Source organism: Deltaproteobacteria bacterium (genome assembly GCA_019308905.1).
GTDB lineage: Bacteria > Desulfobacterota > BSN033 > WVXP01 > WVXP01 > JAFDHF01.
Map to the genome: position 1 here is coordinate 1 of JAFDHF010000026.1, position 46,486 is coordinate 46,486.

A 46,486-nucleotide genomic window follows, 5' to 3' on the forward strand; every position below is an offset into this window, starting at 1 on the left:
CGGTTTCGCGTCATCGGACTCAACGGGAAGGCGCACGCAATCTTGATCCAACGCTTCCTTTCCCGCGCTATGACGCGAAGTTCGTCAGCAGCTTCGGAAAGATCCTGATCCTGGCTAAAAACAAGGGCTACATCGTACTCATTACCGTGGGCTAAACGAATGATATCCAAAGCTATGCGAACGTCAATGCCCTTTTCTTCTCCGGCAAGAAATGTGTGTTGCGTCCCGTCTGGAAGATGTACAATCCTGTTGCGATAACGGAGGGTTCTGGAAAAAAGGTGGATCCCTTGGCGTCCCATTACGGCCAGCTTTGCGGACCAAAATGCATTCCAAAACGGATCGTCGGACGGGTCCGGAATCCCCGTGTAGAATCGAACCTGGACCAAATCCCAGCCCTGTCTCTCAGAGACCGCCGTCGCCAAAGCCAAGACATCATAATTCGGATATGTATAACCGAAGGCTTCTCGGGCTGCATGGAACAGGTTCTGGCCGTCCACAAAAGCAATCGTTCGTTTGCGAGTATGTTCGCTAGAGATCGCCGGACCCTCAAATAGAAAAAAGATAACCCCGTCCGAGGCCTATAGGCATGTCGAACGGGGAGCAAATACCATTCTAATATTACCACGAATCGGAGTGTTGTCAAGCCTCCATCTGTGTTCAATATCGGTCGAATAGCCCGACGTGGTGAGTAAAAACCGGAGAAATCCGATCGAGTCAACTTGGTCAATTATGTCAGCAAGCGGGGTAGATCCAACAACAGAGCCTGCGTGCCCCATGTTTTGCCGCAATATCCCGAAGGGGTCGAGTCTGCTCTTGACTCTTTCTCAACCACCACAAAAGTTCTTTTGTCTTTTGTGCCCTTTCGACCCCTCCCAGTCCCTGGCAATCACCTGCTTCACTCGCTCGGATAGCCCACTTCACCAAGCCATAGGGCTCCATCTGAACCTGGTCGTCTGTCTATTTCCGTCTCGGTACGTCCATTTTCCCTACGGGCTTTTCAAGAAAACCTCCAACCCTTGGGCTCCCTCTCCTCGAAAACCGTTGGACCTCGTCCGGTTCCCTGGTCGTGGCCGGGGTTAAAGCCGAGGGCACCGGGTCCCTTGGCTTGAGGCCGGAGTCGATGGAAGCTATCAAGAAATTTGACCCACGGGGGCCTCACAAGTTGCTTCAGAACCTACGTCCCGTGCCCTACTACTTACAACCACCTGAGCGAGAGAACTGCCCCCTAATACCCCTCCACCTGCTTGGGAAAGTAGTCTTCACAGGTCCCTTCCCGGTAGACATCTGCTGTTGCGCAATGGAGGCCGCCGCCGAATGCGGCGACGTCCCAGAACGGGACCGGAATGACTTCGAATCCGAGCTTGTCGAGCTGTTCCATCTGCTCGGTCTCGCTGGCCTCGACACAGACGGTCTTCGGGTCGAGTACGAGAACATTCATGGAGAGCCAAACGCTGCAGAAAGATAGCGGCGCTTTCTTGTCGTGTGCTGGTTTCGCACATTCCACTATCTCCCAACCATTCTTTTCGAACAGCTCAATCTGCTCCTTCACCAGAGGAACCCGCTGCCGATTGCTGAGTGCAAGACCAGGACGAAGCGGCACGAACGTGGCATCGATGTGCATGGGGTCTTCCTCATAGAAGCTCACAACGTGGATCCGATGGTCCGGGAAGTGGCGGCGCAGCCAATCGATTCCGGCCTTGTTGGTCGTGGTCGAATTATAAACAAAAAGGTCCTTCCCCAACCGTCCGACATCCGCCGCATCAAAACAGGGCTCCTGCTCTGTTAGTATGAAGTCCCTGTCATAGATCATCCGCTCTTTTTCTTCAGGAGTCATGGTTCTGTGTTTTTTCCAGAAGTCTTTCTTGTAAGTACGCTCTGTGAGACGCGGCTTGGGGGCCGCTTCCCAGCGCATGTTTGGATCCTCTTTGAAATACTGTTCCAGCAGAGGGCGATAGCAGAGGTATTCAAACCAGCGGCTGCGGTACGACATGGTGGCTTCCAGGATCTCATTGCCGACGGTCAACAGCAGATCCCTCGGGGGCATACATCCGAACATCGTTTCCTGCTTCCAATCAGGAGTCTGTACGGGCTGATTGAAATCGAGCGGAGTCGGCCGGTCAACCCGAATCCCCCGGCTCTCCAGGATCTTTGCATAGTTGTCCATCTGCTCCTTGGCCTTTTCGATCATTTCCTGTGGTATCGGCCCGTATTTCCCCAGGGGAAAGCCATGTTCAGGGAAATCCCGTTCGACAGCCGGCTCAGGTGCCTGAATAACGGTATTGTCCGGGCGACCGACAATAACGTGCTTCAGCGGATCCCATTCGTTCCAGGAATTCACTATCGTTTTTCTGGTATCTCCTTCCATCACAACCTCCTTAAGCGTTTTTTTGAGGCTTCAACCACCTATTTATGGTTCTCGGCACCTCTCTCCATGCCTGCCGGCAACAGTATAACAATCAGAGCATGGAGAGGTGAACACAAGCAGCTGCCGGCTGCTGCTCTATGACCTTCGCTTCACAAGGAAAACCGCCAAGACCAGCGAGGTAACAGCGAAAAGCATGGTCGCAATGACAGATACTGTCGGGTCAAAGTCATACTTGATTCCATCCCACATCGTCTTGGGAAGGGTCGAGGTTCTTATTCCACAGAGGAAGAGTGCGACTATCGATTCGTCCCAAGACGTGACAAAGGCAAACAAAGCACCGGAGAGGATTCCCGGCAGAATGCAGGGTACGGTAACCCTTCTGAGAACATACCAGTGGCCGGCTCCCAAGCTGCGTGCCGCCTGTTCCAGCTTGATATCGAAGTTGGCCAGGCTGGCATTGACGGTGATCACCACGAAGGGAAGGCCCAGGATCGTGTGGGCCAGAACCAGGCCAAAAAGAGTGTCCACAATATGCCACTTGGACCAGAGCCGGAAGAAGAGGACGGCGCTGATGATGGGCGGGACAATAAGCGGAAGCAGCAAGAGATTTTGGAACATCTGCCCACGCCTCCAGTTTGCCCGCCACATTCCCAAGGAGGCCAGGGTGCCAAGAATCGACGCCAGGATTGCCGAAGTAACGGCTATGACAATGCTTTGAAAACCGGAGGAGTACCACTTCGGAGTCCTTATGAAGTGCTCGTACCACCGAAGGGAAAAGCCGGGAGGAGGAAACGACAGGTAGTCCGACGAAGTAAAAGACAAAGGGACGATCACCATGAAGGGGAAACAAAGGTATACAAGCGCCGTCCATGTGGCAAAAAGAAAGACAAACCTCCGGAAAGGGATCCTTTTGGACAAACCGGGCATCAGCTGTAACCGCTCACGAGTTTCCGAATGTCTATGAATCTCCCGAAAATGAATAACAGCCCCAGTACCATTACGAGCAGCAGAATCGCCAGGGCTGACCCCATGCCCCATTTGAGCACGAGTTGGATCTGAAGCGCAATGTATTCTGACAGCATCACGAACTTCCCCCCACCGAGCAGAACAGGGGTTATGTAGAATCCCAGTGACAGGACAAAAACGAGAATCACGCCAGCGTATACTCCCGGCATGCTGAGGGGAACATAGATCCTCCAAAAAATGGTAAAGGGGCTGGCCCCAAGACTCCTTGCTGCCAGAATCAGCTGTTTGTCGATACCTTTCATCACAGACAAGATCGGCAGGATCATGAAAGGCAGCATGACATGGACCATACCGACTATCACGCCAAACCGGTTTCGAACCAAGACGGCAGGTTCACTGGTCAAGCCCAGTCTCATGAGAAAATGGTTGATAATTCCGTCCTGCCTGAGAATCACGATCCAGCTATAGGCTCTGATCAAGATACTTGTCCAAAAGGGCACCAGAATAAAGAAGAGCATGAGTGCTACGGTACGGCGGCTTTCGACATGATCCACGGTGTAGGCTATCAGATACCCCAATACCAAACAAATCAGGGTAACGACTACACACATCGAAAAGGTTTGATAGAAGATCTTTCCGTATGTAGAAGAGGTGAATATCTTCTGATAGTTCTGCAAACCCGGACTCGGGTCTGTAAGACTGATCCAGCCGATTTGGAACATGGGATACAGGTACAGAACCGTAAGCAAGAAAAAAGCTGGCATCACCATCATGATGTTCGCACGAGATCTCATGGAGGATTTCAGTGATACCAGCTTTCTTGCCATCTTTTTCTATCAAGAAATCACATCGAGGTAATCGTTGAGTACCCGCTCATAGTTGTTTGCATACCAATCAACCCCGAGAGGAAGCTGGACTTCCTTGTTTCTCGGATCCGAAGGGTTCTCGATTCTCAATTCCTCTGGAACATATTTTAGGGCAGCCGGGTTGACCGGACCGTTGCCCAGGAGTTCAAACAGCTTTGCCTGGCGCTCCGGCTTCAGAATGCCGTTGATGAAGCGCATGGCATTCTCCTTGTTAGGGGCTCCCCTGGGTACGACAAGGACAGACGCCTGGAGAATAGCCTGGTTGTACGTGTACTGGGCCTTTCCCTTTGTTTGACGCTTCAGGACGAGAGCCCGCGTGTTCCAGACGGCACACATTGTCGCCTCCCCCTCGCGCAGCAACTGTATCGGGTCTGCCCCTGACTCCCAAAAGCTCACGACATGGGGTTTGAGTTCCTTGATCTTCCTGAGGGCGCGTTTCTCGTCAATGGGATAGACCTTGTCAAAGGGGACGCCATCGGCCAACAAAGCCGCCTCAAGGACACCGTACATCCAGCGCCACAGGCCCCTTTTGCCGGGAAACTTCTTTACATCCCAAAAATCAGCCCAGGTTTGCGGTTGGACACCCTTGAACATGTCTGCCCGCCAGGCCATGACATAGCTGTAATAGTACGGAGGCACCCCGTATTCCAGGGTGAAGTCGACGTTGTTCTCGTCAACAACAGAGTAGTCTATGGGTTCCAGGATGTGCTGCCTCCCTCCACGGATTGCAAAATCCACGTCCGTGTCCACCACATCCCATATCACGTTGCCACTCTCAACCATGCCCTTGAGCTTGGCGTAGTTGGTGGGACTCTGGATGGTTACCTTTACGCCGGTCTCTTTCTCGAACGGGTCGACCCAGGCCGCACGCATGGCCGGAACCGCCTCACCCCCGAAGTTGACAAATACGAGCTTCTTGCTCTCTTTGGCCCAGGCAGAGGGGACCAGCCTGCTGCCAGCAATAGCGGCACCTGCCAGCCCCCCCATCCCTTTGACAAAATCCCGCCGTGTAATTCCGCTCTTACGGTCCCTTTTCTCCTTATGACTCATGATTTCCCTCCTTTCTTGGAATCCGTAAAGACTCTACAACAAGACGCAATCATCCGGGTCCCACCAGATCCAGACCCGGTCGCCGTCGGCGAATCGTCTAACATAGGGGGTCTCGTTTCTGACTTTTACTCTCTTCTTCCCTTCCGTTTCAATCAGATACCGCGAAGTGTCGCCGTAGTAGTTGGAAGCCAAGACTCGACAGTGAAAGCGGTTTCCACTTTGAGGTTCATCGTGCTGTGTTCTTATCCGTTCCGGCCGGACCATAAACTGAAGCCTATCCCCGATCACGAACTCTCGATTCGCCCTCACCACACTCTTCCCACCTCCGTCGAGTTCGATCCGGGCGAAACCGTGCCCCATATCTGTAATTGTACCCTCGAACAGATTCGATTCACCGAGAAAGTTGGCCACAAAAGTACTCTTGGGGTTTTCGTACAACTCCTCGGGTGGTCCCAACTGCTCGATTCTGCCGTCGTTTATCACCGCGATGCGGTCGGACATGGAGAGGGCCTCTTCCTGATCGTGGGTTACATAGATGAAAGTCGACCCAAGGCTCTTGTGGAGTATCTTGAGCTCAATTTGAAGCTCCTCCCGCAGCTTCTTGTCAAGAGCTCCCAGGGGCTCATCGAGAAGCAACAGAGCCGGCTCGAATACAAGAGCCCTTGCAAGGGCCACCCTCTGTTGTTGTCCACCCGACAATTGCTTGGGAAGACGATCCTCAAAGTGAAAGAGCTGAACCATGTCCAGGGCTTTCCTCGTTTTCTCGCGTATCACATTCTCGTCGACTCTACGGACCTTCAGAGGAAAAGCCACGTTCTCGAAGACTGTGAGATGGGGAAAAAGGGCATACCCCTGAAAGACGAGGCCGAAGTTCCGTTCCTCTGGGAGCAGATCGAGAATCGATTTCCCGTTTAGCTCGACACTGCCGCGGCTCGGGGTCACAAATCCAGCAATGATCATAAGGAGGGTAGTCTTACCCGACCCGCTGGGGCCGAGCAGTGTGAGAAACTCTCCTTCCCGGACCGAGAGGTCTATGCCCTTGATGACGTAATTCTGGCCGTAGCTTTGATGGATCCCCGTTAGTCTAAGGCCTTTTTCCTGCACACCCTCGATAGGCACTCTTCCCTTACCGCTTGCAGAGTTGCCGAGATGGTACACTAGGTCTGTGGATCAGTCAAGAAGAGAAAGAGTTGCCGTCGAGTTTCCTGACGTTTGGATCGCGCATTTATCCCTGAGGGAGATCGGGGAGCCGGTATTCGACTTCACTGGAGGCCGCCGTAGTGCCCTGCGCCGACATTCAACCTGCGACCGAACCGTGTGGCGACCCGGGACCTACCACCCCATACCGTAAAGGGCCATTCCGATCATCAGGCCGAAGACGAGGTTGAAACCCTTGATCACGAGGGAATCCCTCACGGTGTATGACAGCAGGGGCAGCATCCCGTGGCCGTCCTGGATAAAGGAGGATGCGAAAAGGACCGAGAAGGGTATCATGCCTTCCGCAAACAGCATGACAAAGACCAGGTGAGGCCCGGATTCGGGGATAATGCCCATCAGGGCGGCAAGGAGAAACATCCAGGGGATGTTGTTGGAAAGGAGAGCCTTGAAGTTCCAGTAGCGCAGCCCCAACTGAACCACGAGCAGGGCGAAGAAGGTCCAGAGAAAGACCCGCCAGATATGGGTCCTGATGATGTGGGACCAGATGTGGTCCTTCAGATAGTGGTCCGAAGTGGTGGCCACCGTGGTGAAGGCCAGGAAGAGCAGAACAAGCAGGGTCACTCTCTTCCAGTCCCAACTCTCGGGGCCTGCGATCCCGAAGAGGATCGCAAAGGCGAAGAAACCGAAGGCGAGAAGCAGGCCGTGGCGGGCCGGTGAAAACCTGCCCAGGTTCTCGACAAGGGCTTTCCACTCGATTCGCCCGATTCCTTGATGGGCGTGATATTCCTGCATCTGGCATGTCTCACAAGGGGTAAAGCGGGTGGCCCTGACAATCCTGTCGGTCACCCAGGCCAAGGGGAGGCTCACGACAAACAAAAGACCGAACAGAAAAAGAGCAGTCCCGGGAAACCTGGCCAACATTACAAAGGCCTCGTCGCCGGAGGTGGCGATCATCGCCCCTGTGACGGCGCCAAAGGAGATCAGTCCGTGCACATAGAGGGATACATCCATGAAGGCCCCGAGGCAGCCGGGCGTCGCCCCCAGGAATGAGGCGACTGTGTATTGTCTCCAAACCCCTCCCTTCATCACGGTGGTCAGCTTCTTCTTGGTGAACATGTCGAGAAAGTCGACAACAAGCATCATTACGAAGACAAAGACCGTGATCATCAGAGAATGCTTCAGGATTCCGTAAACCACCGTATTTGATCCTCCCCGCACTATCCGCACCGGACAGCCACGGCTCCTGCCAGGGGCAACCCTCTGTTCATGGCCGCTCGATATAGCGGCCCCAGCCACCCACTGTGCCGAGAAAGCCCGATCAACCCTCGGGCGATTATTCTCTCTCAGGTAGGACAGGCGTTGGAAAAAGTCACCACCAGTGCCACCGGCCCCTGTTCCGCCGTCGCCAGGAAGACCTCTTCCACCGCTCTGAAGACCCTGGCGGCCTCTCCCGTAACAACCGTACTCATGCCTCCCTTTTCCAGGCCGAGCCCGTTCTTTTCAAGAATCGCCCACGCCTGCTCGATGGCAGGCGAAAGCCTCTTCTGTCTCAGAGGATAGAGACTGATCTGCGCGGACACATACATCTTAAACCTCCCTGGCCGAAATCGCCAGCCCCAAGAAGGCACCCAAGGGGTTCCTCCGGAAGGACAACCACCTTTCCAACTCTGGAAAACGGCTCTGGCAGGAGACCGGAAGGACCAGGACACTGGCCCAATCGACCCTTGCTCCAGGGGCGGCCTCTGCAACCAGTCTCCGCAGTTCCCATATGGTGTAAAATCGAGCCCTGTTGTAGATACCACGCCGCAGCTTCCCCTTTAGAGTCCGGGCTGCTCCGAGAAAGGAAAACCCGTTCAGCACGCCGAGGACAACCCTCTCCCTCGAACATCTAATGGCCTCCCTAAGGGCCTCGGCCGGACTGGAAAGGAACTCCAAGGTGGTGATCAGCATGACCGTCTCGAAGGATCCATCCTTGAAGGGGAGTCTCCCGGCGTCACCCAGGCACAGGGGTATCTCATTGCCGAGCCGGCTCCGTGCTTTCCGCAGCATGAAGGGAGAAACATCGAGCCCGAAAACCTCGAGGCCTTCTCTGAGAAAGATCCCAAGATGAGCCCCTGTGCCGCACCCGACTTCAAGGATCTTCTGCCCGGGGGCGAGCCTTCCCAGTCTCAGGAGGAGTTCGCCTTCGAGTTCGTAGGCCCTTCTGCCCCTGGGTGTCTCTGCCCACTGGTCGTAGGACCGGGCGATCTCTTCGTTGAAAAGGATCTCCATCATATCCTGACAGGAGAGTCAAAGACAACGGGGCCCTTCTGCCCTCTATCCGTCACGGCCGACCAGAAGGAGACCCAACATTCTCTCTTTCCCCATCTCAGTCCAGGCCGTCCCCTTTCCAGGCGTCCTGTTCCATGACCAGAAATCTCTGGAGCTCTTCTTGATTCATCACGGTGAGCTCCACCTCCACTTCTGCACCGAGATTGGCGACAGGCTCTCGAACCGATTCCATGAGTTGATCCTTGATCGGGATATTCGGGAATGGAAAAGCGAGGGTGATCTTGGCCCTGTTGCCCTCGACAGCGGTGGACCTGATTATCCCCAGTTCAAACAGGGTGCGGTCGATAAAGGGATGGCTCACCCCTTCCAATGCTTTTCGAACATCGTCTTCTGAGATCTCTCTGCCCACGATTCATCCCTCCCCTACCCCTTTTTCGAGGGGTAGTTCTTCTCACCTGCCCGTATGTGTACCTCGAGAGTGTTTTCAGGGGGCACAAAAGGGCAGGCGTAATGTTCACTATACGCACACCAGGGGTTGTAGGCCCTGTTGAAGTCGAGGATCCATTTCCCGTCAGGGGTCCTGTCACCGTCGTGGTGAAGATCGAGGTACCGGCCTGCCCCATACGTCTCTTTCCCGCTGGTAGAATCCTTGAAAGGAACGAAGAGTTGATCCTCTCGGGGACTGGTCTTATACGCCTGAAGCCTGCACTCCTTATCGCCGACCTTAAAGCGGAACTCGCCCCATCGCAGGAAATTCCGTATGTTACCCGCCGTATCCTGGATTTGCAATACCTTTTTGTCGGCATGCTCGTGGAGGCTCACCTCGAAGCGATAGTGCGGATCCGGCGGATAATACCGGAGACCCTCGAATTCGGCTCTATCCTCCGGTTCTATGGGCGACTGCCAATGGGTTCCAAAGAACCTGTCCTTCTCTCTACGTTCCCCCTCGATGACCCTTCTCCATCTGTGAAGGTCTATCATGATCTCTCCTCTCTTGATCTCTCTTCTCTTAGTCCCTCTTCTGTTTCCGTCTTCCCTATACCGGACCGGCCTCTCTCGCGACAGCGGGACAGTCCAAGGCACAACACCCCGGAAGAGAGCATCACTCCCAGCAAACCCGTAAACAAGGGGACAAATCCCCCCCGCCGAAGCCGCCCGTTCCCCCCCTGGCTGCCCGATCACCGCCCGGTACTGGAAAGACCTGAACCCCGAGGCTTCAGAGTCCTCGGACTCTTCTTGCGATTTCGTCGGCCTTCTTCTTCAGATCTCGCAGGCGCTGCTTCAGCTCGGTGAGGTCGGCGTGGACCCTGTCCGGGTTGTAGCCCCTCTGTGCTGAAGCCGGCCGCCCGCGTCCGAAGCGGCCCATCCCTGCAAAAGGCCTCTCCGGAAGCCTGAGCCCCTCCTCCCCTTTCCAATGAATGGCCCCTGTCCGGCACACACCGAAGCACCGGCCACATCCGGTGCAGGCCGAGGTGTCCACCTTGGCCTTGTTGAAGATCAAGGAAATCGCACCCGTGGGACAGACTTTGGCACAGAGGCCGCAGCCCACGCAGAGATCCTCGTTGATTTCTATGACCCGCCTATCCTTTTTCATCTCATCCCCGCCTATCCTGGTCGCTTTTCCCGGCCGCCTCAAGGAGAAGCCCCTTTAGCCGATCCAAAGAAATGGGGTACGGCTCGATACTGATCTTCATCCAGTCGGACAATTCGAGGATTCTTTCGGGGTACTTTTCCATATAGAGGTCGAAAAAGCCCAGGCCGTCGAGCAAAACTGCCTTGTCGTTTTGAGGAAAGGTCTCATTGGCGAGACCGGTGTCCCACTCCTTGAAGATGAACCTCCAGTATTTGAGCCACCCCGGCGAGAGCCAGTAGACCTTCTCTGTGCCCCTGATTCTTTCCCTCTCCTCGGCACCGGCAAGCATGTCGATACAGTTGGCTCCTCTTACCCGCACGATACTATCGCCCTCTTCTTGAAGGATTCTATCAACCGTCTTGAATGGATCGATGGTGTCGATATAGCACCTCTTGCCGTAGACGACGATGACCTTCTCAGAGTATCGCCTGGCACGCCGCAGCTGCCTTCTCAGATGTTTCTCGAATTCCCTTGGATTCTCGTGAAGTCCGGGCAGGGTGTAAATGATCTTCCCGGCATCCAGAAAACCCCCCTCCCTAAGGGCGTTGATTTCCGGGCTCAGGGTGCCGCAGGAAACGATCGAGTAGTCCCTCATTGACGGCTCAGCGTCCATCTCAGTCCCTCCATCTTGTTCTTATTGAAATCTCGCGGGCTGCCTATCATCCTCTCCACTCCTCTCGAAAACCAGGACATACCCCTGCACCAGATCCTTTTCATCGTGGATGAGGGTCGCCGAATACTTCTTTCGCAGGTCGAACCCACTGGTCCTGATTTCTCTTTCCGCCTCGTCTTCCATGTGCTTGGGATAGACAAGAAGGAGGCCCCGCGGCTTGAGAACCCTGTGGAGCTCCCCCAGCAGTTCCCTTCTCTCCTTGTCCCCGGGAAAGTAGTACCGGTGAAACACATCGAATAGGAGAACCGCATCCAAAGAGCAGGCCTCCAGATCGATCTCGAGAATCCCGGAAGTCTTGATCCTTTCCATGTTCCCGATGCCGGCCTTGTCCGCCCTCTGGGCCACCTCGTCCAGAGCCAGTTGATCCCTGTCCAAAGCGTATATCCTGCCCCCTTGTCCTACTATCCTCGAGGCTGGAATCGCATAGGTTCCGGAGCCACACCCGAAGTCGAGCACCTTCTGCCCCGCCCTTATACCGAGCTCTTCCAGTAGTTCCATAGCAAGAGTCTCGAGGTCCATCCACGTCCCCACGAAGACCTGCCGGCCGACCCCAACCAGCGGCTAGCCCTCCATCGGGCGAGTAGCAGCCCGCCCCGGGCAAAAGAGGAATCCGCCCTGGCTTAGAGCCACCAAAAATTTTTTGATAGGGCAAAATCTCGGAGCCCAAAAAAAGGAGGGCCGATCGACGTTTGCCGCCCACCTCTTTGAAATCCCGGCTTCAGAAACCTCTCTCAAACGGAGATCTGATGGTCCGGCAGGCCCCGGGATCCTCCCCCTGCCGCACCGAATCCGTTTCTCTCATTCGCCGTCCACAAGCTTCACCCTGAGATAGACCTGATGACGCCCGTCCCGTTCCTCCACGGGCAGACGGATCAACGTGCCCATCCTGACGCCCGCAGGGATACGCACCAGGTAGCGCCTGTACTCGGATCCACTTCTCACCAGGATCTCTCTCTGGGTACCGGCCAACGCCTCCCCGGCACTCAGAGGAAGATCGTGGACCGTACTGTTCTCAAACACGGACCACGGTCTCTCGAACTCCCTTCTGAGAAACCTGGCCCTTCTCCGGCCGCATCCGCCCTTTCTCCCCCGGCAGAAGAACCTCGCCCGGATATCCTCATCGAAACGGAGCCCGAACTCGCGGAAAAGAGAGGAGAAGTCGAAATCCCCAAAGGCATCTTCCCTCCCGTAGGCCCTCTCATACCCCCTGCGGGACCGGTCGTAGTCCCTCCTCTTCTGCGGATCACTCAGGACCGCGTAAGCCTCGCTGACCTCCTTGAACCGCTCCTCTCCCTCCCGGCTTCCGGAATTGCGATCAGGATGATACTTAAGGGCCAGCCTCCGGTACGCCTTCTTGATCTCCTCGCCGGATGCAGAGGGGGAGAGACCCAGCACGTCGTAATAGTCGTGTCTCACCATCCCGAACCTCAGCGCCCGGCCTTGGACTCGGGGAAGAGTGTGAAGTACACCCTTCCGTTCTCCCTGACCCCCCTCAGAAACTCCATGTGGCGGAGCGAGGCAAACTCTCTTATGAGTTGAGGCTGAGAAATCTCCAGGGCCGTTGCTATCTCCTCAGCGGTTGCTCTACCTTTTGCTCTGACAAAGTCGATGATTCTCTGCTGGAGCTCTGTCAGCTCCACCGGCCCGTGCCTGTGTTTCAGATGGGTCTGGGCCGAATGGACAGCCCAGGGATCGCACACCCGCGGCGGGCTCAGTATGTCCATGTAACAATCCTCGCACAGAGACTCGCCGCCGTAGTTGTATGCCTCAGAGGATCGAATCCATTTCCCGCAACGGGAGCACCTCATAGCCATCCCCCCTTCAGGAGCTGCGGCAGGGATGCCCCTTGCTCGGACTTTCTTGCCTTCCCCCCTTTGATCATTGTGGCAATAATCTTGCCAACACGAGCTGCATGTCCGGATCGATCGTAACCTGTTTATATCTAATGTCTTTCGCCACCTGTTCAGAAGGCCGCCCATACCCGACCGGACCGGTAACGTTGCAAACCGCAACCTCGCTCCGGACCGTACTGTTGCAAGGCGCAACACGCCGGCCCCCCCCTCTTCCTCGGCACCCGGCTCGTCGCTTCTGCCCTTCCCGCAGGACCACCTATCCCGCCCTCCTATTTCGGTTCCCATCAACACGGCCCGAGAGCCTGTGAGAAGGATGAATCGAGTACGATCTCCGGAGCTGATTGAGCCCGAAGGACCTGATCCAGCGCCGGCCCAGATTCTTGCCGTCGGCTCCCGGGGACTGATCCTGTGAGAGACAGTCCCCTAGAAAGAAGTGCCTGTAATAGGGCGGATTCTCCCTGTCGGACGAGTCACTCGGCTGGGGCAGATGGAGGATAAACGAACAGTGTCCTGCCGCATGACCGGCCGTCTTCCCCCATCTAAGCCCGGGGTAGTGTCTCACAAGGTCGATGAGGAGACCCCTGTCGGCGTATGGACACTGGGGCAGTGTCTGTATCCAGTTCCTCCCGGCTTTTTCCATGTCCTCTATTATTCTTGTCAGGGCTTCCACTTCGTCCCCTATGGTAATCGAAACCTCGCCGTTGTCATAGTGGAAATCCTTGTAGAGCGCCTTGCCAGGATTCTCCCGGAGGAGCCGCACGGCCTCCTCATGGGCATAGTAGGTGGCTCGCGGAAACCATTCCGGATTGCCCAGGTGATCCGCATGGAGGTGGGTGCAGAGCACCGCGATCACTCCCTCCAAACCGACACCGAACTGTTCCTCAAATCCTCCGAAAACCTCCGTGATCTCTGTCGCGTGCCTTATGAATCCTGCATCGATCAGGAGGATTCTGTGGATATTTCTCAGATAGAGGATGTAGAATGCCCCGCAAAGGGTCGATACTCTATCCTCCTTGCAGAGGACTTCCCACAGGTCTCCATACCTGACAACTTCAAAGAGTCTGTTGATCTCGACCCGCTGCCCATCACGCCCTTTATGATCCGAATCCCCAGGCCCCTTCTCCGCCCGTGGTCTCTTCCCGCCGAACTTCCACAATCTCAAGATGATTCACTCCTTCCGATTCGCGAGACCACCCCACAGGAGCGCAAGCCTGACAAATCCATCCATGCCAGGAATCCCAACCCTAGGGCGTTGCTTCCAGGACCTTCTCAACAAGACCCTCAAGGCGTGCCTGGGGCGCAACCCCGATGATTCGATCAACGGCTTCTCCGTTCTTGAAGAGGATGAGAGTCGGGATCCCCATTATCTCATAGCTCCCGGGTGTAACTGGATTTTCATCCACGTTCATCTTGGCCACCTTGATCCGCCCGGTGAACTTCCTGGCCACACCTTCCACGGCAGGGGCAACCATATGGCAGGGTGCGCACCAGGGAGCCCAGAAATCAACCAAAGCCGGAATCTCCGACTGGAGAATCTCCTTTTCGAATTCCTGGTCTGTCACATGAATCAAAACGTCGCCTTCCATCGATTGTCTCCTTTCCTCTCGTATCATTTCCACTGGAGTCCCCGGCTACGGCATCTCCAGCTCTCTCCACATCGGGCGTCAAGGGAATTCCGTCACCCCTGACTGAATCCTCTCCCCATGGTTTCTCCAGGGGCCCTGGGTCTTCTTCCATCATGGACCGGGCAAGGCCCCGTGAGGCACGGCATCTCCCTTCTGCCCCTGGACCGTCAATCACTCGAATCCAGAAACAGGCCTGGCCCTGTCCTCTGGACCCCCGGGCCTGTCAAAATCCGGACGGCGAGTACTACTTCTCGTCCCAAACAACGAGAATCACTGCTCCCTTTTCCGACTTGAAGGGCCCGTGCGTCGCCTTCCTTGGAATCAGCCGGTAGGAACCTTCTCCATAGGTGCGATTCTCGCTCATATACTCCCCTTCGATAACGAAGTGCTGCTCTGTACCCATATGGGAATGCCCCTCCATGTCAAACCCCTCGGCCAATTTGAGGATAATAGTCAAGGGCTCTCCCTTCTCATCCTGGCGCAGCACTTTCATCAGGGTTCCCGGGGGGTAACCCTTTGCCTCCTCCCACTGCATTTCTCGATAGTTGAGCGATACCTCCTCCATGGCAAATCCTCCTTCCTAGACAAGGACGATACAGATGCCGTCAACTCCCGGCGCCCGGTCATAAGACCCGACTTTCCCCACGGGAACCTCTTCCCCTTCGGGCAGTTCCACGCGCCGGACCTAAACTGCCGCCTCAAATCTCTCGGCCAGCTCCCTCACACAGTCGATACCAAAGACTTCCTTCATCTGCTCCCTGCATGCCTCGTCTCCAAGAAGCTCACGGCAGAGAACGGGCATGACCTGAGTGAGGAGCACCACTTTATCCCCTCTGGGCAACTCTTCGATCTCTCTCTTGAGCGTCTCGAGATTCATGCCGGTACCTCCCACGCCTTGTAGGACCACACCTCCCACCCTCTCTTCCCAGAGAGCAGGTTTTTAGAGTCATCAAACAATTTTTGCCTCGTAAAAACAATTCCTCAAAAAAAGGGGGGGCCGGCCCCTATCTTCCCGCCTTCTTGCGGGACTCTTCATGGTGAAACTCCTCGAGGCACTGCGGGCAACGTTCCACAAACCCCACAAATTCGGTCAGGGGAACCAGAATCTCCCGGGGCAGGGCGTGCTCCATCTCGCAGGCGGCTCTGTCGGAGAGTTCTTCGTCTATCAAGAGCACCTTCACAAAAAAGTCCCGGAGAGCCTTATGCCGCTGGATCACGTCCTCAGAGACCCTCTGTCCCTCTGCTGTCAAGGTGATGACATCGTAGGGAGCATAGTTCACCAGGCCCTTCCCTGCGAGGGAACGGAGAGCAACGGTCACCGAGGAGTTGTTCACTCCAAGACGCTGAGCAATATCCTTGGCTCGCACGGCCTGCTTTTCGGCGAGAATCAAGGAGATGGCTTCTAGATAGCTTTCAAGACTAGCACTAAGCGCAACCCTGCCGCCCATGGATCCGGTCCTTTTTAGACAAATAAAATTTCTTTCGTGCTATCTAAATCTATAAGTTCTATATGACTCTTTGTCAACCCTATCCCCACCGGACACCTGCCCCATTTCGAGCAAGCCCCCTGTTCCAGACCGAGATTGCGGAAGCATTGGGGCGCCCCCCGAGGCCGAGCAGGGGCCTTCCTGGGCGCGACCCCGGAGAAGGCGAACACCAGGCCGTCAGAACATCTCGGCCAGCTTGACCAGCAGGCCGATCTTGCCCTCGGCCTTGTACTTGCCACTGAAGTAAGCACTCCTGCCGTCAAGCTCGCCTCTGGCAATGGCAAGCCAGACATCACCAGGTGTCCTGACCGTTACGTCAGGCCTCTGGGCTGGACCGTCGTGATAGGTGCATCTGCCGTCGGCGATCACGAGGTGCGCCGTGAAATCCTCCGGGCCGCTCACTTCGAACTGGTAGACGGCCTCCAGTCCCCCTGCCGCCTCGGGTTTGAACCCAAGCGGCATCATTCGGAGTAGGTCCCTGCAGCTCTTGGCTGCATGCGGGCCGGAAGGGGATGAGGGCGAATCCTCCTTTTGCGAAGACATATGGCCCTCCTCCTTCTGCTTTGATATGAGGCCCCGGATCCAGGCCTTTCTCAGCTCAGGATCGTATGGGCCACGGGCAAAGCCCTGCCGAACATAGCTCTCAAAACCGTCGAAAAGACCCAGCTCCTGCCAGTGCCTGTAGTCCGCCTTCATGAACCCCCTGTGATCTCGCACGAGATTGCTCATGAACTGATAGAAGAGAAGGTCCCGGTCCGTGGCCGGGTAGCGGCGCTCCTCCTTCAGCGCCTTGGCCAAATCCCTGGCCAGATCCTCGGCACGAGCCGTTACCGCCTCTTTCCCCAGGAATTCTCCCGGCGCCACTGCGATGGCCGTGAGCGTGCCCACGGGGAAACCCCCGAAGACTCTGAGCAATCCGGCCAGATAATCGGCCACCGAGCTCTCACCCATGCCGGCGGAGACCGAGACGGCAAGGCCAGGCTTCCAGGTGGGGCGAGGCCTGTGGCCGAAAGCCAAGGACCGATCCAGGAAAGCCTTCATCTGGGCGGTTACGTGCATGAAATACACCGGTGAGGCGAGGATGATCCCCTTTGCCTCCAGGAGCTTTCCGACAATCCAGGCGTGATCATCCTGGTGCCAGCACTTCCCCTTCTCAAGGCAGCGGCCGCACCCCACACAGTACTCGATTCTATTGTCGGCCAGATGGATCACATCGAGCTCAAACCCCTCTGCCGAAAGCGGTTCCCGCAACATCTCGATCATCATGGAAGTGTTTCCAATCCCGGCATGGGGCGATCCGTTCACTGCAACCAGACTCGGTCTATCTGCCATGGTCTCCTCCTTGATCCGTAGTGGCTTGGATCCGAGAGTCGGATTCCGGCCCCCGCGTCCCTTTGCTCCGTCGGGCCCCATCGGCTCCAGGCCGAGTTTTCGCTGGTAGTAGTCCGGATAGTACCTGGTCAGAGGGAGCCCCACGCCCAAAAGCAAACCCAGGGGTATGGCGCCCCGGAAGAGAATCCCCCCCAAGGGGGTGTCGAGGGCCGGCAAGACGGCCGGAGCCAGAGCCGCAAGACCACAGGCGGCAAAAACCGTTGCCCAGGCCCAGGTAATGTGGAGATTGACCCGCCTGAAGATTTCTGTCTGCCAGACCTCTGGGGGGGTCCTCTTTCTGGCAAAGTGCTCCGTGAAGGGAGGGCGTCCGAGCAGAGGCGGTACGACAACGGTGACAAGCAAGACCGCGTAAAGAGAAACAAGGGGGTAGCCGGCCAGAATTACACCCAGGAAGCGAGGCCAAAGCCAGAAGCCAAAAGCGGCCAGGGCGATGTAGCCCAACATGGCCTTTTCTATGGCCGAAGCACGGTCCTTTCGCCTCAGTAGAAAGAAGAGAGGGACCATGAGCCCGAGAAAGACCAGGCTGACCTGTCGCATCATCCCCAGAGCGAAGTCATAAATCCCTCCTGCAGCCATATAGAGGACGATCACCGTGGTCAGCAGGACAGCCGAAATTCGGTCTCTCAAGATCTCCTCCTTCCCCACTCGATCTGTTCTCCCAGATGTCGCGGATCATCCCTCGCAGACTCTTTCTGTATCATCCCCTATATGGACCGGAGACTCAAGGGGTTATTCTCAAAACATTCCCCCTTTTGGGGCAAGGGAGAGGGACTGCCCGCCCGTGGAGTCCGAAAAAGTCCACCCCGCCTGCCTAGAAAGGGCGACGAGGTTGCACCCTTTCAAAGAGAGAAACAGGCACAAGGTTAACGACTTGCGAGAACATTCATCGAAAAGTGGAAAGACCTAGGAGTCAGATCCCTTGACAAGCCCTCCAATATCCTCCAAATTTTGAGGACGGGATAGGAGGGAGAGGAAGGAGGGGGAGGCAGCGTGGCTTCCTGCCGCTTTCTGGTCCATTGATTGTCCCGACCTCTATCTGAGAGAATCAAGAAGGGAGAGAAAGCAGTGAAGCAGAGAAGGATCAGAGGATTTCTGGTGGGCAGTATGGTTACGGCGATTCTGGCCACGTCATGGACCGGGTACCCGCGAGGGGCTCTGGCAGCCGAAAAATTCAGAATCGGCTTTGCCGTCGCCCTCACTGGAATCTTCGGCAAGGCGGGTGCCATGGTAAGGGATGCTTATCAGGTCTGGGCCCGGAAGGTGAACGGCGAGGGAGGAATCCTGGTCAGAGGGAATCGATACCCTGTAGAACTCGTTTTCTACGACGACCAGAGCACCCCCTCAACCAGCGCGAAACTCGTTGAGAAACTGATCACCGACGACCGCGTGGACCTCTTGTTGGGAGGATACGGCAGCAGTCAGGTCTTTGCCGCCAGCGCCGTCGCCGAGAAATACAGGTATCCCATGATCAGCGGCGGCGCCTCGTCGAACAAGCTCTTCGAAAGGGGCTTTAGGTACTATTTTTCGACCCTCGGCAAGGCCACCGAGGAGGTCAAAGGGTGTGTGGATATCGTCCAGGCCATGAAACCCAGACCGCTGACAGCGGCCATTGTGGGCGCTGATATCCTTTTCACTTCCCTCGCCTGTGAGGGATACAGAAAATACGCCCCTCCCAACGGACTCCGGGTGATACACTACGAACTCTTCCCGCTCAGCCTGACCGACTACAATTCCATGCTGATAAAGGTGAAACATAAGGCCCCTGACGTCCTTCTTGTGGGGTCTCATCTCATGGTGGCCATAAAGACCATGAAGGCTCTCAAGGAGATAGATTTCTCTCCAAGACTCGTGGCCTTCAGCTACGGCCCGACCGTTCCTGACTTTGTAAAACAGCTCGGCAGGGATGCCGAGTACGCCGTGGCCGCCTCTGAATGGACCCCGAATCTCCCTTACCGGGGGCCGGTCTTCGGTACGGCCGGGGAATTCAACAAACTCTACACCGACCTCTACGGCCGTGCTCCGGACTATGTCGAGGCAGCCGCTTCTGCTGCCGCCGTGGTCCAGCAGATTGCCCTTCAGAACCTCGGAATCACTCCACCTGTTAGAGACAGGGACCGGGTTGGCCTCATGGAGGAACTCTACAGGATGGACGTGGAGACCTTCTACGGTCGTGTCCGGTTCGGGCAGGACGGGGCCAACGTCGCCCATCCGCCGGTGGCCATACAGATACAGGACGGCAGACGGGTCACCGTATTTCCTGCAGAAGTGGCAGAGGCGCCGCCGAGACTTCCCTTCAAGCCGTGGAAGGAGAGGTAGCCCCTTCCTGAGAGGATTCGGCCGTTTCGCTCGTTCGACGGGCCTCAATTGTTCGAGCCGTTCAAGCGCTTTGCTTGTTCTACCGGCTTCGCCTTTGTTCGACATGTAAAACATGGAGGCTTAGCAGGCCTCGGGTTGAGCGAGATCCGGACTCGGGTTCGACGTTTTGAACAACCCGAACGATTTGAACATCCTCGATCCGAACCAAGTCGAAGGCAGGCGAACCAGAGTAACCTGCAAGGACGTTTAACAGGACGGTGCCCATGGGAACTCTAATCGGTCAGGCCCTTGTTAACGGAATCCTGCTAGGGGGAATCTACGCTGCCTTTTCCGCGGGTTTCTCGTTGATCTTCGGCGTCATGGGTGTGGTAAACCTGGCCCACGGGGAGCTTGTCATGGTGGGGGCCTTCATAACTTACTGGATATTCTATCTCTTCGGCTTCGACCCCTTTCTGACGATCCCCGTCTCCTTTGCAGTCCTCTTCGCACTGGGATATCTTCTCCAGCGCTTCATCATCAACAGGGTCATCGAAGAGCCTCCCATCATGTCCTACCTTGTCACCTTCGGCATCCATTTGGTGATTGCAAACGTGGCGCTTCTCTGGTGGACGGCCGACTTCAGGACCGTGACATCGAGTTATTCGGGTATCAATTTCAGCGTGGCCGGCCTCGTTGTTCCTTGCGGCCGGCTGGCGACCTTCGGCATCGCCCTGGTGATGGTGGGGCTGCTCTACTGTCTCGTCCACAAGACCGATATGGGCCGGGCAATCCAAGCCACGGCCCAGGACAAGCAGATGGCACGGCTCGTGGGGATCGACGTTGCCAGGGTCTATGCCATGACCTTCGGTCTTGGAGCAGGGATCACGGGACTTTCCGGATCTCTGGTCTCCACCTACTTCGTCATCTTCCCCTTCATGGGTATGGAGTACACCCTCATCGCCTTCTGCGTAGTCGTGCTGGGAGGGATGGGCTATATCCCCGGTGCCCTGATCGGAGGAATGATACTGGGTGTGCTCCAGTCCTTCACGGCGACGTTTTTGAGTGCTGGGCTCTCTATGGCTTTGACTTTCGTCGTGCTCTTCGCCGCACTGGTTGTCAGGCCTGCGGGGATTGTAGGCAGGGGAATCGTTGAGTAAAGGGATTGCCATGGGTAGAATCGATTGGAGACTCCATGCTTTGTCCGGGGCTGCACTCCTCTTTCTGGCTCTGCTTCCCCGTTTCTGGGGGTCCGGATACGCTCTCCGGCTCCTGACCCTGGTCTTCATGTGGATCGCCCTGTCCGGATGTTGGAACCTCATGTCAGGCTACACGGGCTATATCGATTTCGGCCCTGTGGCTTACTTCGGCATCGGCTGTTATACAACCGCCATTCTCATGACCAGATGCGGAATCCCCTTCTGTGCCAGCATCCCCATGAGCGCCCTTGCTGCGGCATCGATCGCCCTCCCCATCGGCGCCGCCACCCTCAGGCTGCGGGGAGCCTACTTCGCCATCGCCACCTTCGCCTTTGCAGAGGCTATGAAGCAGATCCTCCTCGAAATGGATCGCCTCCTGGGGATCGACTCTTTCGGCGGGAGCCACGGGATCACTCTTCCCCTCGGTCCGACCAACCTCTTTTTCTACTACTCCATGTTCGCGGCCGCACTGGCTACCATGGGGGTGACTCTCTGGGTCGAGTATTCAAAATTCGGATATGCCCTCAGGGCCATCCGCCAGGCAGAGGATACGGCGGAGATAACCGGAATCAACACCCGGGCCATAAAGATCAGGGCGTACGGAACCAGCGCCTTTCTTCTCGGAGGCATCGGGGGGATCTATGCGTACTGGATAACCTACATTACACCTCAGGATGTTTTCAGTGTGCATATTACCGTCCATATGGTCATCATGACGCTTCTGGGCGGCATGGGGACCCTCTTCGGCCCCGTGGTGGGAGCCTTCTTCTTGACGATCGTCGAGGAGACCCTCTGGGCCAGATTCATCTATGCATACATGGTGCTCATTGGAGCGATCATCCTGGCGATCGTCATGTTCATGCCCCAGGGCATCATGGGGACCTTGAAGAGCTTGTCTCGTCACGCCAGGTCTTGACGGAAGGATCCGGCTTCCCTGTCTGGATCGTGTGTCTCCGGTGAGGAGGATCTTCATGAAGATTCTCGAGGGTAAAGGGGTCACCAAGTCCTTTGGAGCACTGAGAGCGGTCGATCGTGTGGACTTCTCCCTCCAGGAGGGGGAGATCCTCGGTATGATCGGCCCCAACGGCGCCGGTAAGACGACGCTCTTCAACGTCATTGCGGGGGTGTATCCACCGAGTGAGGGGCAGATCTCCTACAGGGGCGAGGTGATCTCTGGAAAGAAGGCCCACGAGATCTGTCGTCTGGGTATTGCCAAGACCTCCCAGATCACACGGCCCTTCTATGCAATGTCGGTGCTGGAAAACGTTGCCATGGGAGGGCTTTACGGCAAGGGCCTCTCCCTCCGGGAAGCCCGAAAAGAGGCCGAGGAGATTCTCGACTTTGTGGGTCTCAAAAAGGCAAGACACGGCCTGCCCGGCTCGATCACCGTGGCCGACAGGAGAAGGATGGAACTGGCTCGGGTCCTGGCAACCGGGGCAGGAATCATCCTTCTCGACGAAAACATGGCAGGACTCACCCCTACCGAGGTCGAGGAAGCCCTCGACCTGCTGAGGGAGATCCACCGTCGAGGACGAACCCTGATAGTGGTTGAACACGTCATGAGAGCGGTCATGGGGATCTCTGATCGGGTCATGGTCCTCGACCACGGAGAGAAGATCGCCGATGGACCTCCCCAGGCCGTGGCACGAGACGAAAGGGTCATAGAGGCCTATCTGGGTACAAAGGCATGTTGAGCGTGAGAAACATAAAGGTCTTCTACGGGGATGTTCAGGTCCTTTGGGATGTCTCCCTCGAGGTGAAACAGGGGGAGATCGTGACCGTCATCGGCCCCAATGGAGCGGGAAAGTCGACCCTTGTCTACACTATCGTCAATCTGGTCCGCCCGGCTCCCGGGGAGGATGGATCCGGAGTCTACTTCAGGGGCAGACCTCTGTGGGGACTCTCCCCGGAAGAGACGGTCAACCTGGGGATAGCCGTGGTACCGGAAGGTTCTAGAATATTCCCTGATATGTCCGTACTGGACAACCTGAAAATAGGCTCCTGGAACAGAGAGGCGAGGAGGCAGAGGGAGGAATCCCTTGAGGAGGTATTCGACCTCTTTCCCAGCCTCGAGCAGAGAAGGGACCAGAAGGCGAAAACCCTCAGCGGGGGGGAACGACAGATGCTCGCCTTTGGTAGGGCCCTCATGGCACGGCCTGACCTGCTCCTCCTCGATGAGCCCTCTCTCGGGCTCGAGCCGATGCTGGTCGCCAGGATCTTCGAGGCCATCAGGAAGATCAACCAAGGGGGGGTCACCATTCTGCTGGTGGAACAGAAGGTCTATTTCTCCCTCCAGATCAGCCACCGTGGTTACGTGATGGAAAACGGCAGAATCGTCATGAAGGGGGAGAGCAGGGATCTCATGGGAAACGACCACGTCAGGAAGGCCTATCTGGCCATGTAGGGTTGACTGAACCCCTCCTCCCCGGTACATTGATTGCATGGGGGAAGATCTCTTTTCAGACGGAGCGGCAGCCGAAGGGCGCCCGTTGAAAGCCGGGTCACATGAAGATCATTCATAAGGCACTGGGCATTTCGCTTCTGATCCACCTTGTGGCTATCGTCTCCCTGATGGTTTTCTCTCTCTTGTCAGCGAAGGAACACTATACGCCTGTATACCAAGTCTCTTTGCTGGTCCAGAAAGAACCCGAGCCGAAAAGGCCTGCCGTGGAGGTTGACAAGAAGAAACCCCTCCCCCGTAAACCCTCTAAGCCCAAAAAGAAGACGGCTTCTCAGGCGAAGAGGCCCAAGAAACCCCGGGTGACAGAGAAGCAGCCCCCGAGGAAGGCACCCAGGGTGAGCGTTCAGAGGGCAATCGATGCGATAAAGAAGAAGATGGCTTCCCGTGAGAGGATCCAGGAGGAGAAACCGAAGGCTTCGAGAATCATCGAGGCCAAGAGAAACGCTTACTTCGATACGATTGCCAGCCACATCCAGGCCAACTGGAGCCTCCTCAAGAACCAGATGGAAGATGTCGGGATTCTGACGACGGACATCGGCCTTCAAATCCTCAGGGATGGGAGGATCTCCAAGATCGTCATCGAAAAACCCTCGGGCAACGCCCTGTTTGACGAATATGCGGTGCGGGCCGTAAAACGGTCTACTCCCCTGCCCCCCTTCCCCAAAGAGTTGAAGGAGAGCAGACTGGAGGTCACCATCGGCCTGAGTTCGTAGGAGTGTAAATGAGAAGAGGTCTTTTGATCCTTGTCCTGGCCTCCATGTTGGGCCTTCCCAACACGGCACTAGGCAAGGTTTACATCGACATCGGAAGCCCGACTTTCCGTCCTTTTCCAATAGCCATCACGGAGTTCGAGGATCTGTCACCCCTTTCCAGTAACATGGCACGATCGATTCACGCCGTTCTTCTTAACGATTTGACAATATCCGGGCTGTTTGAAATAATCGAGCCTGATGACTTCCCACAACTTCGGGCCAAGCAGCGGTTCTCCGAGCAAGACTACCGCGACTGGCTCGCCACCGGAGCGGAAGCCCTCGTTTGGGGTACGGTCCTCCGGGAGGGCGACCGGATAAACGTCCACTTCTCCTTTCTCGACCTTATCGAAAGAACCCTGACCACCGGCCGTTACCGGGGATACGCTGGGGGAGTTCGAAAGATAGTCCATCGAATGGGGAACGACATAATCGCCCAGGTTACCGGTGAAAGGGGGGTCCTGGAGACAAAAATCGCCTATGTTTCCAGGCCTACGGGAAACAAGGAGATCCACACCATCGATTTCGACGGCCGGAACCCGACTCAGATAACCGCCAACGGGTCGATCAATCTTTCCCCGGCATGGTCGCCGGGCGGAAGAATCATCGCCTTCACCTGCTTCAAGCGGAGAAACCCGGACCTCTACCTTATCGACGTGGCCGAAAGAAGGCAACGTCTGTTTCTCGGCGCTGCGGGGTTGAATGCAGCACCCGCCTGGTCTCCCGACGGCAGCAGGCTTGCCCTCATGATGAGAAAGGGACAAAGCTCAGACATCTTCCTGGTCAACCGGGACGGATCTAATCTTGTCCGGGTGACCTATACGAGCTATAATGAGGCTTCTCCCACGTGGTCCCCCGACGGCAAGAAACTCGCCTTTGTCTCCGATCGGACAGGGAGCCCTCAGATCTACGTGATGGACCTCGCCTCAAAGAAGACGGTTCGACTCACCTACAACGGCACCTACAATGCCTCTCCTGACTGGTCTCCCCGGGGAGACCGCATTGCCTACTGCGGCAGACTCGACGGTGGATTCGACATCCTCACCATAAGGCCGGACGGCTCGCAGAACCTCATGCTCACCTCGGGGGCAGGAAGCAACGAAGACCCGGTGTGGTCACCTGATGGGCGTTATATCGCCTTCAGTTCAACCAGGTTGGGAAATCCCCACCTCTTTGTCATGAACGCCAACGGCACCAACCAGCGGCAACTCACCCGGAACCAAGGAGGAGAGACACAGCCCAGCTGGTCTCCCAGGATGGAGTAGGCAAAGGGGACGAACCCGGAAGGAGGAAAGAGAATGCCGAAGCGAATCGCAGTTTCTCTTGTCTTGATAGGCCTTACCGCCTTTCTATTTACAGGTTGCCGAAAGGGGGCTATCATAGAGCCAGGACCGGAGGGGGCAGGACAAGGCGAAGAGGTCGTAAAGGAAGAGAAACCCCCCGGAGAGACCGAGGCCGCGAGGGAACAGGAGCAGATCGAGGCCAGCCTCGAAACCAAGACCTATCCAGGCATTGAAGGCGAGGTCCTCGAGAGTTCCATGCTCCACGATATCCACTTCGCCTTCGACCGTTACGACCTCTCACCCGAAGCGAGGGGGATACTGGCCAAGAACGCCGAGTTTATCCTCAAGTTCCCCCGGGCAAAAATCCAGATAGAGGGCCATTGTGACGAGAGAGGCACCAACGAGTACAACCTGGCCCTGGGCGAACGGCGGGCCCTGAGCGCGAAGAAGTACCTCGTCTCTCTGGGTGTTCCGGCCCATCGGCTCGCAACGATCAGCTACGGAGAGGAGCTTCCCATCGACCCGCGACACAACGAGGAGGCCTGGGCAAAGAACCGGAGGGCCCATTTCGTGATTCTTTCCAGGTGAGGCAACCGGGGCGGAGGCATCGCCTCGGTTCCGAACCCACGTGAGAGGTGTGAGGTGGAACGGCACAGTCTATCTCTTCCCTTACTGTTTCTATCCACCCTGCTGTTCTTGCTGAGTGGATGTGTCTCTCAAGATGCGAAGTATATCAGAAGGGATATCAACACCCTCCAGAAGCAGATCGATTCCCTTCAAGAGGAGATCAGGGCCCAGAGGACCCCTGTATCGCCCCAGCCGGCAGCAGCGTTCCAAGCCCGCAAGGCCCAAGCAGATGTCGAGGTCGAGCTGGAAAACCTGAAGAGGGATCTGATCAGCATGAGGGCGGGCATCGAGGACAACCAGAACCTCGTGGCGAGGATATCGAAGAGGCTCGATGACTTCGAGAAGGACTTCGAGATGAAGATCAGCGCCATGGAGGCGAAGCTCGATCAGTTGGCGGTTGCCGCCGAGGCGGCCGGAGAAACCCCGGCACAGCCTCCTCCCCCTTCCCAAGAGGCCGAACCCCTTCCGGCTGTCCAGGCGAAGCAACCCTTACCCTCTGAAGGCCTACCCGGCAAGGCGTCTCCGGATGTGGAAAAGAGGTATCAGGAGGCATATCAGGCCTTCAAGGAGGGAAATCTCGACGAGGCGAAAAAACTCTTTCTCTCTTTTCTGAAAGACCACCCCGACACTCCTCTGTCGGACAACGCCCAGTTCTGGATCGGAGAAATAGCGTATAGGAGACACCAGTACGAGGCTGCGATTCTCGCCTACGAAGAGGTAATCAAGAAGCATCCGGACAGCAACAAGCTGCCGGACGCGATCCTCAAGCAGGGGCTCGCCTTTCTCGAGCTGGGTGACCGAATCGATGCCAGGATCATCCTGCAAGACCTGGTCAAGAAGTACCCCAAAACCGAACAGGCCGAAATCGCAAGGAAAAAGCTAAAGACGCTGAAGTAGCGGGGTCGGCTATCCGGGCTTGCCGCCTCGATTTTGCACCGGAGGTCTTCTCGCCTCGCGGCGGGATATCCCTTTCGGAGATCAGAGAACCGTCTCGGCGCCGGCACCCTCTTCGCCTGCAGCCGCCTGCGTGTTCTCCCCCCGCCTTTTCGATCGTACAGGCCTGCCCTGGAGAGGGGGTGATGGAGTAGGATATAATTTAGAGGATCCTGCTCGGGGTCGGATCGGGCGGTTCTCCGGCCTCCGAAACCCGGAAAGGAAGAAGGCCCTTTGTACGAGGAAACCCATCAGATAAGCCGGTTCTTGAAAACCGTTCCTCTCTTCAGTTCTCTGTCCGACGAGGCAAGGGAGAAGATCTCCTCCCGATTTCTCCTCGAGGAGATACCCAAGGGACTCACCATTACCGAGAAAGATATTCCCGTGGCGTGCCTCTATGTGGTCAGGTCCGGTCGGGTCCAGGCCTTGGAGATCAACGAGGAGGGAGCAGAAACCTCCCTGGGCGAGTATCTCCCTGGTGACTACTTCGGGGAAATGTCTCTCCTCACGGGCGAACCGAGCGCCGTCACCACAAGGGCCATGGAGAAGACGGAGGTTCTCGTTCTCTTCAAGATGCATTTCGATGAGGTTCTACGGGATAATCCATCATTGAACCGATACTTCATCGACCTGCTCTCCGAAAGGCTCCGGAGCGTGAGGGAACAGGTTGAGACCGCCAGGGGCAAGGAGATAGCCTTCAACTGGTTCCTCCATCACGAACAGGAGTTTCAGTACAGCGAGCTCGTCGGCCCTTCGAGAAAGATGCGGGAGGTCTTCGAGTTCATCGACAGGACCGCATCCAACAACCGGCCCGTTCTGATCCAGGGGGAGCACGGCACGGGCAAGGAACTCGTGGCGAGAAACATCCACAAGAAGAGCCCGAGAAGGGACGAGGCCTTTATTCCCGTCCTCTGCGAAAACATCCATGAGGAAGCATGGGGATCTGAACTCTTCGGCCACGAGAGGGGAGCCATCCCCTCAGCCACGGCTCGACGGCTCGGCTACGTGGAACTCGCCCATAAGGGTACCCTCCTGCTTAAGAACGTAGACCGCCTGCCCAGGGACAGCCAACGGATGCTCGCCGACTTCATCTTCAGTGGAGAGTTCCGCCGCCTCGGCGGGGAGGAAGTCGTCAGGGTCGATGTGAGAGTGATTGCAACCTCGGAGAAAGACCTGGCCCGGATGGTCCGGAGCGGCCGGTTCTACAGGGAACTCCATGAGATCCTGTCAGAGAACGCCATCGAGCTCCCCCCCTTGAGGGATCACAAGAAGGACATCCCGGCCCTGGTCGATCATCTCGTCACCAAGACCGCCAAACGCAACAAGGCTCGACCCAAATCGGTGACTCCCGAGGCCATGAACAGGCTCCTGAGCTACGACTATCCCGGCAACGTGGCCGAGCTGGAGAACGTGGTGGAGCGTGCCTTCGCCCTCGCTCCCGGTGACACCATCGACACAGACCAGATCTATCTCGGGCCCCCGCGACATGCCCAGACGGCCCGGTACAACCTTCTCAGAAACAGATTCGTCTGGGCTTACTTCCAGAGTAAGGTCTACCCATTTGCCGTGCGATTTCTAACCGTCGCTTTCTTTGCCGGAATCTTTTACTCTCTCTTTCTTGGAAGGCAGGACGGCCATGGGAATCTCGGAAACCTCCTGGTCCTTTCCGTATGGTGGCCTTCCCTCTTTCTCTTCTGCTTTTTCGCAGCACGGAGCTGGTGCGCCATATGCCCTATCGGTGCCGTATCCGGGTCCATCCAGCATTTCGTCAGCCTTCGGCTTCCCCTTCCCCGTTTCTTCAAGAAGACGGAACTCTGGATCCCTGCCCTGCTTTTCGCGGTGATCCTGTGGCTCGAACGGGTGACCAATGCCCATTCCTTTCCCAGATCAACCGGATACGTGCTTCTCGCCATCACCGGGGGAGCCGTAGTCATGAGCCTTTTCTTCGACCGGAAGGTCTGGTGCCGCTATGTCTGTGCCCTGGGAAACATGTGCGGAATCTACGCGATGTCCTCCATTCTCGAGGTGAGGGCCAACCCAGATGTCTGTCTAAACCAGTGCACCACTCATGAGTGCTTTAAGGGTGGCAGAGTGGACGGGTGCCCCATGTTCAGACACGCCCTTTTTCTCGAGGATAACCAGAGCTGCCGGGTGTGCACATACTGCGTCAAGAACTGCCCCCATCGAGCCGTCCACATAAATCTCAGGCCCCCGGGTCAGGAACTCTGGACGGTTGAGAAGCCCATCTCCGGCCAGGCTTTCTTTTCGATCCTTTTGGCCATGCTAGTCTTTGCCGTTGTCCTCCCGGACCTACCCGGATTCCAATCTTCAATGGGACGCCTTTTCCCTCTACTTCCGGCCTGGGAGATGGCCCCCTTCACCGTCCTGATGATCGCCGTCGTGGTGGTCTCCCTGATCGTGCTCTGGGGAGCACGGCTCATTTCCCGGCCCGGCCGGAGGAGAGAACCGGCCTCCTTTCTGCGATACCTATTCGCCTTCATCCCCCTGGCCCTGTGCGGCCATTTCGCCAACCAACTCCGCTACCTTCCCGGCGTAAACAGCCTCTCCATCGAGCTCGTCCGCCACACCCAAGAAGGCGTCTTTCTCTTTGCCCGGTTCAACATCATCTGGCCCCTGCAGATCGTGATCGTCTTCCTGGGCATCTTCTGGTCCTTTCTCGTGATCTACAAGAACCTCCGCCGCGACAAGAGGGAGGAAAGATCGTACGGGACAGGCCTCGCCCTTTACATGACCGGCCTGATCGGGGCCTACAGTGTGGCCCTCGTCTCCACCTTCATGGCACTCGGAAGGGCGCTCTGATCCATTCTCTCCCTCGTTTTCGAAGGAGATCCCACGTTTGCTCTTTGTTCCAGAGTGAGACGGAGCAACCCCTGAGGTCGAGCAGACCCCCTTGCGAGCCCAGCCGAGTGGGAAGATCCGACTTCAGAGCCGGAAGTGGGAACGGAGCCCCTCGATAATCCAGGAATATCCATAAGAATCAAGGAGTTTAAAGAGATGCGCCTCGAAAGGGCGGGGGGGCCTCTCGTTTTCCGGGTTGCAGGAACGGATAAAACATGGTTATAATGGCTCCCCAAAAAGGTAAGGTCATGGCTCTGCCCTGGTTTGATGGAAGAGTTGGATCCCGCCAGAGATAGGGCCGCAGGGGAATGAGCCTCGAATCAGAAGGCTTTTTTTTGGGACTCCTCTTGTGAAGGGAGGCACAAATTGAAGTTTCTGAAAGTCCCCGAAGCTACGATCAGAAGGTTGTCGCGCTATTCCCGATGTCTCGACCACCTGATTCAGAACGGCCAGAAAGTCGTCTCCTCGGCTCAGCTCGCCGCCCAATGCGGGGTGAATGCAGCGCAGGTCCGAAAGGATCTTGCCTACTTCGGCGAGTTCGGAATCCGGGGGGTGGGATACTACGCCACAGAACTCATGCACGACATCAAACAGATCCTCGGTCTGGACAAGGAATGGAGGATGGCCATCGTGGGAATCGGAAACCTCGGTTCCTCCCTCCTCATGTACAAGGATTTCCTCAAGCAGAACTATAAAATCGCAGCGGCCTTCGACATAGATCCGCCCAGGGTCATCGGAAGGGTGTCGGAGAAGCTCGGAAAACCGATCGAGATTCTCCACCCTGACCGGATGAAGGAGATCGCCAGGGAGAGGGGTATCCAAATCGGCATTATCACCACACCGGCCTCGGAAGCCCAGAAAGTGGCAGACCAGATGGTTGAGGCTGAAATAAGGGGGATCCTCAACTTTGCGCCGGCTCAGATCCGCGTGCCCGAAGGTTTCATCGTGAAGAGCGTCTTCTTCACCACCGTTCTCGACAACCTAGCCTACCTCCTTTCGAGCAGCAACGCCCTCACAAGAAGACGCCCTGCCGGCACAAATCCATCCGGCAAAGGCATGGGCGAGAATCCGTCCAAACAGGGAACCGGGGAGGGCTGATTTGACCTGCAAGACGCGAGGAACCTCGAGGGTCCCACCGATTTTGAGGGCGAGGATCCCGGACCTGCCGGCCAGGCCCCGATAGATTGCACGGATCGCCGGAAAACGGTCGGCCAGGCCTTCTGAAAGACCGATCTCCAGGCGGCACGCCAGCCTGCTTCTCGGCAGGGGATTCTGCAACAGGATCTCTCCTGTGAGCCTTCCTTTGAGGTCCTTCCCCTTGACGGTGACCTCCTTCACATCGAGCTTCCCCTCGCTTAGACTCACTTTTCCCTGGATGCTTCCCAAATCCAGAGCCGGCACCGAGCCACCGAAGACCGTGAGGTTCTCGATCCTTGTCTTGACGAGTCCGAACCGGGAGTCTCCGCTGACCCCAAGGGCATTCTTCTGCCAGGAAACCGTGCCGCCGGTGGTACAGCTCAAAGACGCGCCCCCTGTTCTGGGAAGAGACAGTCCGTCCACCCTTATCCCCTTCAACTCCAGATGTCCTTGAAGTCCCCTTCTCTCAACGAGCAGCTTGACGCGAAAGGTCCCGCCCATGACGGTCCCCTGGGAGGTAAAGCAAAGCCTGCCTGCAAATAGCGATAGGGGATGGAACCGGATAGTCCAGTCTCTGATCTCAAAAGGAGGGAATGTTCCCTTAGGAGGGTGCGTCACCTCGACCCTGGCCCAGCGGATGCCGAACAGATCCCTCTCGGTCTCCGAGGGCCGAGTCACCAGTGAGGTTTGCTCTTCCAGGGTGTGTAGGATCCTTCCGCCGAGAGCCCTGTATGGAAAAAAGAGATAGAAAAAGAAAAGAAAGCACCCAAGACCCCAGAAGACGTATGCTATCCATCCCACCCATCTCGCCATTCGGATCTATCCCGGTCCTTCCTCATCACTCAGGGGACCCGGTACTCTCCTTCTTTTGCTTGGCTGAGCCTCTTCTCTTTCCTTTGCGTTTCTCCTCAGGTAGCCCCCTCTCCTCGGAGGACTCGCCCTGAGTTGCTGCTTTGTTCTTCCCTTTGCCTTGGGCTCTCTTTTCCTTCGACTTCTCCCCCTTTGCCTTGGTGGAAGGGGCCTTTCCCTTCTTGGCAGGAGCCTTGTCGGCCCCTTTCTTTTCCCTCTTTCCCGGAGCCGCAGGTTCGGTAAGCATAACCATGGAAACGGGTGCAGCGTCTCCGAGTCTCTTCCCCAACTTTACGATCCGCGTGAATCCACTCCCTCTATCCCGGAAGCGAGGACCGATCTCCGAAAAGAGTTTCTTCACCACCCCTTTATCGGTAAGAACCGCCAAGGCCTGCCTCCGGGCGTGGAGGTCTCCGTCGATGGCCAAACGGATAACCCGCTCGGCCAGCCTTCTCACCTCTTTGGCCTTGGCCAGGGTCGTCTGGATCTTCTCATGATCCAGAAGAGATGTAACCATGTTTCTCATCATCATCTGGCGATGACTCGAAGTACGACTTAGTTTTCTTCCGTCTTTTCTATGTCTCATTTTTTCTCATGAATCAGAGGGGTTCCCCTCTTTCCCGGTTTCTCTCGGCCTGGGCGGAAAATTCTCCAGCTTCATACCCAGACTCAGGTTCATTTCGTCGAGGATCTCCTTGATCTCGTTGAGCGACTTCCGGCCGAAGTTCTTGGTGGCCAGGATCTCTTGTTCTGTCTTCTGAACCAGTTCACCGATGAGCCTTATGTCGGCATGCTTGAGGCAGTTGGCCGAGCGAACCGACAACTCCAGCTCGTCCACGCTCTTGAAGAGATTCTCATTGAGTTTCTCAGACTGTTTCTCGTCTTCCAAATCGCCTGACTCTTCGCCCTCCTCGAAATTGATGAAGATGCTCAGTTGATCCTGCAGGATCTTTGCCGCAATGGATACGGCATCTTCAGGAGAGACGCTCCCGTTGGTCCAAACCTCCAGGGTCAGTTTATCGTAATCGGTTATCTGTCCCACCCTGGCATTGGTCACGGTGTAATTGACCCGCCTCACAGGGGAGAAGATGGCATCCATCGGTATGGTACCTATGGGCTGGTCCTCCTCCTTGTTGCGTTCCGCTGGAACGTAGCCTTTGCCCGCCTTGATGACCATCTCCATGTTCAGGTCGGCGTCAGCCGAAGCTGTGGCGATCCGATGGTCGGGGTTGAGGATCTCCACGTCGCTATCGCAGGTGATATCCCTCGCGGTGATGATTCCCTCCCCCTTTGCCTTGAGGTGGGCGGTCTTTGGGCCGGGCCCGTGAAGCTTGATCATCACGCCTTTCAGGTTGAGAATGATCTCGGTCACATCCTCTTTAATCCCGGGAATGGTCGAAAACTCGTGGAGTACGCCGTCTATCCTCACAGAGACGATTGCCGCCCCCTGCAACGACGAAAGGAGGATACGGCGCAGGGAATTCCCTATCGTCGTTCCGAATCCTCTTTCAAACGGCTCGGCGATGAACTTGGCGTAAAAAGGTGTGGAATCCTCCTTTTCGACCTCCATCTTTTTGGGCTTGATCAGTGCCTTCCAATTCCTCTGCATCATTTCTCCCCACCCGCAAAAAGCTTTCGATTCTATTTGGAATACAGCTCCACGATGAGCTGCTCCTGAATCGGCATGGTCAGTTCCTCTCTCATCGGCAAGGCCTTGATCCTGCCGGTGAAGTGGTTCTTGTCGAGTTCAAGCCAGCTCGGGATTCCCCGCCGGGCCACCGATTCCATGGCCTCCTGAATCCGAGCCACCTTGCGGCTCTTTTCCCTCACCTCGATGACGTCGTCAGGGCTGGTGAGATAGGATGGAATGTTTACCTTCTTCTTGTTGACGAGAAAGTGGTTCTGCCGGACAAGCATTCGGGCTTCGTTCCGGGAACTGGCGAATCCCAGTCGATACACCATGTTATCGAGTCGTCTTTCCAAGAGAGTCAGCAGGTTCTCCCCGGTAACTCCCCTCTGCCGGTCAGCCTTCTCAAAATAACCCCGGAACTGCTTCTCCTGGAGGCCGTACATCCGCTTCACCTTCTGTTTTTCCCGAAGTTGAACGGCAAAGGGCGAGAATTTCCCCCTTCTCTGGCCGTGTTGTCCTGGTGGATAGTTCCTTCTCTCCACACTACACTTGTCAGAGTAGCATCGATCTCCCTTGAGAAAGAGCTTCATACCCTCTCTCCGGCAGAGCCGGCAGACCGAGCCCGTATACCTGGCCAAGGCGTTTCCTCCTCTCTAAACACGCCTCCTCTTGGGAGGTCGGCAGCCGTTGTGGGGAATCGGTGTCACATCTTTTATCAGATTGACCTTGAGCCCTGCTGCCTGTAGGGACCTGAGGGCGGACTCTCGACCCGCTCCCGGGCCCTTGACATAGACATCGATGAACTTCATGCCATGGTCCATGGCCTTCCTGGCCGCATCCTCGGCAGCCAATTGGGCCGCAAAGGGGGTGCTCTTCCTGGAACCCTTGAATCCTCTCGCCCCGGCACTCGACCAGGAAATCACGTTGCCGCTTGTATCGGTGATGGCCACTATCGTGTTGTTAAAGGTCGCCTGAATGTGGGCAATCCCGTTGGGGATATTCTTCTTGACCTTCTTCTTTGTCCCCTTGCCTCGCTGTTTCGCCATAGTCGACCCCTCTCTATCTCCTCTTGCCCATGATGGCTCTTCTGGGCCCCTTCCGGGTTCTGGCGTTCGTATGCGTCCGCTGCCCCCTTACAGGGAGTCCCTTCCTGTGGCGAAGGCCCCGATAGTTTCCCATGTCCATCAGCCTCTTGATGTTCATGGTCACCTCTCGGCGCAGGTCTCCCTCGACCTTGTACTTCCGATCTATCACCTCCCGGATACTCACAACCTCGCTCTCGCTGAGCTGGTTCACACGGGTGCCGAAATCGACATTGGCCTCCCTGAGGATCTTTTCAGCCGTATTCCTCCCAATGCCGTAGATGTATGTGAGGGCGATTTCTATCCTCTTGTCATTCGGTAGATCGACGCCAGCGATTCTTGCCAATGTTTCCTCCTTGCTTACTGCCCCGGCCTATAGGAGAGCACAGCCCGACCCGGGATCACCAACCGTACAGGACAGGCACCCAGGCCACACCCCCTGCAGAGGAGACACCCGCCGGGGCATCCCTTTTGTCGAAAACCGTCACCCCTGCCTCTGTTTGTGCTTGGGGTTTTCACAGATAACCCGGAGCACCCCTTTACGTTTGACTATCTTGCACTTGTCGCAGATCTTTCTGATCGAACTCTTGACCTTCATCAGCACGTGCCCTCTCTTGCCCGTCGGCCCTCGCGGCTGGAACAGCCTCTCCCCGGGCGACTCCCCTACGGGGCCCCGGCATCGGAGAAACAGGCCTCCTCGGGTTTCAAGTCCGTCCCACACGGGCAGTGGCCTATCACTTGGAACGGTATGTGATCCTCCCCCTACTCAGATCATAGGGAGAGAGCTCCACGGTCACCCTGTCGCCGGGAAGAATCTTGATGAAATGCATCCTCATCTTCCCGGAAATATGGGCCAGAACCCTGTGCCCGTTCTCGAGCTCAACCCTGAACATGGCGTTGGGGAGGGTCTCCAGAACCTTTCCCTCCACCTGTATAGCATCTTCCTTTGCCATCATCCCCTCAAGACGCCTATCGCCGGCGTCCCTTGAGCCTTCCACCCCTCTTCATGAGGCCCTCATAATGCCGCGTCAGCATGTGGGACTCTACCTGCTGGATCGTATCCAAGGCAACGCCCACCACAATGAGGAGAGCGGTTCCTCCGAAGTAGAAAGGAACCCCCAAGCGGTAGATAAGAAAAGTGGGGAGGACGCAGACTGCAGAAACGTAGAGAGCCCCTCCCAAGGTGATCCGGGTGAGAACCCTGTCGATGTACTCGGCTGTCTTCTTCCCCGGTCTGATTCCCGGGATGTAGCCGCCGAATTTCTTCATGTTGTCGGCCACATCCACCGGGTTGAAAGTGACCGCCGTATAGAAATAGCAAAAGAATATGATAAACCCCACGTAAAGGAGGTTGTATATCCATCGCCCGGGCCCGAGGCTCTGAACCAGGTTATCCACCCACGGATAGGTTTCCTTGACCCCTGCCGGCAAAAAATTGGCTATGGTCAGGGGAAACATGAGAATAGAGGACGCAAAAATCGGCGGTATCACTCCCGATGTGTTTATCTTGAGCGGCAGGTGGGTACTCGACCCCCCGTAGACCCGCCTTCCCACTATCCTCTTTGCATACTGGACGGGCAATCTCCTCTGGCCCGTCTCCACAAAGATAATGGCTCCCACTACAAGCACCATGGTCACACAGAGCAGAAGCAGCTTGAACAGGCTCATCTGGTTCAATGCAACCTGCTGGTAGGTCTTTCCAATCGCACCAGGAAGTCTCGCCACGATCCCGGCAAAGATAATCAAGGAGATGCCGTTGCCGATTCCACGTTCGGTGATCTGTTCTCCCAGCCACATGATAAAGGCCGTTCCGGCGGTGAGCGTGATGACCGTCAACAAGCGGAAACTCCATCCAGGAGCATAGACGAACTGCTGTCCTCCCTGGCCCATACTCTCCAAACCCACGGCAATCCCGAATCCCTGTATGAGGCTGAGAATAATCGTCCCGTACCTGGTATACTGGGTTATCTTCTTCCGCCCCGATTCCCCCTCCTTGCTGAGTCGATCCAGATAGGGGATCACCACGGTGAGGAGTTGGAGAATAATGGAGGCGCTGATATAGGGCATGATGCCCAGAGCGAAGACCGACAGCCGCTCCAGTGCTCCACCGGAAAACATGTCGATCAGGCTGAACAGAGTTCCCTTTGCCTGGGCAAAGAAGCTCGCCAGGGCATCGGCATTGATCCCCGGGGTCGGAACGTGGACGCCGACCCGGTAGACCGCCAGCAGCAGAAAAGTGACGGTGATCCGCCGCTTGAGCTCGGGGATCTTGAAGATGTTTTGAAAGCCCCCTATCAAGAGATCACCTCGACCCTGCCTGCCGCCCTCTCGATCTTTGCAGCAGCAGACGGACTGATCCTATGAACCCGAACCGTAAGAGGGATCTGGATATCTCCTTTACCGAGAATCTTGACCCCGTCGAGGACCTTTTTTATGATCCCCTTTTCTTTCAGGGCTGCAGGATCGACCAGACTATTCGCGTCAAACCTGTTGAGATCCCCCACATTCACAATGGCGAAACGTTTCTTGAAGATATTGGTAAACCCCCGCTTGGGTGTTCTCCTCTGGAGCGGCATCTGCCCGCCCTCAAAGCCCGGGCGAACACCCCCGCCCGAACGGGAGTTCTGGCCTTTATGCCCTCGACAGGAGGTCTTCCCGTGGCCGGAACCCGGGCCCCTGCCCACCCGTTTCCTCTTCTTCCTCGCTCCAGGGACGGGCTTCAATTCACTGAGCTTCATGGGCACCCCTTCTATTCGATCACCTCGACGAGATGGCTGACCTTCCTTATCATTCCTCTGATCTCTCTGGTGTCCTGCCTGGTGACCACTCTGTTCGGCCTGGTCAACCCGAGCCCTGCAAGGATGAGTCTATGCTTCTTCGGGCGACCGATGCCGCTTCTTATCAGCTTGATCCGGATCTCCTTCGGCATATCTCTCCTCTTAGACGATTTCAGCTACCTTCTTCCCCCTTTTCCGGGAGATCTCTTCAGGGGATCTGAGTTGGAGGAGACCGTCGAAGGTTGCCTTTATCAGGTTGTGGGGGTTGTTGGAACCGAGCGACTTGGTGAGTATGTCCTTTATCCCGGCCGTCTCCACAACGGCTCGCGTCGCAGCACCAGCGATGACACCGGTCCCCTCTGATGCGGGTTTCAGAAGCACCCTGCTCGCTCCGAACCGACCGATGACCTCATAGGGAATAGTCTTGCCCTTAAGGGGGATCTCGATCAGGTTCTTCCTGGCATGTTCGATCCCCTTTCGAATCGCCTCGGGCACCTCGTTTGCCTTGCCCAGACCCCATCCGATCCGCCCGCTGCCGTCTCCCACAACCACCAGGGCGCTGAAGCTGAAGCGACGCCCCCCCTTGACCACCTTTGCCACGCGGTTGATATGGACGACCTTATCGATCAGCTCCTGCTGTTCAAACTCGATCTCCGCCAATGAACCCCTCCTCCATGCTCCAGGCTTTTGCACACGCCTCAGGGCAGGCGACTTTCCCTGTTACCAGCCTCGTCATCCAAGCATCCCGGCCTCCGACTCTTCCAATGCAGATGCTAGAAGACCAGCCCTCCCTCCCGCGCGGCCTCGGCCAGGGCCTTGACCCGGCCGTGGTAACGGTAACCTCCCCTGTCAAAGGTCACGGTTTGAATACCTCGCTGGGCGGCTCGCCTTGCCAGCAGGGCTCCCACCTTTTTCGCCGCCTCGATATTCCCGGTCGTTTTCTGCTCTTGCCGTATCTCCCGGCAAAGAGTAGAGGCACCGGTGACCGTCTCCCCCGAAGTATCCACGACGAGCTGGGCGTAGATATGACGTGCGCTCCGGAAAACGGACAACCTCGGCCTCTCGGCGGTTCCTTCGATCTTCTTCCTGATCCTCCGCCTTCGCTTCATCCGGTTTATTGTCTTCGCGCTCTTTGTCCCCACTCCAAGCTCCTATCGAACTCTATGCCTTGGCCTTGCCGACTTTGCGCCGTATGTATTCATCCTTGTACCTGATCCCTTTACCCTTGTACGGTTCAGGAGGCCTGAAGGAACGGATCTTGGCAGCCACTGCTCCAACCAGCTCCTTGTCGATTCCCTTTACCGTCAGAGCCACCTGCTTGTCAACCACGACGTCGATCCCAGGGGGAAGGGGATAGAGAATAGGATGGGAATAGCCGAGGGTCAGAAACAGCCCATCGTCCTTTCGTTCGGCCCGGTATCCGACCCCCACGATCTCGAGTTTCTTCTCAAACCCCTGGGAAACACCGACCACCATGTTGGCCAAAAGGCTTCTCGTCAACCCCTGAACCGATTTTGCCTGCCTCGAATCGTCAGGCCGCTGGACCCGGACCTGATTGTCTTCCACGGTCACCTGGGCCCCCCGGGGGAGCCGACGCTCGAGCTGTCCCTTGGGCCCCTTGACCTGAACAGCGTCCCCTGAGAGGCTCACCTCCACCCCTTCTGGTATAGGAATCGGCAGCTTTCCAATCCTGGACATTTCCCTCACCTAAACACGCCTACCATACGTAGCAGAGCACCTCACCCCCGACATTCGACCTTCGCGCCTCTCTATCAGTCAGAATCCCTCTGGAAGTGGTCAGGATCGATATGCCGAGCCCGTTCAGAACCCTGGGGATATGATCCCTGTCCACATAGACCCTGCGGCCCGGCTTACTGATCCTCTTGAGATTGATGATCCCCCGATTGTTCTCATCGTACTTGAGATAGATCCGGAGAATATCCTGTTTCTCGCCCCTGATGATCTTGAAGTTCTTCACGTAGCCCGCCTCCTTGAGAACCTTCGCGATCTCGTTCTTCATCCTCGAGGCAGGAACGTCGACTTTCTCATGCCTGGCGTTGCTGGCATTTCTGATTCGCGTTAACATGTCCGCTATGGGATCCGACACTGACATCTGGCTACTCCTCCCACTCTGACAATCCACTCCCGTCTCTGGTGGAACACCTCGTCTCTGCCTGTACCTACCAGCTGGATTTCATAACCCCCGGAATCGCTCCAGCCAGTGCATACTTCCGCACACAGATCCGGCACATGTTGAAACGCCGATAGAAACCACGTGGCCGCCCGCACACGGCACACCGGTTGTACTGGCGGACAGGGAATTTCTTCGGCTTCTGGGATTTTACCACTAGAGACTTTCTTGCCAACGCAGACCTCCTAGCTTCTGAAAGGCATCCCCATCATTCTCAGCAGCTCTCTGGCCTCCTCATCGGTCTCAGCCGTGGTGACTATGGTGACATTCATCCCCTTGGCCTTCTCGACCTTGTCGTAGTCGACTTCCGGGAAGATGAGCTGTTCTCTCAGGCCGAGCGTGTAGTTACCCCTTCCGTCGAAGGAATCAGGCGGCAGCCCTTTGAAGTCCCTCACCCTTGGCAGAGCTACGTTGATCAAACGATCGAGGAAATAGTACATGCGATCTTTCCTCAGAGTCACCATGCAGCCTATGGGCATCCCCGCCCGCACCTTGAACTGGGCGATAGACTTTCTCGCCTTGGTCACCACCGGCCGCTGCCCTGTTATAGCAGCCAACTCCGCTATGGAGGCATCCAGGACCTTTATGTTCTGGATAGCCTCGCCCAGCCCCATGTTGATAACTATCTTCTCCAGCCTTGGAACCTCCATAACGTTCCTGTATGCAAACCGCTTGAGGAGGGCCGGAACAACTTCCTCTTTGTATCGTTCTTTCAATGTGGCCATGGTATCAGGTTCCTACTTGTCTATCATCTCCCCACACTTCTTGCAGTACCTCGCCCTCTTGCCGTCTTCCAGCTGTTTGATACCGATCCGGACCGGCTTGTTGCAGCTCTCACATATCAGCATGAGATTCGAGAGATGGAGGGACCCCTCTTTCTCGATGATTCCCCCCTGTCTCTGCTGGCCGGCTGGGCGCTGATGTCGTTTGATGAAGTTGATCTTCTCCACAATGGCCCGGTCTTTCTTGGTGAAAATCTGGAGGATTCTCCCGCTCTTTCCCTTCTCCTTTCCAGCAATGACCATGACCAAATCGTTTTTCTTGAGTCTTCGCTTCTGCCCTTTCACGGATAACCCGCTCCCTTTCACCCGTCACCCCTCGGCGGCCTCTCCGGATCGCCCCTCCAGGCGACTTGAGGAAAATCCGGAGACCTCCATCCGGCTCCGGCCTTCCACCTGCCCGGAAAGACGGCGTATTCAACCTCCTCACACCACCTCAGGAGCCAGGGAAACGATCTTCATAAACCTCTTTGCCCTCAGTTCCCGAGCCACAGGCCCGAAGATCCTCGTACCCACCGGCTCTCCCTGGGGATTGATCAGCACAGCCGAATTGTCGTCGAATCTGATGTAAGAGCCGTCAGGCCTGCCGATCTCCTTTCTGGTCCTGACGACCACGGCCCGCACGACCTCGCCCTTTTTTATCTTCGAGTTGGGGACGGCGTCCTTGACTGAAACCACGATAACGTCACCCACCCTGGCGTATTTCCTCCGGGTTCCTCCGAGAATCTTGATGCAACCCACCTTCTTTGCTCCAGAGTTGTCTGCCACATCCAAAACGGTCTGCATCTGAATCATGGTGACGTTCCTTCTTACCCTTCCCTTGCAGTCGAGGCCCCTAGACCGCCTTTTCCAGGATCTGTTTCACCCGCCAGCGCTTCTCCTTGCTGAGGGGTCTCGTCTCGATCAGGAGGACCTGATCCCCCACACCGCACTGGTTTCCCTCGTCGTGGGCCTTGTGCTTCGATCTCTTCCTGACATACTTCTTGTATTTCGGGTCCTTTACCAGGCGATCCACCGCGACCACCACGGTCTTGTCCATCTTGTTGCTTACCACCGTACCGACAAGGGTCTTCCTGATGCCCCGCGTCCTCATTTACTCCCTTCCCCTTACTTCCGGTTTGAGGTCTCACCCTCGGGTGCGCTTTCTCCTGCCCTTTCCCTGAGGATAGTCTTGACACGGGCCAGGTCTTTCTTTACCTGGGGGATCCTCATGGTATTCTCTAGCTGCCCCGTGGCATGTTGAAACCTCAGATTGAAGAGTTCCTCCTTGAGATCCTTTTCCTTTCCTTTCAATTCATCGAGGCTGAGGTCACGGAGATCACTGGCCTTCATGCAAAAACCCCCCTCGAGATGAACTTTGTCTCAATTGGAAGCTTGTGGGAAGCAAGCCGGAGAGCCTCTCTTGCCGTCTCTTCGTCGACTCCCTCCATCTCGTAGAGGATTCTTCCCGGCCGGACCACGGCCACCCACTGCTCAGGGGGACCCTTACCCTTGCCCATGCGCGTCTCGGCGGGTTTCTTGGTAGTGGGTTTGTCAGGGAAGACCCTGATCCAGATCCTCCCGCTTCTCTTGACAAACCGGGTCATGGCGATTCGCGCGGCCTCGATCTGCCTGGCAGTGAGCCATCCAGGTTCGAGCGCCTGGAGGCCGAAGTCCCCAAAATTCAGAGCGGCTCCCGCGGTCCGAGCCCCCTTCATTCTCCCCTTCTGCTGCTTCCGGTACTTCACCTTTTTGGGTGCCAGCATGGCCTACCCCCTGATCATCACCCCTCCGGCGGGGTTTTCAAGCAGACGCTTTTTCTTCTCTGTACTGAAAAATCTCTCCCTTGTAAATCCAGACCTTTATCCCGATCTTCCCATAGGTAGTCTGTGCTTCGGCGAAACCGTAATCGATGTCGGCCCGCAGGGTATGCAGGGGAACCCGCCCCTCCCTGTACCACTCTCGTCGAGCCATTTCGGCTCCTCCAAGCCTTCCTGCACACGCGATCTTGATGCCCCGGGCGCCCATTTTCAGAGAAGACATGACCGACTTCTTCATGGCCCTCCTGAAAGCCACCCTCCTCTCGAGTTGGAGAGCCACGTTTTCCGCGACCAACTGGGCGTCCATTTCGGCCTTCTTTACCTCTTGAATATTGATGAAGATCTCCTTGCCGGTCATCTTTTGGAGGATCTTTCTCAGATTCTCCACCTCCGCACCCTTCTTGCCGATAATAATCCCCGGCCTGGCCGTGTAGATATTGACCTTGGCCTTCCTGGCCTTGTTTGCCGCCCGTTCGATCTCGATCTTCGAAACCCCGGCATGGAAGAGCCTCTTCTTCAAGAAGTTCCGAATCCGGATATCCTCACTCAAGAGTTCCGGGAAGTCCTTCTCCGCATACCACCTGGAATCCCAAGACTTGTTAACACCCAACCGAAAGCCAACAGGGTGAACCTTTTGTCCCAAAGCAATTCCTCCTTGAAAACCCCGACAATTACCTGCCCTGTTTGAATCGTCCCTGTCCTGATGGAGGCCGGCCCTTCCCGTCGAAAAGGCCCGGACTCTCTACTTCTCGTCCAGAACAACCGTGATGTGACTCGTCCGCTTGCGAATCCGAGTGGCTCTCCCCATGGCCCGGGGACGAAACCGTTTCAAAGTGGGCCCCCCATCAACAAAGATCCGCTTGACAAAGAGACCGTCCAGGTCGATGCTCCCCATCTGGTCCGCATTGGCCAGAGCCGACTTGAGCAGCTTGCTGATGATCCTGCTGCCGGCCCTCGGGGAAAAGGCCAGATCCGTCAAGGCCTTCTGAACGTTCTTGCCCCGGACAATATCGGCACCGAGCCGGGCCTTTCTGGGAGAGATCCTGATAAACCTCGCCTTGGCCTGAACCTCCACCTTATCTCTTTCCTTTCACTCGTGTCTTCCTGTCACCGGAATGGCTGTAAAAGGTCCGGGTGGGAGCGAATTCACCGAGCTTGTATCCCACCATCTCTTCGGTGACAAAAACGGGTATGAACTTCTTGCCGTTATGGACCGCGAAGGTGAGCCCCACCATCTCCGGAATGATCGTGGACCTCCGGGACCAGGTCTTGATCACCTTCCCCCCTTTGGCCTCCATGGCCTGACGGACCTTTTTCAGGAGATGTTCATCGACAAAGGGCCCCTTCTTTATTGATCGCGCCATCCCTATTCCTCTGTTATCCTCTGGCCTTGACTATGTAACGGTCTGTTGCCTTGTTCTTGCGAGTCTTGTAACCCTTGGTCGGCCTTCCCCAGGGGGTACACGGGTGCCGCCCGCCCGAACTCTTTCCTTCCCCGCCTCCCATGGGATGATCCACGGGATTCATGGCCACACCGCGAACCCGGGGCCTTCTCCCCAACCAGCAACTCCTGCCCGCCTTGCCGAGATCGACGTTCTCGTGCTCCAGGTTACTCACCTGGCCGATGGTCGCCATGCAATCGAGAAGGACCATCCTCACCTCCCCTGAAGGGAGTTTGATCTGGGCGTACTTTCCCTCCTTGGCCATGAGCTGGCCATAGGTTCCAGCACTCCGGATGATCTGCCCTCCCGCCCCTATCTTCAGCTCAACATTGTGGATCATCGAACCCACGGGGATATTCCGCAGGGGCAAGGCATTGCCCGGCTTGATGTCTACCGATTCGCCCGACATGACCTCATCGCCCACTCCGAGTCTGGCCGGAGCCAGGATATACCGTTTCTCTCCATCGGCATAATGGAGCAGGGCTATCCGGGCCGATCGGTTGGGGTCGTATTCGATCGATGCGACCTTTGCAGGAATCCCCTGTTTGTCTCGCTTGAAGTCGATCACCCGGTACTTCCTCTTGTGTCCCCCACCCCGGTGCCGCGTGGTTATGCGGCCGTAGCAGTTTCTGCCGCCCGTCTTGACGAGCGGCCTCGTCAGGCTCTTCTCGGGCGTTTCACGGGTGACCTCCTCAAAAGTCTCCCCTGTCATGGCCCGCCGTGCCGGAGACGTAGGCCGGTAAGTCTTGATCCCCATAATCTCGATCCTCTGAGGCGGGTTGCCCGTCTTGGCAGACAACCCTCTATTCGGAAATCCCCTTCAGGTTCTCAGAAACACAGCCGTGGAACCGCAAAGGCTTCCACTCGGGCAGTTCACGCCCCTTCGAAGAAATCTATCCGGTCTCCCTTCTTCAAGAGAACCACGGCCTTCTTCCAGTCAGGACGTTTTCCCATGGTCCTGCCCAGTCTCTTCACCTTGCCTTTCACGGTAGAGACGTTCACCCGATCCACCGTAACCTTGAAAAGCTGCTCCACGGCCCGCTTGATCTCTATCCTATTGGCCCTTCGATCAACCTCAAAAAAGTACTGGTTCTGCAATTCCTTCTGCTTGCTGCTCTTCTCGGTAATAAGTGGCCTCTTTATCACGCTGTAAAGGTCTTCCATTTCACAGGACCTCTTGGACTCGTTGCACAGCCTCCTCCACGAAAACGAGGTTTTCATGGGAGAGTATGTCGTACACATTCAATCCTTCAACCCTCAAAACCTTGACACCAGGCACGTTCCTGGCGGATTTCTCCACGTTGGCATCGGCCCTGTCCAGGACAACCAGGGCACTGTCGAACCCGAATGCCTGCATGAACTCGACGAAATTCCTGGTCTTGATCTCGCCGAACTCCAGGTCCTTGAGAACCCAGAGCCTTCCCTCCTTGTTCCGCAGGCTGAGGGCCGATCTGAGCGCCCCCCTACGGACCTTCTTGGGAAGAGCCAGATCGTATTTTCTCGGAGAGGGACCAAAGACGACCCCGCCCCCCCGCCAGAGTGGGGAGCGAATGGTGCCGGCCCTCGCCCGGCCGGTTCCCTTCTGGCGCCACGGCTTTGCCCCACCCCCACGAACCATAGACCGCGTCTTTGTAGAAGCCGATCCGCTCCTCCGCCGGGCCAGTTGCATCCTGACCACGTCATGGATGAGATGTTCCTTGACTTCCGTATCGAAGATCCGGGGTTCAAGGTCGATTTCCGAGACCTTCTCTTTTGCTTTGCTGTACACGCTGATTGCAGTCATGTCTTCGTATCCGAAAAGGAGGTTCCCTGTTTGCCGGAAGCCTTGCTCCCTTACTCGGGGCCTTTCTGCGCTGGGGCCTTCTTCTTGGCCGCCTGAACGACTACGATACCGTTCCTCCAACCAGGGACGGCGCCCTTGATGAGAAGAATGTTCGTCTCCCTCCGAACGTCGAGAATCTCCAGATTCTGCACCGTTACACGTCTGTTTCCGTGGTGGCCGGCCATCTTCATCCCTTTGAACGTATGACTCGGAAACGCCGCAGCACCTATGGAACCTCCATGACGGAAGTACTCATGCGTTCCATGACCGCCCGGAGCGCCATGAAACCCGTGTCGCTTCATGACCCCTGTAAACCCTCTGCCCTTGCTCGTCCCTATGACATCGACGATCTCTCCGGGCTTGAAGATATCGACCGTCACTTCCTGGCCGACCTCAAACCGATCCACGTCGTTTGTCCTGATCTCCTTGAGAATGTAATACCCCCCCCTGCCGGCCTTGGCAAAATGTCCCTGGAGGGGCTTGTTTACACGGGTCTGCTTCTTCGGTAGAAACGCGAGTTGCAGGGCCTGGTACCCGTCCTTTTCCAGGGTCTTCTTCTGGATCACGGGGCAGGGACCGGCTTCCACTACGGTCACCGGAGCAACGTTGCCGTCCGCCAGGAATATCTGAGTCATACCGAGTTTCTTGCCAATAATTCCTTTCATCACCCTCTCATCATCTTCGAGGCCGTCGAGAGGCCCGCTCCCACGCCGTTACTGCTCGGTTTCGGCCGCCGGAACACCTCTGTTTGCAATCAGAGCTTTATCTCCACGTCGATACCCGCGGCCAGATCGAGCTTCATCAGAGCATCTACGGTCTGCTGGGTCGGCTCGAGGATATCGATGAGTCTTTTGTGTGTGCGAATCTCGAACTGCTCCCGGGATTTCTTGTCCACATGGGGTGACCGCAGCACACAGAACTTGCTGATTTTCGTAGGGAGAGGCACCGGTCCGGCCACCGTAGCTCCTGTTCTCCTCACCGTATCCACGATCTCAGCCACCGACCTGTCGAGCAACTTATAGTCGTACGACTTAAGAGACACCCTTATCTTCTGGCCCGTCACCATCCCTCTCCTCGCTGGTCACCTATTCCAGTACATCGCTGATGACGCCGGCTCCTACTGTTCGACCGCCCTCACGGATGGCAAAACGCAGCTCCTTCTCCATGGCTATGGGCGTGATCAACTCAACCGAAATCGAGACATTGTCCCCGGGCATCACCATCTCCACCCCCTCG

The 46,486-nt window shown here is 56.5% G+C and carries 64 protein-coding genes; 11 read left to right on the plus strand and 53 right to left on the minus strand.

What is annotated here, in order from left to right:
- From JRJ26_09990 to JRJ26_10095, 22 genes are all read right to left on the minus strand, one after another.
- On the minus strand, nucleotides 1–536 hold a 536-nt coding region (locus JRJ26_09990; protein MBW2057810.1), incomplete at its 3' end, for an NYN domain-containing protein.
- 689 nt (nucleotides 537–1,225) lie between these two features.
- The gene (locus JRJ26_09995) at nucleotides 1,226–2,365 is read right to left on the minus strand and encodes a serine/threonine protein kinase (GenBank protein ID MBW2057811.1); all 1,140 of its coding nucleotides are present in this window, start codon (nucleotides 2,363–2,365) and stop codon (nucleotides 1,226–1,228) included.
- A 135-nt stretch (nucleotides 2,366–2,500) separates the two neighbouring features.
- Nucleotides 2,501–3,187, minus strand: coding sequence for an ABC transporter permease (locus JRJ26_10000; protein MBW2057812.1), 687 nt, complete (start codon nucleotides 3,185–3,187; stop codon nucleotides 2,501–2,503).
- 104 nt (nucleotides 3,188–3,291) lie between these two features.
- A complete protein-coding gene (locus JRJ26_10005; GenBank protein ID MBW2057813.1) occupies nucleotides 3,292–4,125 on the minus strand; it encodes an ABC transporter permease in 834 nt (277 codons plus the stop codon).
- 42 nt (nucleotides 4,126–4,167) lie between these two features.
- Nucleotides 4,168–5,247: an ABC transporter substrate-binding protein gene (locus JRJ26_10010; protein MBW2057814.1), complete on the minus strand. Its 1,080-nt coding sequence runs from the start codon at nucleotides 5,245–5,247 to the stop codon at nucleotides 4,168–4,170.
- Nucleotides 5,248–5,280: 33 nt separating this feature from the next.
- Nucleotides 5,281–6,351 (minus strand): ABC transporter ATP-binding protein, encoded by a 1,071-nt coding sequence (locus JRJ26_10015; protein ID MBW2057815.1) that lies wholly within the window; start codon nucleotides 6,349–6,351, stop codon nucleotides 5,281–5,283.
- A gap of 228 nt (nucleotides 6,352–6,579) precedes the next feature.
- Nucleotides 6,580–7,602, minus strand: a complete 1,023-nt coding sequence (locus JRJ26_10020; GenBank protein ID MBW2057816.1) for an arsenic efflux protein — start codon at nucleotides 7,600–7,602, stop codon at nucleotides 6,580–6,582.
- Nucleotides 7,603–7,748: 146 nt separating this feature from the next.
- Complete coding sequence (locus JRJ26_10025; GenBank protein MBW2057817.1) at nucleotides 7,749–7,991, minus strand: thiamine-binding protein; 243 nt, start codon at nucleotides 7,989–7,991, stop codon at nucleotides 7,749–7,751.
- A gap of 1 nt (nucleotide 7,992) precedes the next feature.
- Nucleotides 7,993–8,679: a class I SAM-dependent methyltransferase gene (locus JRJ26_10030; GenBank protein ID MBW2057818.1), complete on the minus strand. Its 687-nt coding sequence runs from the start codon at nucleotides 8,677–8,679 to the stop codon at nucleotides 7,993–7,995.
- A 94-nt stretch (nucleotides 8,680–8,773) separates the two neighbouring features.
- Nucleotides 8,774–9,085: a DUF59 domain-containing protein gene (locus JRJ26_10035; protein ID MBW2057819.1), complete on the minus strand. Its 312-nt coding sequence runs from the start codon at nucleotides 9,083–9,085 to the stop codon at nucleotides 8,774–8,776.
- Nucleotides 9,086–9,099: 14 nt separating this feature from the next.
- Nucleotides 9,100–9,657 carry a DUF1684 domain-containing protein gene (locus JRJ26_10040; protein ID MBW2057820.1) on the minus strand — a complete coding sequence of 186 codons (558 nt, stop codon included), beginning with the start codon at nucleotides 9,655–9,657 and terminating at the stop codon, nucleotides 9,100–9,102.
- 235 nt (nucleotides 9,658–9,892) lie between these two features.
- A complete protein-coding gene (locus JRJ26_10045) occupies nucleotides 9,893–10,270 on the minus strand; it encodes a 4Fe-4S binding protein (protein ID MBW2057821.1) in 378 nt (125 codons plus the stop codon).
- 1 nt (nucleotide 10,271) lies between these two features.
- Entirely contained in the window at nucleotides 10,272–10,922 is a 651-nt protein-coding gene (locus JRJ26_10050) for a DUF1638 domain-containing protein (GenBank protein ID MBW2057822.1), read from the minus strand.
- Nucleotides 10,923–10,943: 21 nt separating this feature from the next.
- Entirely contained in the window at nucleotides 10,944–11,501 is a 558-nt protein-coding gene (locus tag JRJ26_10055) for a class I SAM-dependent methyltransferase (GenBank protein MBW2057823.1), read from the minus strand.
- A gap of 279 nt (nucleotides 11,502–11,780) precedes the next feature.
- Nucleotides 11,781–12,401 carry a J domain-containing protein gene (locus JRJ26_10060; GenBank protein ID MBW2057824.1) on the minus strand — a complete coding sequence of 207 codons (621 nt, stop codon included), beginning with the start codon at nucleotides 12,399–12,401 and terminating at the stop codon, nucleotides 11,781–11,783.
- Between the two features lie 8 nt (nucleotides 12,402–12,409).
- On the minus strand, nucleotides 12,410–12,790 hold the full coding sequence (locus tag JRJ26_10065) for a hypothetical protein (protein MBW2057825.1): 381 nt from the start codon (nucleotides 12,788–12,790) through the stop codon (nucleotides 12,410–12,412).
- A 301-nt stretch (nucleotides 12,791–13,091) separates the two neighbouring features.
- Nucleotides 13,092–13,997, minus strand: coding sequence for an MBL fold metallo-hydrolase (locus tag JRJ26_10070; protein MBW2057826.1), 906 nt, complete (start codon nucleotides 13,995–13,997; stop codon nucleotides 13,092–13,094).
- 82 nt (nucleotides 13,998–14,079) lie between these two features.
- Nucleotides 14,080–14,421: a thioredoxin gene (trxA, locus tag JRJ26_10075; protein MBW2057827.1), complete on the minus strand. Its 342-nt coding sequence runs from the start codon at nucleotides 14,419–14,421 to the stop codon at nucleotides 14,080–14,082.
- A 283-nt stretch (nucleotides 14,422–14,704) separates the two neighbouring features.
- On the minus strand, nucleotides 14,705–15,025 hold the full coding sequence (locus tag JRJ26_10080) for a cupin domain-containing protein (GenBank protein MBW2057828.1): 321 nt from the start codon (nucleotides 15,023–15,025) through the stop codon (nucleotides 14,705–14,707).
- A 120-nt stretch (nucleotides 15,026–15,145) separates the two neighbouring features.
- Nucleotides 15,146–15,337 carry a hypothetical protein gene (locus JRJ26_10085; GenBank protein ID MBW2057829.1) on the minus strand — a complete coding sequence of 64 codons (192 nt, stop codon included), beginning with the start codon at nucleotides 15,335–15,337 and terminating at the stop codon, nucleotides 15,146–15,148.
- Nucleotides 15,338–15,464: 127 nt separating this feature from the next.
- Nucleotides 15,465–15,908 (minus strand): metal-dependent transcriptional regulator, encoded by a 444-nt coding sequence (locus JRJ26_10090; protein MBW2057830.1) that lies wholly within the window; start codon nucleotides 15,906–15,908, stop codon nucleotides 15,465–15,467.
- Between the two features lie 216 nt (nucleotides 15,909–16,124).
- Nucleotides 16,125–17,966: an NAD(P)H-dependent oxidoreductase gene (locus JRJ26_10095; protein MBW2057831.1), complete on the minus strand. Its 1,842-nt coding sequence runs from the start codon at nucleotides 17,964–17,966 to the stop codon at nucleotides 16,125–16,127.
- Nucleotides 17,967–18,404: 438 nt separating this feature from the next.
- On the opposite strand from JRJ26_10095, the gene JRJ26_10100 reads away from it, so the two are divergent.
- The 11 genes from JRJ26_10100 to JRJ26_10150 all read left to right on the plus strand — a co-directional run bounded on the left by JRJ26_10100 (nucleotide 18,405) and on the right by JRJ26_10150 (nucleotide 30,840).
- Nucleotides 18,405–19,655 carry an amino acid ABC transporter substrate-binding protein gene (locus JRJ26_10100; GenBank protein ID MBW2057832.1) on the plus strand — a complete coding sequence of 417 codons (1,251 nt, stop codon included), beginning with the start codon at nucleotides 18,405–18,407 and terminating at the stop codon, nucleotides 19,653–19,655.
- Between the two features lie 263 nt (nucleotides 19,656–19,918).
- Entirely contained in the window at nucleotides 19,919–20,791 is an 873-nt protein-coding gene (locus JRJ26_10105; GenBank protein ID MBW2057833.1) for a branched-chain amino acid ABC transporter permease, read from the plus strand.
- On the plus strand, nucleotides 20,784–21,746 hold the full coding sequence (locus JRJ26_10110) for a branched-chain amino acid ABC transporter permease (protein ID MBW2057834.1): 963 nt from the start codon (nucleotides 20,784–20,786) through the stop codon (nucleotides 21,744–21,746). Before JRJ26_10105 ends, JRJ26_10110 begins: the two co-directional genes overlap by 8 nt.
- Before the next feature lie 55 nt (nucleotides 21,747–21,801).
- Nucleotides 21,802–22,524: an ABC transporter ATP-binding protein gene (locus tag JRJ26_10115; protein ID MBW2057835.1), complete on the plus strand. Its 723-nt coding sequence runs from the start codon at nucleotides 21,802–21,804 to the stop codon at nucleotides 22,522–22,524.
- On the plus strand, nucleotides 22,518–23,234 hold the full coding sequence (locus JRJ26_10120) for an ABC transporter ATP-binding protein (protein ID MBW2057836.1): 717 nt from the start codon (nucleotides 22,518–22,520) through the stop codon (nucleotides 23,232–23,234). Before JRJ26_10115 ends, JRJ26_10120 begins: the two co-directional genes overlap by 7 nt.
- Before the next feature lie 101 nt (nucleotides 23,235–23,335).
- Nucleotides 23,336–24,004: a TonB family protein gene (locus tag JRJ26_10125; GenBank protein MBW2057837.1), complete on the plus strand. Its 669-nt coding sequence runs from the start codon at nucleotides 23,336–23,338 to the stop codon at nucleotides 24,002–24,004.
- 8 nt (nucleotides 24,005–24,012) lie between these two features.
- Entirely contained in the window at nucleotides 24,013–25,305 is a 1,293-nt protein-coding gene (tolB, locus tag JRJ26_10130; protein ID MBW2057838.1) for a Tol-Pal system beta propeller repeat protein TolB, read from the plus strand.
- 33 nt (nucleotides 25,306–25,338) lie between these two features.
- A complete protein-coding gene (gene pal, locus JRJ26_10135) occupies nucleotides 25,339–25,911 on the plus strand; it encodes a peptidoglycan-associated lipoprotein Pal (protein ID MBW2057839.1) in 573 nt (190 codons plus the stop codon).
- Nucleotides 25,912–25,965: 54 nt separating this feature from the next.
- Entirely contained in the window at nucleotides 25,966–26,847 is an 882-nt protein-coding gene (gene ybgF / locus JRJ26_10140; protein MBW2057840.1) for a tol-pal system protein YbgF, read from the plus strand.
- Between the two features lie 270 nt (nucleotides 26,848–27,117).
- Nucleotides 27,118–29,703, plus strand: a complete 2,586-nt coding sequence (locus JRJ26_10145; GenBank protein MBW2057841.1) for a sigma 54-interacting transcriptional regulator — start codon at nucleotides 27,118–27,120, stop codon at nucleotides 29,701–29,703.
- Between the two features lie 405 nt (nucleotides 29,704–30,108).
- Nucleotides 30,109–30,840 carry a redox-sensing transcriptional repressor Rex gene (locus JRJ26_10150; protein MBW2057842.1) on the plus strand — a complete coding sequence of 244 codons (732 nt, stop codon included), beginning with the start codon at nucleotides 30,109–30,111 and terminating at the stop codon, nucleotides 30,838–30,840.
- On the opposite strand, the gene gspN is transcribed toward JRJ26_10150, so the two are convergent.
- The 31 genes from gspN to tuf form a co-directional block, all read right to left on the minus strand.
- Nucleotides 30,724–31,692 carry a type II secretion system protein GspN gene (gene gspN, locus JRJ26_10155; protein MBW2057843.1) on the minus strand — a complete coding sequence of 323 codons (969 nt, stop codon included), beginning with the start codon at nucleotides 31,690–31,692 and terminating at the stop codon, nucleotides 30,724–30,726. The two genes, JRJ26_10150 and gspN, sit on opposite strands and share 117 nt — an antisense overlap.
- Nucleotides 31,693–31,717: 25 nt before the next feature.
- Nucleotides 31,718–32,314: a 50S ribosomal protein L17 gene (rplQ, locus tag JRJ26_10160; GenBank protein ID MBW2057844.1), complete on the minus strand. Its 597-nt coding sequence runs from the start codon at nucleotides 32,312–32,314 to the stop codon at nucleotides 31,718–31,720.
- Nucleotides 32,315–32,320: 6 nt separating this feature from the next.
- Nucleotides 32,321–33,337 (minus strand): DNA-directed RNA polymerase subunit alpha, encoded by a 1,017-nt coding sequence (locus JRJ26_10165; GenBank protein MBW2057845.1) that lies wholly within the window; start codon nucleotides 33,335–33,337, stop codon nucleotides 32,321–32,323.
- A 32-nt stretch (nucleotides 33,338–33,369) separates the two neighbouring features.
- A complete protein-coding gene (gene rpsD / locus JRJ26_10170; protein MBW2057846.1) occupies nucleotides 33,370–33,996 on the minus strand; it encodes a 30S ribosomal protein S4 in 627 nt (208 codons plus the stop codon).
- A 15-nt stretch (nucleotides 33,997–34,011) separates the two neighbouring features.
- Nucleotides 34,012–34,404, minus strand: coding sequence for a 30S ribosomal protein S11 (gene rpsK / locus JRJ26_10175; protein MBW2057847.1), 393 nt, complete (start codon nucleotides 34,402–34,404; stop codon nucleotides 34,012–34,014).
- A gap of 13 nt (nucleotides 34,405–34,417) precedes the next feature.
- Entirely contained in the window at nucleotides 34,418–34,786 is a 369-nt protein-coding gene (gene rpsM / locus JRJ26_10180) for a 30S ribosomal protein S13 (GenBank protein ID MBW2057848.1), read from the minus strand.
- A 138-nt stretch (nucleotides 34,787–34,924) separates the two neighbouring features.
- Entirely contained in the window at nucleotides 34,925–35,038 is a 114-nt protein-coding gene (gene rpmJ / locus JRJ26_10185; GenBank protein MBW2057849.1) for a 50S ribosomal protein L36, read from the minus strand.
- A gap of 136 nt (nucleotides 35,039–35,174) precedes the next feature.
- Entirely contained in the window at nucleotides 35,175–35,393 is a 219-nt protein-coding gene (infA, locus tag JRJ26_10190) for a translation initiation factor IF-1 (protein MBW2057850.1), read from the minus strand.
- Between the two features lie 16 nt (nucleotides 35,394–35,409).
- On the minus strand, nucleotides 35,410–36,738 hold the full coding sequence (gene secY / locus JRJ26_10195) for a preprotein translocase subunit SecY (GenBank protein MBW2057851.1): 1,329 nt from the start codon (nucleotides 36,736–36,738) through the stop codon (nucleotides 35,410–35,412).
- Nucleotides 36,735–37,178: a 50S ribosomal protein L15 gene (gene rplO, locus JRJ26_10200; protein ID MBW2057852.1), complete on the minus strand. Its 444-nt coding sequence runs from the start codon at nucleotides 37,176–37,178 to the stop codon at nucleotides 36,735–36,737. The genes secY and rplO overlap by 4 nt, the downstream gene beginning before the upstream one ends.
- A gap of 11 nt (nucleotides 37,179–37,189) precedes the next feature.
- A complete protein-coding gene (gene rpmD / locus JRJ26_10205) occupies nucleotides 37,190–37,369 on the minus strand; it encodes a 50S ribosomal protein L30 (GenBank protein MBW2057853.1) in 180 nt (59 codons plus the stop codon).
- Between the two features lie 10 nt (nucleotides 37,370–37,379).
- The gene (rpsE, locus tag JRJ26_10210; protein MBW2057854.1) at nucleotides 37,380–37,877 is read right to left on the minus strand and encodes a 30S ribosomal protein S5; all 498 of its coding nucleotides are present in this window, start codon (nucleotides 37,875–37,877) and stop codon (nucleotides 37,380–37,382) included.
- A 113-nt stretch (nucleotides 37,878–37,990) separates the two neighbouring features.
- Nucleotides 37,991–38,359 (minus strand): 50S ribosomal protein L18, encoded by a 369-nt coding sequence (locus tag JRJ26_10215; protein MBW2057855.1) that lies wholly within the window; start codon nucleotides 38,357–38,359, stop codon nucleotides 37,991–37,993.
- Nucleotides 38,360–38,378: 19 nt separating this feature from the next.
- A complete protein-coding gene (gene rplF / locus JRJ26_10220) occupies nucleotides 38,379–38,915 on the minus strand; it encodes a 50S ribosomal protein L6 (protein MBW2057856.1) in 537 nt (178 codons plus the stop codon).
- Nucleotides 38,916–38,934: 19 nt separating this feature from the next.
- Nucleotides 38,935–39,330 carry a 30S ribosomal protein S8 gene (gene rpsH / locus JRJ26_10225; GenBank protein MBW2057857.1) on the minus strand — a complete coding sequence of 132 codons (396 nt, stop codon included), beginning with the start codon at nucleotides 39,328–39,330 and terminating at the stop codon, nucleotides 38,935–38,937.
- Nucleotides 39,331–39,397: 67 nt separating this feature from the next.
- Complete coding sequence (locus JRJ26_10230; protein MBW2057858.1) at nucleotides 39,398–39,583, minus strand: type Z 30S ribosomal protein S14; 186 nt, start codon at nucleotides 39,581–39,583, stop codon at nucleotides 39,398–39,400.
- A 10-nt stretch (nucleotides 39,584–39,593) separates the two neighbouring features.
- Nucleotides 39,594–40,133, minus strand: coding sequence for a 50S ribosomal protein L5 (rplE, locus tag JRJ26_10235; GenBank protein MBW2057859.1), 540 nt, complete (start codon nucleotides 40,131–40,133; stop codon nucleotides 39,594–39,596).
- A 12-nt stretch (nucleotides 40,134–40,145) separates the two neighbouring features.
- Nucleotides 40,146–40,475, minus strand: a complete 330-nt coding sequence (locus JRJ26_10240) for a 50S ribosomal protein L24 (GenBank protein ID MBW2057860.1) — start codon at nucleotides 40,473–40,475, stop codon at nucleotides 40,146–40,148.
- Between the two features lie 138 nt (nucleotides 40,476–40,613).
- On the minus strand, nucleotides 40,614–40,982 hold the full coding sequence (gene rplN / locus JRJ26_10245; protein ID MBW2057861.1) for a 50S ribosomal protein L14: 369 nt from the start codon (nucleotides 40,980–40,982) through the stop codon (nucleotides 40,614–40,616).
- Between the two features lie 40 nt (nucleotides 40,983–41,022).
- Entirely contained in the window at nucleotides 41,023–41,280 is a 258-nt protein-coding gene (gene rpsQ / locus JRJ26_10250) for a 30S ribosomal protein S17 (protein MBW2057862.1), read from the minus strand.
- 14 nt (nucleotides 41,281–41,294) lie between these two features.
- On the minus strand, nucleotides 41,295–41,519 hold the full coding sequence (rpmC, locus tag JRJ26_10255) for a 50S ribosomal protein L29 (GenBank protein MBW2057863.1): 225 nt from the start codon (nucleotides 41,517–41,519) through the stop codon (nucleotides 41,295–41,297).
- A complete protein-coding gene (rplP, locus tag JRJ26_10260) occupies nucleotides 41,516–41,932 on the minus strand; it encodes a 50S ribosomal protein L16 (protein MBW2057864.1) in 417 nt (138 codons plus the stop codon). Before rplP ends, rpmC begins: the two co-directional genes overlap by 4 nt.
- A gap of 37 nt (nucleotides 41,933–41,969) precedes the next feature.
- Nucleotides 41,970–42,629 (minus strand): 30S ribosomal protein S3, encoded by a 660-nt coding sequence (rpsC, locus tag JRJ26_10265; protein ID MBW2057865.1) that lies wholly within the window; start codon nucleotides 42,627–42,629, stop codon nucleotides 41,970–41,972.
- 99 nt (nucleotides 42,630–42,728) lie between these two features.
- Complete coding sequence (rplV, locus tag JRJ26_10270; protein ID MBW2057866.1) at nucleotides 42,729–43,061, minus strand: 50S ribosomal protein L22; 333 nt, start codon at nucleotides 43,059–43,061, stop codon at nucleotides 42,729–42,731.
- Between the two features lies 1 nt (nucleotide 43,062).
- Nucleotides 43,063–43,350, minus strand: coding sequence for a 30S ribosomal protein S19 (gene rpsS / locus JRJ26_10275; protein MBW2057867.1), 288 nt, complete (start codon nucleotides 43,348–43,350; stop codon nucleotides 43,063–43,065).
- A gap of 13 nt (nucleotides 43,351–43,363) precedes the next feature.
- The gene (gene rplB / locus JRJ26_10280) at nucleotides 43,364–44,185 is read right to left on the minus strand and encodes a 50S ribosomal protein L2 (protein MBW2057868.1); all 822 of its coding nucleotides are present in this window, start codon (nucleotides 44,183–44,185) and stop codon (nucleotides 43,364–43,366) included.
- 116 nt (nucleotides 44,186–44,301) lie between these two features.
- A complete protein-coding gene (locus tag JRJ26_10285) occupies nucleotides 44,302–44,592 on the minus strand; it encodes a 50S ribosomal protein L23 (protein ID MBW2057869.1) in 291 nt (96 codons plus the stop codon).
- A gap of 1 nt (nucleotide 44,593) precedes the next feature.
- On the minus strand, nucleotides 44,594–45,211 hold the full coding sequence (gene rplD, locus JRJ26_10290; protein ID MBW2057870.1) for a 50S ribosomal protein L4: 618 nt from the start codon (nucleotides 45,209–45,211) through the stop codon (nucleotides 44,594–44,596).
- 50 nt (nucleotides 45,212–45,261) lie between these two features.
- Nucleotides 45,262–45,915: a 50S ribosomal protein L3 gene (gene rplC, locus JRJ26_10295; GenBank protein MBW2057871.1), complete on the minus strand. Its 654-nt coding sequence runs from the start codon at nucleotides 45,913–45,915 to the stop codon at nucleotides 45,262–45,264.
- An 89-nt stretch (nucleotides 45,916–46,004) separates the two neighbouring features.
- Nucleotides 46,005–46,313 (minus strand): 30S ribosomal protein S10, encoded by a 309-nt coding sequence (rpsJ, locus tag JRJ26_10300; protein MBW2057872.1) that lies wholly within the window; start codon nucleotides 46,311–46,313, stop codon nucleotides 46,005–46,007.
- 22 nt (nucleotides 46,314–46,335) lie between these two features.
- Nucleotides 46,336–46,486, minus strand: a 151-nt coding sequence (gene tuf, locus JRJ26_10305) for an elongation factor Tu (protein ID MBW2057873.1), incomplete at its 5' end; no start/stop codon positions are given.

Bases quoted from the DNA above. Each gene is read 5' to 3' on its own strand.
- JRJ26_09995 (MBW2057811.1), bottom strand. From the start codon at position 2,365: ATGGAAGGAGATACCAGAAAAACGATAGTGAATTCCTGGAACGAATGG.
- JRJ26_10005 (MBW2057813.1), bottom strand. From the start codon at position 4,125: ATGAGATCTCGTGCGAACATCATGATGGTGATGCCAGCTTTTTTCTTG.
- JRJ26_10010 (MBW2057814.1), bottom strand. From the start codon at position 5,247: ATGAGTCATAAGGAGAAAAGGGACCGTAAGAGCGGAATTACACGGCGG.
- JRJ26_10025 (MBW2057817.1), bottom strand. From the start codon at position 7,991: ATGTATGTGTCCGCGCAGATCAGTCTCTATCCTCTGAGACAGAAGAGG.
- JRJ26_10030 (MBW2057818.1), bottom strand. From the start codon at position 8,679: ATGATGGAGATCCTTTTCAACGAAGAGATCGCCCGGTCCTACGACCAG.
- JRJ26_10040 (MBW2057820.1), bottom strand. From the start codon at position 9,657: ATGATAGACCTTCACAGATGGAGAAGGGTCATCGAGGGGGAACGTAGA.
- JRJ26_10045 (MBW2057821.1), bottom strand. From the start codon at position 10,270: ATGAAAAAGGATAGGCGGGTCATAGAAATCAACGAGGATCTCTGCGTG.
- JRJ26_10050 (MBW2057822.1), bottom strand. From the start codon at position 10,922: ATGGACGCTGAGCCGTCAATGAGGGACTACTCGATCGTTTCCTGCGGC.
- JRJ26_10055 (MBW2057823.1), bottom strand. From the start codon at position 11,501: ATGGACCTCGAGACTCTTGCTATGGAACTACTGGAAGAGCTCGGTATA.
- JRJ26_10060 (MBW2057824.1), bottom strand. From the start codon at position 12,401: ATGGTGAGACACGACTATTACGACGTGCTGGGTCTCTCCCCCTCTGCA.
- JRJ26_10065 (MBW2057825.1), bottom strand. From the start codon at position 12,790: ATGAGGTGCTCCCGTTGCGGGAAATGGATTCGATCCTCTGAGGCATAC.
- trxA (MBW2057827.1), bottom strand. From the start codon at position 14,421: ATGGAAGGCGACGTTTTGATTCATGTGACAGACCAGGAATTCGAAAAG.
- JRJ26_10080 (MBW2057828.1), bottom strand. From the start codon at position 15,025: ATGGAGGAGGTATCGCTCAACTATCGAGAAATGCAGTGGGAGGAGGCA.
- JRJ26_10085 (MBW2057829.1), bottom strand. From the start codon at position 15,337: ATGAATCTCGAGACGCTCAAGAGAGAGATCGAAGAGTTGCCCAGAGGG.
- JRJ26_10090 (MBW2057830.1), bottom strand. From the start codon at position 15,908: ATGGGCGGCAGGGTTGCGCTTAGTGCTAGTCTTGAAAGCTATCTAGAA.
- JRJ26_10105 (MBW2057833.1), top strand. From the start codon at position 19,919: ATGGGAACTCTAATCGGTCAGGCCCTTGTTAACGGAATCCTGCTAGGG.
- JRJ26_10115 (MBW2057835.1), top strand. From the start codon at position 21,802: ATGAAGATTCTCGAGGGTAAAGGGGTCACCAAGTCCTTTGGAGCACTG.
- JRJ26_10120 (MBW2057836.1), top strand. From the start codon at position 22,518: ATGTTGAGCGTGAGAAACATAAAGGTCTTCTACGGGGATGTTCAGGTC.
- JRJ26_10125 (MBW2057837.1), top strand. From the start codon at position 23,336: ATGAAGATCATTCATAAGGCACTGGGCATTTCGCTTCTGATCCACCTT.
- tolB (MBW2057838.1), top strand. From the start codon at position 24,013: ATGAGAAGAGGTCTTTTGATCCTTGTCCTGGCCTCCATGTTGGGCCTT.
- pal (MBW2057839.1), top strand. From the start codon at position 25,339: ATGCCGAAGCGAATCGCAGTTTCTCTTGTCTTGATAGGCCTTACCGCC.
- gspN (MBW2057843.1), bottom strand. From the start codon at position 31,692: ATGGCGAGATGGGTGGGATGGATAGCATACGTCTTCTGGGGTCTTGGG.
- rplQ (MBW2057844.1), bottom strand. From the start codon at position 32,314: ATGAGACATAGAAAAGACGGAAGAAAACTAAGTCGTACTTCGAGTCAT.
- JRJ26_10165 (MBW2057845.1), bottom strand. From the start codon at position 33,337: ATGCAGAGGAATTGGAAGGCACTGATCAAGCCCAAAAAGATGGAGGTC.
- rpsK (MBW2057847.1), bottom strand. From the start codon at position 34,404: ATGGCGAAACAGCGAGGCAAGGGGACAAAGAAGAAGGTCAAGAAGAAT.
- rpmJ (MBW2057849.1), bottom strand. From the start codon at position 35,038: ATGAAGGTCAAGAGTTCGATCAGAAAGATCTGCGACAAGTGCAAGATA.
- infA (MBW2057850.1), bottom strand. From the start codon at position 35,393: ATGGCAAAGGAAGATGCTATACAGGTGGAGGGAAAGGTTCTGGAGACC.
- rplO (MBW2057852.1), bottom strand. From the start codon at position 37,178: ATGAAGCTCAGTGAATTGAAGCCCGTCCCTGGAGCGAGGAAGAAGAGG.
- rpmD (MBW2057853.1), bottom strand. From the start codon at position 37,369: ATGCCGAAGGAGATCCGGATCAAGCTGATAAGAAGCGGCATCGGTCGC.
- rplF (MBW2057856.1), bottom strand. From the start codon at position 38,915: ATGTCCAGGATTGGAAAGCTGCCGATTCCTATACCAGAAGGGGTGGAG.
- rpsH (MBW2057857.1), bottom strand. From the start codon at position 39,330: ATGTCAGTGTCGGATCCCATAGCGGACATGTTAACGCGAATCAGAAAT.
- rplE (MBW2057859.1), bottom strand. From the start codon at position 40,133: ATGGCCACATTGAAAGAACGATACAAAGAGGAAGTTGTTCCGGCCCTC.
- rplN (MBW2057861.1), bottom strand. From the start codon at position 40,982: ATGATTCAGATGCAGACCGTTTTGGATGTGGCAGACAACTCTGGAGCA.
- rpsQ (MBW2057862.1), bottom strand. From the start codon at position 41,280: ATGAGGACGCGGGGCATCAGGAAGACCCTTGTCGGTACGGTGGTAAGC.
- rpmC (MBW2057863.1), bottom strand. From the start codon at position 41,519: ATGAAGGCCAGTGATCTCCGTGACCTCAGCCTCGATGAATTGAAAGGA.
- rplP (MBW2057864.1), bottom strand. From the start codon at position 41,932: ATGCTGGCACCCAAAAAGGTGAAGTACCGGAAGCAGCAGAAGGGGAGA.
- rpsS (MBW2057867.1), bottom strand. From the start codon at position 43,350: ATGGCGCGATCAATAAAGAAGGGGCCCTTTGTCGATGAACATCTCCTG.
- rplB (MBW2057868.1), bottom strand. From the start codon at position 44,185: ATGGGGATCAAGACTTACCGGCCTACGTCTCCGGCACGGCGGGCCATG.
- JRJ26_10285 (MBW2057869.1), bottom strand. From the start codon at position 44,592: ATGGAAGACCTTTACAGCGTGATAAAGAGGCCACTTATTACCGAGAAG.
- rplD (MBW2057870.1), bottom strand. From the start codon at position 45,211: ATGACTGCAATCAGCGTGTACAGCAAAGCAAAAGAGAAGGTCTCGGAA.
- rplC (MBW2057871.1), bottom strand. From the start codon at position 45,915: ATGAAAGGAATTATTGGCAAGAAACTCGGTATGACTCAGATATTCCTG.